At 69.4% G+C, this 55216-nt stretch carries 56 protein-coding genes and 1 tRNA gene (2 of these 57 only partly in view); 20 read left to right on the top strand and 37 right to left on the bottom strand.

Going from position 1 to position 55216, the window contains the following annotated elements; genetic code table 11:
- The 12 genes from HYZ11_15670 to aroC all read left to right on the top strand — a co-directional run.
- Nucleotides 1-668 carry the 3' portion of an alpha/beta fold hydrolase gene (locus tag HYZ11_15670; GenBank protein ID MBI3129044.1) on the top strand. The gene continues 223 nt to the left of window position 1, outside the view, so the window shows 668 of its 891 coding nt (coding positions 224-891); its start codon lies beyond the left edge, outside the window; it ends in the stop codon at nucleotides 666-668.
- 209 nt (nucleotides 669-877) lie between these two features.
- A complete protein-coding gene (gene pheA / locus HYZ11_15665; GenBank protein MBI3129043.1) occupies nucleotides 878-1711 on the top strand; it encodes a prephenate dehydratase in 834 nt (277 codons plus the stop codon).
- 352 nt (nucleotides 1712-2063) lie between these two features.
- Nucleotides 2064-3167, top strand: coding sequence for a histidinol-phosphate transaminase (locus tag HYZ11_15660; GenBank protein ID MBI3129042.1), 1104 nt, complete (start codon nucleotides 2064-2066; stop codon nucleotides 3165-3167).
- A gap of 72 nt (nucleotides 3168-3239) precedes the next feature.
- Nucleotides 3240-4106: a prephenate dehydrogenase/arogenate dehydrogenase family protein gene (locus tag HYZ11_15655; GenBank protein MBI3129041.1), complete on the top strand. Its 867-nt coding sequence runs from the start codon at nucleotides 3240-3242 to the stop codon at nucleotides 4104-4106.
- Nucleotides 4103-4795, top strand: coding sequence for a (d)CMP kinase (locus tag HYZ11_15650; GenBank protein ID MBI3129040.1), 693 nt, complete (start codon nucleotides 4103-4105; stop codon nucleotides 4793-4795). Before HYZ11_15655 ends, HYZ11_15650 begins: the two co-directional genes overlap by 4 nt.
- 224 nt (nucleotides 4796-5019) lie before the next feature.
- Entirely contained in the window at nucleotides 5020-6672 is a 1653-nt protein-coding gene (locus tag HYZ11_15645) for a 30S ribosomal protein S1 (protein MBI3129039.1), read from the top strand.
- A 30-nt stretch (nucleotides 6673-6702) separates the two neighbouring features.
- Nucleotides 6703-7626: a signal peptide peptidase SppA gene (sppA, locus tag HYZ11_15640; protein ID MBI3129038.1), complete on the top strand. Its 924-nt coding sequence runs from the start codon at nucleotides 6703-6705 to the stop codon at nucleotides 7624-7626.
- Nucleotides 7627-7729: 103 nt separating this feature from the next.
- Complete coding sequence (locus HYZ11_15635; GenBank protein MBI3129037.1) at nucleotides 7730-8098, top strand: integration host factor subunit beta; 369 nt, start codon at nucleotides 7730-7732, stop codon at nucleotides 8096-8098.
- A gap of 52 nt (nucleotides 8099-8150) precedes the next feature.
- Nucleotides 8151-8681 carry a macro domain-containing protein gene (locus HYZ11_15630; GenBank protein ID MBI3129036.1) on the top strand — a complete coding sequence of 177 codons (531 nt, stop codon included), beginning with the start codon at nucleotides 8151-8153 and terminating at the stop codon, nucleotides 8679-8681.
- 230 nt (nucleotides 8682-8911) lie between these two features.
- A complete protein-coding gene (miaA, locus tag HYZ11_15625; GenBank protein ID MBI3129035.1) occupies nucleotides 8912-9922 on the top strand; it encodes a tRNA (adenosine(37)-N6)-dimethylallyltransferase MiaA in 1011 nt (336 codons plus the stop codon).
- A 5-nt stretch (nucleotides 9923-9927) separates the two neighbouring features.
- A complete protein-coding gene (locus tag HYZ11_15620; GenBank protein MBI3129034.1) occupies nucleotides 9928-10461 on the top strand; it encodes a shikimate kinase in 534 nt (177 codons plus the stop codon).
- A gap of 14 nt (nucleotides 10462-10475) precedes the next feature.
- On the top strand, nucleotides 10476-11552 hold the full coding sequence (gene aroC, locus HYZ11_15615; protein ID MBI3129033.1) for a chorismate synthase: 1077 nt from the start codon (nucleotides 10476-10478) through the stop codon (nucleotides 11550-11552).
- A 44-nt stretch (nucleotides 11553-11596) separates the two neighbouring features.
- Here aroC and HYZ11_15610 read toward each other — a convergent pair whose 3' ends face one another.
- The gene (locus tag HYZ11_15610) at nucleotides 11597-12280 is read right to left on the bottom strand and encodes a Crp/Fnr family transcriptional regulator (protein ID MBI3129032.1); all 684 of its coding nucleotides are present in this window, start codon (nucleotides 12278-12280) and stop codon (nucleotides 11597-11599) included.
- Between the two features lie 156 nt (nucleotides 12281-12436).
- Here HYZ11_15610 and HYZ11_15605 point away from each other — a divergent pair, with 156 nt between their 5' ends.
- The 4 genes from HYZ11_15605 to HYZ11_15590 all read left to right on the top strand — a co-directional run bounded on the left by HYZ11_15605 (nucleotide 12437) and on the right by HYZ11_15590 (nucleotide 15864).
- Nucleotides 12437-13234, top strand: coding sequence for an aspartate dehydrogenase (locus tag HYZ11_15605; GenBank protein MBI3129031.1), 798 nt, complete (start codon nucleotides 12437-12439; stop codon nucleotides 13232-13234).
- A gap of 13 nt (nucleotides 13235-13247) precedes the next feature.
- Nucleotides 13248-14231, top strand: a complete 984-nt coding sequence (locus HYZ11_15600) for a hydroxyacid dehydrogenase (protein ID MBI3129030.1) — start codon at nucleotides 13248-13250, stop codon at nucleotides 14229-14231.
- Nucleotides 14232-14537: 306 nt separating this feature from the next.
- Complete coding sequence (locus HYZ11_15595; protein MBI3129029.1) at nucleotides 14538-15452, top strand: branched-chain amino acid transaminase; 915 nt, start codon at nucleotides 14538-14540, stop codon at nucleotides 15450-15452.
- Nucleotides 15453-15510: 58 nt separating this feature from the next.
- A complete protein-coding gene (locus HYZ11_15590) occupies nucleotides 15511-15864 on the top strand; it encodes a zinc ribbon domain-containing protein (protein MBI3129028.1) in 354 nt (117 codons plus the stop codon).
- A 3-nt stretch (nucleotides 15865-15867) separates the two neighbouring features.
- Here the strand turns inward: HYZ11_15590 and HYZ11_15585 are convergent, their stop codons facing one another.
- Complete coding sequence (locus tag HYZ11_15585; protein ID MBI3129027.1) at nucleotides 15868-16650, bottom strand: cyclase family protein; 783 nt, start codon at nucleotides 16648-16650, stop codon at nucleotides 15868-15870.
- Between the two features lie 112 nt (nucleotides 16651-16762).
- On the opposite strand from HYZ11_15585, the gene HYZ11_15580 reads away from it, so the two are divergent.
- Nucleotides 16763-16848: transfer RNA gene (locus tag HYZ11_15580), tRNA-Leu, on the top strand.
- 82 nt (nucleotides 16849-16930) lie between these two features.
- On the opposite strand, the gene HYZ11_15575 is transcribed toward HYZ11_15580, so the two are convergent.
- The 9 genes from HYZ11_15575 to HYZ11_15535 all read right to left on the bottom strand — a co-directional run bounded on the left by HYZ11_15575 (nucleotide 16931) and on the right by HYZ11_15535 (nucleotide 25911).
- Nucleotides 16931-18103: an ATP-binding protein gene (locus HYZ11_15575; protein MBI3129026.1), complete on the bottom strand. Its 1173-nt coding sequence runs from the start codon at nucleotides 18101-18103 to the stop codon at nucleotides 16931-16933.
- Between the two features lie 892 nt (nucleotides 18104-18995).
- Nucleotides 18996-19292 carry a MoaD/ThiS family protein gene (locus HYZ11_15570; protein ID MBI3129025.1) on the bottom strand — a complete coding sequence of 99 codons (297 nt, stop codon included), beginning with the start codon at nucleotides 19290-19292 and terminating at the stop codon, nucleotides 18996-18998.
- 5 nt (nucleotides 19293-19297) lie between these two features.
- Nucleotides 19298-19783, bottom strand: a complete 486-nt coding sequence (locus HYZ11_15565; GenBank protein MBI3129024.1) for a VOC family protein — start codon at nucleotides 19781-19783, stop codon at nucleotides 19298-19300.
- A 41-nt stretch (nucleotides 19784-19824) separates the two neighbouring features.
- Nucleotides 19825-21000: an exo-alpha-sialidase gene (locus tag HYZ11_15560; protein ID MBI3129023.1), complete on the bottom strand. Its 1176-nt coding sequence runs from the start codon at nucleotides 20998-21000 to the stop codon at nucleotides 19825-19827.
- A gap of 79 nt (nucleotides 21001-21079) precedes the next feature.
- Nucleotides 21080-21559, bottom strand: a complete 480-nt coding sequence (locus tag HYZ11_15555; GenBank protein ID MBI3129022.1) for a VOC family protein — start codon at nucleotides 21557-21559, stop codon at nucleotides 21080-21082.
- 141 nt (nucleotides 21560-21700) lie between these two features.
- Complete coding sequence (locus HYZ11_15550; GenBank protein MBI3129021.1) at nucleotides 21701-22114, bottom strand: MarR family transcriptional regulator; 414 nt, start codon at nucleotides 22112-22114, stop codon at nucleotides 21701-21703.
- 145 nt (nucleotides 22115-22259) lie between these two features.
- Complete coding sequence (locus tag HYZ11_15545) at nucleotides 22260-22418, bottom strand: hypothetical protein (protein ID MBI3129020.1); 159 nt, start codon at nucleotides 22416-22418, stop codon at nucleotides 22260-22262.
- A gap of 95 nt (nucleotides 22419-22513) precedes the next feature.
- Nucleotides 22514-23143 carry a pyridoxamine 5'-phosphate oxidase family protein gene (locus HYZ11_15540; protein ID MBI3129019.1) on the bottom strand — a complete coding sequence of 210 codons (630 nt, stop codon included), beginning with the start codon at nucleotides 23141-23143 and terminating at the stop codon, nucleotides 22514-22516.
- Between the two features lie 470 nt (nucleotides 23144-23613).
- A complete protein-coding gene (locus HYZ11_15535; protein MBI3129018.1) occupies nucleotides 23614-25911 on the bottom strand; it encodes a mechanosensitive ion channel in 2298 nt (765 codons plus the stop codon).
- Nucleotides 25912-26191: 280 nt separating this feature from the next.
- Between HYZ11_15535 and HYZ11_15530 the strand changes: the two genes are divergently transcribed.
- The 3 genes from HYZ11_15530 to otsB are packed head-to-tail and all read left to right on the top strand — an operon-like array spanning nucleotide 26192 to nucleotide 28940.
- On the top strand, nucleotides 26192-26857 hold the full coding sequence (locus HYZ11_15530) for a hypothetical protein (GenBank protein MBI3129017.1): 666 nt from the start codon (nucleotides 26192-26194) through the stop codon (nucleotides 26855-26857).
- Nucleotides 26854-28098 (top strand): glycosyltransferase, encoded by a 1245-nt coding sequence (locus HYZ11_15525; protein MBI3129016.1) that lies wholly within the window; start codon nucleotides 26854-26856, stop codon nucleotides 28096-28098. The genes HYZ11_15530 and HYZ11_15525 overlap by 4 nt, the downstream gene beginning before the upstream one ends.
- The gene (gene otsB / locus HYZ11_15520) at nucleotides 28095-28940 is read left to right on the top strand and encodes a trehalose-phosphatase (GenBank protein ID MBI3129015.1); all 846 of its coding nucleotides are present in this window, start codon (nucleotides 28095-28097) and stop codon (nucleotides 28938-28940) included. The genes HYZ11_15525 and otsB overlap by 4 nt, the downstream gene beginning before the upstream one ends.
- A gap of 25 nt (nucleotides 28941-28965) precedes the next feature.
- On the opposite strand, the gene HYZ11_15515 is transcribed toward otsB, so the two are convergent.
- The 26 genes from HYZ11_15515 to ilvB (HYZ11_15390) all read right to left on the bottom strand — a co-directional run.
- The gene (locus HYZ11_15515) at nucleotides 28966-29988 is read right to left on the bottom strand and encodes an extracellular solute-binding protein (GenBank protein MBI3129014.1); all 1023 of its coding nucleotides are present in this window, start codon (nucleotides 29986-29988) and stop codon (nucleotides 28966-28968) included.
- Nucleotides 29989-30190: 202 nt separating this feature from the next.
- Complete coding sequence (locus HYZ11_15510; protein MBI3129013.1) at nucleotides 30191-30520, bottom strand: hypothetical protein; 330 nt, start codon at nucleotides 30518-30520, stop codon at nucleotides 30191-30193.
- A 3-nt stretch (nucleotides 30521-30523) separates the two neighbouring features.
- Nucleotides 30524-31150, bottom strand: a complete 627-nt coding sequence (plsY, locus tag HYZ11_15505; protein MBI3129012.1) for a glycerol-3-phosphate 1-O-acyltransferase PlsY — start codon at nucleotides 31148-31150, stop codon at nucleotides 30524-30526.
- Nucleotides 31147-31662, bottom strand: a complete 516-nt coding sequence (pgsA, locus tag HYZ11_15500; protein ID MBI3129011.1) for a CDP-diacylglycerol--glycerol-3-phosphate 3-phosphatidyltransferase — start codon at nucleotides 31660-31662, stop codon at nucleotides 31147-31149. Before pgsA ends, plsY begins: the two co-directional genes overlap by 4 nt.
- A 116-nt stretch (nucleotides 31663-31778) precedes the next feature.
- Nucleotides 31779-32780 (bottom strand): RNA polymerase sigma factor RpoD/SigA, encoded by a 1002-nt coding sequence (locus HYZ11_15495; GenBank protein MBI3129010.1) that lies wholly within the window; start codon nucleotides 32778-32780, stop codon nucleotides 31779-31781.
- 61 nt (nucleotides 32781-32841) lie between these two features.
- A complete protein-coding gene (gene bamD, locus HYZ11_15490) occupies nucleotides 32842-33597 on the bottom strand; it encodes an outer membrane protein assembly factor BamD (GenBank protein ID MBI3129009.1) in 756 nt (251 codons plus the stop codon).
- A gap of 159 nt (nucleotides 33598-33756) precedes the next feature.
- The gene (locus HYZ11_15485) at nucleotides 33757-35250 is read right to left on the bottom strand and encodes a LysM peptidoglycan-binding domain-containing protein (protein ID MBI3129008.1); all 1494 of its coding nucleotides are present in this window, start codon (nucleotides 35248-35250) and stop codon (nucleotides 33757-33759) included.
- Nucleotides 35251-35379: 129 nt separating this feature from the next.
- On the bottom strand, nucleotides 35380-36822 hold the full coding sequence (locus HYZ11_15480; protein MBI3129007.1) for an amidophosphoribosyltransferase: 1443 nt from the start codon (nucleotides 36820-36822) through the stop codon (nucleotides 35380-35382).
- Nucleotides 36819-39074 (bottom strand): phosphoribosylformylglycinamidine synthase subunit PurL, encoded by a 2256-nt coding sequence (gene purL / locus HYZ11_15475; protein MBI3129006.1) that lies wholly within the window; start codon nucleotides 39072-39074, stop codon nucleotides 36819-36821. Before purL ends, HYZ11_15480 begins: the two co-directional genes overlap by 4 nt.
- On the bottom strand, nucleotides 39071-39763 hold the full coding sequence (gene purQ, locus HYZ11_15470; GenBank protein MBI3129005.1) for a phosphoribosylformylglycinamidine synthase subunit PurQ: 693 nt from the start codon (nucleotides 39761-39763) through the stop codon (nucleotides 39071-39073). Before purQ ends, purL begins: the two co-directional genes overlap by 4 nt.
- Before the next feature lie 7 nt (nucleotides 39764-39770).
- Nucleotides 39771-40031, bottom strand: coding sequence for a phosphoribosylformylglycinamidine synthase subunit PurS (purS, locus tag HYZ11_15465; GenBank protein MBI3129004.1), 261 nt, complete (start codon nucleotides 40029-40031; stop codon nucleotides 39771-39773).
- Nucleotides 40032-40048: 17 nt separating this feature from the next.
- Nucleotides 40049-40762, bottom strand: coding sequence for a phosphoribosylaminoimidazolesuccinocarboxamide synthase (locus HYZ11_15460; GenBank protein MBI3129003.1), 714 nt, complete (start codon nucleotides 40760-40762; stop codon nucleotides 40049-40051).
- A gap of 144 nt (nucleotides 40763-40906) precedes the next feature.
- Complete coding sequence (locus HYZ11_15455) at nucleotides 40907-42208, bottom strand: adenylosuccinate lyase (protein ID MBI3129002.1); 1302 nt, start codon at nucleotides 42206-42208, stop codon at nucleotides 40907-40909.
- Nucleotides 42205-42999, bottom strand: coding sequence for an MBL fold metallo-hydrolase (locus HYZ11_15450; protein MBI3129001.1), 795 nt, complete (start codon nucleotides 42997-42999; stop codon nucleotides 42205-42207). The genes HYZ11_15455 and HYZ11_15450 overlap by 4 nt, the downstream gene beginning before the upstream one ends.
- Before the next feature lie 16 nt (nucleotides 43000-43015).
- Nucleotides 43016-44011 carry an ADP-glyceromanno-heptose 6-epimerase gene (gene rfaD / locus HYZ11_15445; protein ID MBI3129000.1) on the bottom strand — a complete coding sequence of 332 codons (996 nt, stop codon included), beginning with the start codon at nucleotides 44009-44011 and terminating at the stop codon, nucleotides 43016-43018.
- A complete protein-coding gene (gene rfaE1 / locus HYZ11_15440) occupies nucleotides 44008-45486 on the bottom strand; it encodes a D-glycero-beta-D-manno-heptose-7-phosphate kinase (GenBank protein ID MBI3128999.1) in 1479 nt (492 codons plus the stop codon). The genes rfaD and rfaE1 overlap by 4 nt, the downstream gene beginning before the upstream one ends.
- Nucleotides 45483-46061, bottom strand: a complete 579-nt coding sequence (locus HYZ11_15435) for an SIS domain-containing protein (protein ID MBI3128998.1) — start codon at nucleotides 46059-46061, stop codon at nucleotides 45483-45485. Before HYZ11_15435 ends, rfaE1 begins: the two co-directional genes overlap by 4 nt.
- A gap of 104 nt (nucleotides 46062-46165) precedes the next feature.
- Nucleotides 46166-46858 carry a DNA repair protein RadC gene (radC, locus tag HYZ11_15430; GenBank protein ID MBI3128997.1) on the bottom strand — a complete coding sequence of 231 codons (693 nt, stop codon included), beginning with the start codon at nucleotides 46856-46858 and terminating at the stop codon, nucleotides 46166-46168.
- On the bottom strand, nucleotides 46855-47811 hold the full coding sequence (locus tag HYZ11_15425; protein MBI3128996.1) for an SDR family oxidoreductase: 957 nt from the start codon (nucleotides 47809-47811) through the stop codon (nucleotides 46855-46857). Before HYZ11_15425 ends, radC begins: the two co-directional genes overlap by 4 nt.
- Complete coding sequence (locus tag HYZ11_15420) at nucleotides 47811-49148, bottom strand: UDP-glucose/GDP-mannose dehydrogenase family protein (GenBank protein MBI3128995.1); 1338 nt, start codon at nucleotides 49146-49148, stop codon at nucleotides 47811-47813. The genes HYZ11_15425 and HYZ11_15420 overlap by 1 nt, the downstream gene beginning before the upstream one ends.
- Nucleotides 49149-49293: 145 nt before the next feature.
- Complete coding sequence (pssA, locus tag HYZ11_15415) at nucleotides 49294-50097, bottom strand: CDP-diacylglycerol--serine O-phosphatidyltransferase (GenBank protein ID MBI3128994.1); 804 nt, start codon at nucleotides 50095-50097, stop codon at nucleotides 49294-49296.
- The gene (locus tag HYZ11_15410) at nucleotides 50087-50740 is read right to left on the bottom strand and encodes a phosphatidylserine decarboxylase (protein ID MBI3128993.1); all 654 of its coding nucleotides are present in this window, start codon (nucleotides 50738-50740) and stop codon (nucleotides 50087-50089) included. The genes pssA and HYZ11_15410 overlap by 11 nt, the downstream gene beginning before the upstream one ends.
- Before the next feature lie 5 nt (nucleotides 50741-50745).
- Nucleotides 50746-51273, bottom strand: coding sequence for an acetolactate synthase small subunit (gene ilvN / locus HYZ11_15405; protein MBI3128992.1), 528 nt, complete (start codon nucleotides 51271-51273; stop codon nucleotides 50746-50748).
- Entirely contained in the window at nucleotides 51273-51776 is a 504-nt protein-coding gene (gene ilvN, locus HYZ11_15400) for an acetolactate synthase small subunit (protein ID MBI3128991.1), read from the bottom strand. The genes ilvN (HYZ11_15405) and ilvN (HYZ11_15400) overlap by 1 nt, the downstream gene beginning before the upstream one ends.
- On the bottom strand, nucleotides 51773-53467 hold the full coding sequence (gene ilvB / locus HYZ11_15395; protein MBI3128990.1) for a biosynthetic-type acetolactate synthase large subunit: 1695 nt from the start codon (nucleotides 53465-53467) through the stop codon (nucleotides 51773-51775). The genes ilvN (HYZ11_15400) and ilvB (HYZ11_15395) overlap by 4 nt, the downstream gene beginning before the upstream one ends.
- A gap of 11 nt (nucleotides 53468-53478) precedes the next feature.
- A protein-coding gene (ilvB, locus tag HYZ11_15390) for a biosynthetic-type acetolactate synthase large subunit (GenBank protein ID MBI3128989.1) crosses the window boundary here: on the bottom strand, nucleotides 53479-55216 show its 3' portion. Its footprint extends 47 nt past the window's final position; the window shows 1738 of its 1785 coding nt (coding positions 48-1785); the start codon falls outside the window, past its right edge — the gene reads right to left on this strand; its stop codon occupies nucleotides 53479-53481.

Genomic DNA, 55216 nt, shown 5'->3' with positions numbered 1-55216 from the left:
GCCAGCGGGGCCGCCACCGCCCCCTCGAGCAGGCCCAGGACACCTATGACGCCATCACCTACCTGGAGACGGTGGAGGGGGTGGACCCAGGCCGCATCGGCATCTTCGGGACCAGCTTCGGCGGGGCGAACGCCGTCTGGGTGGCCGCCTTCGACGAGCGGGTGAGGGTGGTGGTCACCTCGGTGGGGGTGTTCGATGGGGAGCGCTGGATGCGCTCGGTGCGCCGCCCCTACGAATGGACGGCCTTCCGGGAGAAGGTCATGGCGGCGGCCCGGCGGCGCGTAACGACGGGCGAGGCCGCCACCGTGCCCCTCCCCGAGATGATGCTCTGCGACCCTCACACCGAGATGGTGCTCAAGGGCCATCACCAGCGGCACCCGCACTACGTGAAGGACTATGATCTGGAAAGCGCCGAGGCCTGCTGGCGCTACAAGCCCGAGTGGGTGGCGGGGCGCATCGCGCCCAGGCCCGTGCTCTTCATCTACGCCGAGCATGACCACCTCGTGCCCGTCCAGGAGCAGCTCTCCTGCTACGCCGCCTGCGGGGAGCCCAAGAAGCTGATCAAGCTGCCCGGGGCGGAGCACTACGAGTCCTACAAGTTCTGCAACCCCGCCCTCCACGAGATTGGGATGCGGGAGGCGGTGGACTGGTTCGGGCGGCATCTGTAGGCGGGGGGCCCCTCTCGAGGAGGCAGGCACAGGGGCCTTCTGCCACAGGCGTGGGCGTCGGACCTGATCCCGTAGGGGCGGTTCGCGAACCGCCCCTACACGTGCAATCGGGGGCGGACACTCGAATCCGCCCATCCCTCCCGCCCTTCATCCCCGCCCCCCTCTGGGGTAGGATGCCGCGTTTCGCGGGTTCCAACGGAGGGGATTCGATGCCGAAGGCCGGGACCAAGCCCATCCGGGTGAGCTACCTGGGGCCGGAGGCCACCTTCACCCACGAAGCGGCCCTGCGCCACTTCGGCAAAGAGGCGGAGTACCTGCCGGCGGACTCCATTGCGGCCATCTTCGACGAGGTGGAGGTGGGCCGGGCGGACCGGGGGGTGGTGCCGGTCGAGAACGCCCTGGAGGGCACGGTCAATGTCACCCTGGACCGGCTCGTGGACTCCCCCCTGGTCATCGCGGGGGAGGTGCGGCTGCCCATCGACATCCACCTCCTGACCAAGGCGGAGGGGATGCGGGACATCCGGCGGGTGCTGAGCCACCCCCACGCCGTGGCCCAGTGCCGGCGGTGGCTCCAGAAGCACCTGCCGGGGGTGGCGGTGGAGGAGGTGGCGAGCACCTCCCGGGCCGCGCGGGAGGCCTCCCTGGACCCCTCCCTGGCCGCCCTGGGGAGCCGGATGGCGGCGGGGCACTACGGGCTGAAGGTGCTGGCCGAGAAGCTCGACACCGAGAGCATCAACGTGACGCGCTTCTTCGTCCTGGCCAAGGAGCCCGTCCCCAAGAAAGGCCGCGCGCGCACGAGCCTCCTCTTCGTCGTGAAGAACGAGCCGGGCTCGCTCTACCGGGCCATGGGGCCCATCGCCGGGGCTGGGGTGAACATGACCAAGATCGAGTCCCGGCCCTCCCGGCGGAAGGCCTGGGACTACGTGTTCTTCATGGACGTGGAGGGGCACGCCGGGGAGCCCCCCCTGGCGGGCTGCCTGGAGTGCCTGCGGGGGGAGGTGGAGTACCTGCGGGTGCTGGGGTCCTATCCGGCGGAGGAGTAGGCGCGGAACCGCGAATGTGGGACCGGCTCCCGCCGCTTTTGTCTTTCCCTCCCCCTCCGGGGGAGGGTGGGGTGGGGGAAAGGCCGCTGGTGGACTTCCCCCTAACCCCCTCCCGCCTGCGCGGGCCGAAGACCTCCCACCTCCGGGAAGCTTCGCTGCGGCGGGCGAAGGCCCGGCGGAAAGGGGAGGAGCAAGCACGGGGGCGGCGCCGCGAGCCTCCCTCACCCGGGGTCCCCAAAAATCGAAGATTTTTGGGGTGCCCTCACCCGGAGCGTTCAAGCGGCAGGCGCTTGAATGCTCCCCCCTCTCCCAGGGGGAGAGGGAAAAGGCGCCCCGGCGGCGGCTGCAGCGCATGTGGGAGGTAGCGATGAAATTCCAGACGGCGCAGCCGGTGGCGGGCATCACGGTCTACCAGCCGGGGAAGCCCATCGAGGAGGTGGAGCGGGAGCTGGGGATCAGCGGCTCCATCAAGCTCGCCTCGAACGAGAACCCGCTCGGGCCCTCGCCCAAGGCGCTGGAGGCGGTCCGGAAGGCGCTGGGGGACCTCAACCGCTACCCGGACGGCGGGGGCTACTACCTCAAGCGCGCCCTGGCCCGCCACCACGGGCTCGCGCCCGAGAACTTCGTGCTGGGGAACGGGACGAACGAGGTGCTGGAGCTCCTGGCCCACGCCTTCCTCGACCCGGGCGACCCGGTGGTGTTCTCGGAGGGGGCCTTCATCGTGTACCTCATCGTCGCCCAGCTCAGCTCCTGCGAGATGCGCACCACCCCCATGCGGGACTTCACCCACGACCTGGACGCCATGACGGCCAAGGTGGACGAGCGGACGAAGGCGGTCTTCATCGCCAACCCGAACAATCCGACGGGGACGGCGGTGGGAGAGAAGGCTCTGCGCGGCCTGCTGGAGCGGGTGCCGGAGCGCACCCTCGTGGTGGTGGACGAGGCCTACTGCCACTTCGCCCACCGGGAAGACTACCCGGACGCGGTGAAGATGCTCCGGGAGCACCCCAACCTGGTGGCCATGCGGACCTTCTCCAAGGTGTACGGCCTGGCGGGGCTGCGGGTGGGCTACGGGGTGGCCCATCCCGAGGTGGCGGCGGCCATGGAGCGGGTGCGGGAGCCCTTCAACGTGAACTCCCTGGCCCTGGTGGCGGCCGAGGCCGCCCTGGAGGACCACGCCCACGTCGAGCGGGGGGTCCGGGTGAACGCCGAGGGGCGGGAGTTCTTCGTCCGGGAGCTCGCGGCGCTGGGGCTGCCCTTCGTCCCCACCCAGGGGAACTTCATCATGGCCGAGGTGGGGGACGCCAAGGAGGTCTACGAGGCCCTCTTGCGGGACGGAGTCATCGTCCGCCCGGTGGCCGGGTACGGCTTTCCGAGGCACCTGCGGATTTCCATTGGCACGCCCGAGGAGAACCGCCGGGTGGTGGAATCCCTCGCCGAAATCATGGCAAAATAAGCTGTGGAACCGACAATCTAACAACGGGTTGAACGGGTTAACCTCATCCGATTTTTTGTTTTCGGGGGCTTCATGCCATTTCTCTTCGAGCAGGCGACCATCATCGGGGTGGGGCTCATCGGGGGCTCCTTGGCCCGGGCGGCGCGCGGGCGAGGGCTCATCCGCCGCTTCGTGGGTGCCGGGAGGGGTGCCGCGAATCTGGAGCGCGCCCTCGCCCTGAGGGTGGTGGACCGGGTCTCGGCGGACCACCGGGAGGCGGTGGGGGACTCGGACCTAGTGGTGATCGGCACCCCGGTCCAGGCCGCCATCGAGGTGGCCCGGGCCATCCTCCCGGCCATGCGCCCGGGGGCCGTCCTGACGGATGTGGGGAGCGTGAAGGGGCCCTTCGTCCGGGCGGTGGAGGGGATGGACATAGGGGGAGTACGCTTCGTCGGGGGCCATCCTATCGCCGGCACCGAGAAATCCGGGGTGGAAGCGAGCTTCCCGGAGCTTTTCGAGGGCCGGCGGGTCATCCTCACCCCCACCCCGAGGACGGACCCAAGGGCGATCGAGGCGCTCAAGGCGCTCTGGGAGGAGGTGGGGGCCCGGGTGGACCTGATGGACCCCGGGACGCATGATCGGATCCTGGCCGATATCAGCCATTTACCCCACCTTGTTGCATATGCTTTGGTGGATGCCGCGCTGAAGGGGGAGGGTCTCCCCTACGCGGCCGGGGGCTTCCGCGACTTCACCCGGATCGCCTCGAGCAGCCCCGAGATGTGGCGCGAAATCTGCCTGGACAACCGGGAGGCCCTCCTGGCCTCGCTGGGAGCGTTCGAGGCGCACCTGGCCGTCTTGCGGCGTGCGGTGGAGGCCGGGGACGGCCGGACCCTGGACGAGGTCTTCCGGCGGGCCAAGGCGGGCCGGGACGGCTGGCTCAGGGACAAGGGCTGGGCATGAGCGCGGGCATCGTCATCCCGGTGGACGGCCCGGCCGGCTCGGGCAAGAGCACCGCCGCCAAGGGGGTCGCCGAGCGCCTCGGGTGGGATTACCTGGAGACGGGGGCGCTCTACCGGGCGGTGGGACTCCTCGTCCTGGAGCGGGGCGGGGACCCCGACGACCCCGAGGCGGCGGCCCGGTGCGCCCGGGAGATGCGCTTCGAGTGCCGCCGCACCCCGGACGGCTGGCGGAACTTCCTGGAAGGGCGGGACGCGACCCAGGCCCTGCGGGAGGAGCGGGTGAGCGACGCCGCCTCCCGGGTGTCGGCCATTCCGGAGGTCCGGCAGGCCCTCCTGGGCTTCCAGCGGGCCTACAAGGGCCGCCGGGGGGCGGTGATGGACGGCCGGGACATCGGGACGGTGGTGTTTCCCGAGGCCCGGCTGAAGTTTTTCTTGGATGCGGACATTGAGGTCCGGATCGAACGGCGCTTCCGGGAGCTCGAGGAAAAGGGAATCTCCTTCGACCAAAAACGGCTGGCCGAGGACATCCGGGCCCGGGACCGGCGCGACCGGGAGCGGGCGGAGGCGCCCCTCTTGCCCGCGGGGGACGCGGTTTGCATCGACACCTCCCGCCGGTCCATTGACCAAGTGCTGGCCTTCATGCTAGACAAAATCCGCCAGGTGTACGGGGAAGTGATTGAGGCGACTTGAGTTGTGTTGACGCCCCCCCAACCCTGAAATAAGATGGACGTACCGCTGTCACTGGTCGCCGTCGGCTCGACGGGCGCTTGGGGCGCCATTCGAGGGGCGGCTGTTTCCCCCCTTTTCACTTCTTGAGGCTGGCCTCGCAGATGACCGAATCACCCACCCCCTCCCTTTCGCGCAACATCGATATCGCCGAGGGAACCGACCCGGATTCCCTCTCGCCCGAACAGATGGAAGAACTCTACGCCTCGACCCTGCAGGTCAAGGACGGGGAGATCGTCAAGGGCCGCGTCGTCGGCTTCGAGGGCGACTACATCCTCGTGGACGTCGGTTACAAGTCCGAGGGCCTGGTGCCCCGGAACGAGTTCCCGGACGGGGGCCGCAAGCTCCAGCCGGGGGACGAGGTCGAGGTCTACGTCGAGGAGCGCGAGGACGAGGACGGCCTCATCGCCCTCTCTAAGGAAAAGGCTAACCGAATCAAGGTCTGGGACGAGATCAGCAAGGCCTACGACAACGGCCAGACGGTCTCGGGCGAGGTGGTGGCCCGCATCAAGGGCGGCCTCACGGTGGACATCGGGCTCAAGGCCTTCCTGCCCGGCTCCCAGGTGGATCTGCGGCCCGTCCGTAACCTCGACCAGTTCATCGGCAAGCGCTTCGACCTCAAGATCATCAAGCTCAACCGCAAGCGGGGGAACATCGTGCTCTCCCGCCGCGTCCTCCTCGAGGACGAGCGCGCCGAACTCAAGCGCGAAACCCTCTCCAAGCTCCACGAGGGCCAGCAGATCGTGGGCGTCGTCAAGAACATCACCGACTACGGCGCTTTCATCGACCTGGGCGGCATCGACGGCCTGCTCCACATCACCGACATGTCGTGGGGGCGGGTGAGCCACCCGAGCGAGCTCCTCTCCATCGGCGACACGGTCAAGGTGGTGGTCCTCAAATACGACCGCGAGCGCGAGCGCGTCTCCCTGGGCCACAAGCAGATCACTCCCGACCCGTGGGAGGATGTCGAGATCAAGTATCCCCCGACCGGCCGGGTGAAGGGCCGGGTCGTCTCCATCACCGACTACGGCGCCTTCATCGAGCTCGAGCAGGGGGTGGAGGGGCTGGTCCACGTCTCCGAGATGTCCTGGACGCGGCGGGTGCGGCATCCTTCCAAGATCGTTCAGGTCGGCGATATCGTCGAGGCCGTGGTGCTGAACCTCGACAAGGAGGCGCGGCGCATCTCGCTCGGCATGAAGCAGATCGAGGCCAATCCCTGGACCACGGTGGAGGAGAAGTACCCCGTGGGCACCCGGGTGCAGGGCAAGGTGCGCAACCTCACCGAGTTCGGCGCCTTCGTCGCCCTGGACGAAGGCATCGACGGGCTCATCCACATCTCCGACATCTCCTGGAGCCAGCGCTTCAAGCACCCCTCCGAGATCCTGCGGAAGGGCCAGGAGGTCGAGGCCGTGGTGCTCAGCGTGGACGTCGATAAGGAGCGCCTCTCCCTCGGCATGAAGCAGCTCGCCCAGGACCCCTGGACCGAGATCGAGAAGCGCTACGAGGTGGGCGACGACGTCGAGGCCAAGATCACGAAGATCACCAACTTCGGCGTCTTCGCGGCGCCCGAGGACGATCTCGAGGGCCTCGTCCACATCTCCGAGCTGAGCACCCACAAGGTGAGCAAGCCGGAGGAGGTCGTCCACGTGGGCGACACCTTCAAGATGCGCGTCATCAAGATCGAGCCCGACCAGCGGCGGCTCGGCCTGAGCATCCGCGCTTACGTCGAGGCCACGGGCGACGACCCGATCGTCAGCCGCGCGCCCGAGCCGGCGCCGTCCGATGTCCCGGCTCCGGAGGATCCGAGCGCCGCCGAGGAAGAAGAGGGCGGCGGGAGGTAAGGGCCGACGCCCGCGCCGGAAGGTGATGCCATGCGCCGATCCTTGCCCCGCGGGGTCCTGCTCTCGCTGATCGCGTTCCTTGTGGTGGCGGGGGGGGTCTGGGCCTTCTCCCGGCTTCTGGTGGAGTCGCTGCTGGGCGATCCGGACGCGGACGGGGCCGGGCAGCCGGAGGCGGTGGCCATCCTTCGGATCCAGGGGGGTATCTTCGACGCCCGGGCGGCCGTCCGCTCGCTGGAGCGCCTCGGGAGGCGGCCCGGCGTCAAGGCCGTCCTCCTCCGGATCGACAGCCCGGGCGGCGCGGTGTCGCCCACGCAGGAGATCTACCAGGAGGTGCTCCGGCTGCGGAAGGCGGGCGTCAAGGTGGTCGCCTCCATGGGGAGCGTGGCCGCCTCGGGCGGCTACTACGTGGCGGCGGCGGCCGACAAGATCTACGCCAATCCCGGCACCATCACCGGGAGCATCGGGGTCGTGATGGTCCTGCCCGACGTCCAGAAGGCCATGGGGACGCTCGGGCTTCGCATGAACGTGATCAAGAGCGGGCCGAACAAGGATGTGGCCTCGCCCTTCCGCCCGATGACGGACAAGGACAGGGAGATCCTCCAGCGGCTGGTGGACGACACGTACGCCCAGTTCGTCCGCGCGGTGGCGGAAGGCCGCAAGATGCCGCAGGAGAGGGTGCGCGAGATCGCCGACGGGAGCATCTACAGCGGCGAGCGCGCGAAGGAGATAGGCCTCGTCGATGCGCTGGGCACCGAGCGCGAGGCGATCCTGGAGGCGGCCCGGCTCGGCGGCATCAAGGGCGAGCCCCGGCTCATCGAGCTGAAGCCGGAGGCGGGCCTCTGGAGCCTCCTGCAGAACTGGGCCGGGCCGTGGTCCGGATGGTTCGGGACGGAGGGCGGGCGCTTTTTCGGAGGGACGCCCGCCGTGCTAGAGTATATGTGGAGACTTTCGTGACCGTCGCCGCGAGGGAGCCGCACGGCAACCGATTTCCCGCCGCCCGGAAGGCAGAGGGCGGGCCCCGCGACCGTCGCACTCGCCATGGAGGTTGCCGTTTCCCATGACCAAGGCGGAGCTGGTGGAGCGGATCGCCGCGAAGATCAACCTCACGAAGAAAGACACCGAGCGCGTGGTCAACATCGTCTTCGGGAGCATCATCCAGTCGCTCGCCGGCTCCGACAAGGTGGAGCTGAGGGGCTTCGGCAGCTTCCGGGTGCGCTCCCGCGAGAGCCGCGACGGGCGGAACCCCCGGACGGGCGACAAGGTGGCCATCCCGCCCAAGAAAGTCCCCTTCTTCAAGGCGGGCAAAGAGCTCCGCGAGCTGGTGGACGGCAAGCCGGAGGAGAACGGTTCCGCCGTCTCCTCGGACGGCGTCCGGGCCTCCGCGTCCGTCCCCCGGGCCGGCGGCACCGAGGAAAAGCCCTTCTAGCCCGTACCGCCGGGGGAGCCTTCCGCCCCCGCCGGCCGGCGGGATTCCTCCCATGCGAGAAAAGCGCATCGGCAGGGGCCTCATCTCCCTCTCCCAAGGCGACATCACCGAGAGCGCGGCCGACGCCGTCGTGAACGCCGCCAACAACCACCTCTGGATGGGGGCGGGGGTCGCGGGCGCCATCAAGCGCAAGGGCGGCGCCTCCATCGAGGAGGAGGCCGTGGCCAAGGGGCCCATCCCCGTGGGTGAGGCGGTCGCCACCGGGGCGGGGGCGCTCAAGGCCCGCTACGTCATCCACGCGGCTGGCATGGGACAGGACCTGCGGACCTCGGAGGACCTCGTCGAGGCTTGCACCCGGGCCAGCCTCCGCCGGGCCGAGGAGCTCAAGCTCACCAGCATCGCCTTTCCCGCCATCGGCACCGGCGTGGGAGGGCTCCCCGCCGCCCGGGCGGCCGGGCGCATGCTCCGCGCCGCCGCCGGGCACCTCGCCCGGGAAGAAGGCACCCTCCGCCGCATCGAGTTCGTCCTCTTCAGCGAAGCGGACCTCCGCGCCTTCGAGGCGGCCCTCGCCGATGCGGGGTAAGGGCGCGGAGCAGGGCCCGAGGAACTTCCTTGCGGGCCTGTGCAACCGGGCAAATGCCAACGGCTCCCCTCCCCCCCTGGGAGAGGGGAAGGGGGTGAGGGTGTAGGGGCAGCCCCGCGGCTGCCCTGCCCAAGGTGGGCTTAAGGCTCGTCCTGCAAAGTCTCCCTCACCCCGGCCCTCTCCCGGAGGGAGAGGGAGATGGCCACAACCTCGGGGGGTGAACGCCGCTGATGGAATCCGCCGCTGGCGCGCCGCCGCGATACCCCTTCGAAGGCCCCGACCCCAGGCCCCTCGCCGTCCTGGCCGGCTCCACGGCCTCAGGCAAGACCGCCCTGGCCATCGCCATTGCGGCGCGGCTCTCGATCCCCCTGGAAGTCATCGGCGCCGACGCCCGACAGATCTACCGTGGCCTCTCCGCCGGCACCGCCAAGCCCACCGAGGCCGAGCGGCGGACGCTCCCCCACCACATGATCGACGTGGCCGATCCGGCCGAAACCTTTGACGCCGCCCGCTACGCCCGAGAGGCCAGGGCCTGCGCCGAGGGCGTCTACGCCCGGGGCGCGGTGCCCCTCGCCGTGGGAGGGAGCGGCCTCTACCTGCGCGCCCTGGCGGAGGGCCTCTTCGAGGGCCCCGGCGCCCAGCCCGCCCTCCGCGAGCGGCTCGAGGCGGAGGCGGACCGGGAGGGCCCCGCCGCCCTCCACCGGCGCTTGGCCGGGTGCGACCCCCGGGCGGCGGCCCGGATCCATCCCAACGATCGCAAGCGCATCGTCCGCGCCCTGGAGGTGTACGAGGCCACCGGCCGCCCCATCTCCTCCCTGCGCGCCGAAGCCCCCGCGAAGGGCTTTGAGCGCCCCTTGTGGCTCGGAGTAGACTGGCCGCCCGAACTTCACGCCCGGCGCATCGAGGGGCGGGTCCGCGCCATGCTCGCGGGGGGGATGGTCGAGGAGGCCGAGACGCTCGCGCGGCAAGGGCTCGCGGGGGCGCCCGCCTTCGAGGGGCTGGGCTACGCCGAGGCGCTGGCCTTCGGACGCGGGGAGGCGGGTCTCGAGGAGACGGTGGAGCTCATCTGCCGCCTCCACCGCGGCTACGCCAAGCGCCAGCGCACCTGGTTCCGGCGGGTCGAGGGTATCCGCTGGCTCCGGCCCGCGGAGGGCGTGGAGCGGGCGGCGGAGGAGGGTGCCCGGGCGGTCGAGGCCTACCTCGCCGGGTTCCCGGGGCTGCGGAAGGGGGCGGCCGGTTGAGCGTGGTGCTGATCGGGTTCAAGGGGGCGGGGAAGACGACGGTGGGGCCGCTGCTGGCCTCGCGCCTGGGGCTCCCCTTCGACGACCTGGACCGCCGGGTCGAGGCGGCCGCCGAGGCGCGCCTGGGCGAGAAGGCAGGCTTCCGGGAGGCCTTCCGGCGCCTGGGCGGGGAGGCCTTCCGGGCGCTGGAGCGGACCCTCCTGGCCGGGGCCCTGGCGGAGGGGGAGATGGTGCTCGCCCTGGGCGGGGGGGCGCCGCTCGACCCGGCCGCGCAGGCTTCGCTCGAGGGCCACTGCGTGGTGTATCTTCGGGTGCCGGAGGAGGACTTGGTGCGGCGGGTGCGGGAAGACGGCTGGCCCGCCTACCTGGACGCGGAGGCGGACAAGGAGGGCGCCCTGCGGGGCGTCCTCGCGGCGAGGCTCCCGCGCTACGAGCGCCTGGCCGGGGTGGTGGTCGAGAACCCCGACGGGCGGGACCCCGCGGAGGCCGCCGCCGAGGCCGAGCGCGGGGTGCGGAGCTGGCTCGACCAGCGGCGCTGACGGGAAGAGAGGCCATCGTGTCCAACACGTTCGGGCGGGTGTTCCGCTTCACCACCTGGGGGGAGTCGCACGGCCCCGCCGTGGGCGTCGTGGTGGACGGCTGCCCGGCCGGGCTGCCCCTGGAGGAGGCGGACATCCAGCGGGAGCTCGACCGGCGCCGGCCGGGCCAGAGCCGGGTCACCACCCAGCGCCAGGAGGAGGACCGGGGCGAGATACTCTCGGGCGTCTTCGAGGGCCACACGGCCGGGACGCCCATCTCCATCCTCATCCGCAACAAGGACGCCGACTCCTCCAAGTACGAGCCCCTGCGGGAGCTCTACCGGCCCGGCCACGCGGACTTCACCTACATGGCCCGCTGGGGCCGGAGGGACCACCGGGGGGGCGGGCGCTCCAGCGCCAGGGAGTCGGCGGGCCGGGTGGCGGCGGGCGCCATCGCCAAGAAGCTCCTCGCCCGGCAGGGCATCTCCATCGTGGGCTTCGTGAGCCGGGTGGGGGATGTGGCCTGGGAGGGGGAGTCCTTCGATCCCGCCGTCATCGAGAGCAACCCCGTGCGCTGCCCCGACCCCGGGACGGCCGAGCGGATGGAGGAGGCCATCCTCGCCGCCCGGAAGGCGGGGGACTCGGTCGGCGGGGTGGTCACGGTGGTGGCCACGGGCGTCCCCGCGGGCTGGGGCGAGCCGTATTACGCGCGGCTCGACTCGGACCTCGCCTCGGCCATGATGGGCATCCACGCGGCCAAGGGGGTGGAGATCGGGGCGGGCTTCCGGGCGGCCTCCATGCGGGGCTCCGAGCACAACGATCCCTTCGACTTCGTGGAGGGGAAGGTGACGCCCCGGACGAACCACGCCGGGGGCATCCTGGGCGGCATCTCCTCGGGGGCGCCCATCGTGGTGCGCTTCGCGGTGAAGCCCACCTCTTCCATCCTGCTGGAGCAGGAGACGGTTTCGATCAAGGGGGAGCGCCGGACGGTGAAGGTGGAGGGGAGGCACGACCCCTGCGTCGCGCCGCGCGCGGTGCCCATCGGGGAGGCGATGATGGCGGTGGTGCTGGCCGACCACTGGCGGCTGAGCCTGGGGGTACGGGTGGTCTAGGGGAGAGGCGAGTCCGGACCGGACGCCTCGTCGTCCTCCAGCGGTCAGCGCGCCTTGTGGCGCATGGTGCCGGGCTCCATCAGGGTGATGATGCCCTTGCTCCAGTGGATGAGGCGCTGCTCCTTGAACGCCTTGAGCACCTTGTTGACGCTCTCGCGGGTGGCGCCGGACATGTCGGCCAGGTCCTGCTGCTTGAGCCTGAGGTTGATGCGGACGGCCCCCTGGGGCCCGGGCTGCCCGTAGCGGCTGGCGAGGTCGGTCAGGCGCTTGGCGAGGCGGGTGGCGAGATTGCAGAAGGCGGCGTCGCTCAGCAGCTCGTCCGTGCGCCGGAGGCGCAGGCTCAGCTCGGAGAGGATGACGATGGCCGCCCGCGGATTCTCCAGGATGTAGCGGTTGAAGTCGTCCTTGTCGAGGGTGAGGATCTCGGTCGACTCCGCCGCGACGGCCGTGGCCGAGCGGGGGGCGCCGTCGAAGAGCGAGAGCTCGCCGAAGAACTCGCCGGTCGAGAGGAGGGCCACGATGACGTTCTCGCCCTCGGCCGAGGGGAGCAGGATCTTCACCTTCCCCGAGATGATGATGTACAGCGTCGAGCCGGGGTCGTTCTTGTGGAAGATGATCTGCTCCCGGTCGAAGCGCCGGTGCTGGAGCTGCTTGCCGAGCACCTCCAGGCTCTCGTTCGGCAGATGGGCAAAGAGGGAAACCTGTCCGAGAACGGATTCGAATCCCATGGCGGTGCCTCTCCGGCCCGAGCGGGGAACTTCCGTATCGCGGTACTCTAGCAGGGATGCGGGCCGGATGCCAAACGGCGCGAAAGTCCGGCCGGGCGGCTTGACTCCGGCCTGGGGGGCGGATCGGGCGCCGGGAACGGGCCTGGGGGGCGGGGCATGAGGCTGGGGGTGGTCGGGCTGGGGGTGATCGGGCGGGCCATGGTGCGGGCCGCCGACGAGGGCAGGGTGCCGGCCTCCGTCGCCGCGGTGACCACCCGCACCCCCGCCAAAGCCGAGGCCTTCCTGGCCGGGCTCAAGGCGCGCCCGCACCTGACCGATCTCGCGGGCGTGGTGGAGGCCTCCGAGGTGGTGGCCGAAGCCTCGGGCGGCCCGACGGTCGAGGCCATCTGCCGGGCGGCCCTGCCCCGGGGGCGGGACGTGCTCGTGCTCTCGGCGGGGGCCCTGCTGGAGCGCGAGGACCTGCTCGAGCTGGCCCGGGCGAGCGGATCTCGCATCTACGTCCCCTCGGGCGCCATCATCGGCCTGGACGGGCTCAAGGGCGCCGCCGCGGGGCGCCTGGACTCCGTCACCATGACCACCCGCAAGCCCCCGGCGGGGCTCAAGGGGGCGCCCTACGTGGTGGAGCGCGGCCTGGACCTCGACGCCCTGCGGGAGCCCACGGTGATCTTCGAGGGAAGCCCGGTCGAGGCCTGCCGCGGCTTCCCCGAGAACGTGAACGTCTCGGCGGCGGTGAGCCTGGCCGGCATCGGCCCGCGCCGCACCACCATCCGGATCGTGTGCGACCCGTCCATCGGCAGGAACATTCACGAGGTCGAGGCGGCGGGGGAGTTCGGGCGCTCCTTCATCCGGATCGAGAACGTGCCCTCGGAGAACCCGAAGACGGGCATCCTGACCTTCCTCTCCACCATCGCCTTCCTGCGGGGGCGCGAGGCGCACCTGGTGGTGGGCACCTGACCCGGGAGGAGCCTTGAGCGCGAAGCCTGTCTTCTTCATCCCGGAGTTCCGGGAGCCCCGCGAGACGCTGCGGCGGCTCCTCTCGCCGCACGGCGAGATCCGCGACGGCGGCGCCCGGAAGTGGTCCGAGGCGGAGCTCCTCCGCGACGCCAAGGGCTGGGACGCCCTCATCGTGACCTCGCGCGAGCAGATCACGGCGCCCGTCATCGAGACGGCGGACAAGCTGCGGATCATCGCCAAGATCGGCGTAGGGGTCGAGAACATCGACATCCCGGCCGCCACCCGCCGCGGGGTGCCGGTGGTGAACTGCCCCGGCTCGAACGCCGTCTCGGTCGCCGAGATGGCCCTGGGGCTGATTCTCGCCGCGGTGCGGGAGATCCCCCAGGGGATGGAGAACCTGCGCCGGGGCCACTGGCGCGACAAGGTGAACATCCGCTGGGAGCTGACGGGCGCCACCTTCGGCATCGTGGGCTTCGGCAACGTCGGGCGGCAGCTCGCGCGGCTCCTCCGGGGCTTCGAGGGGCGCATCCTGGCCTACGACGCCTTCCTTTCGCCGGAGCGGGTGCGGGCGGGCGGGGCCGAGCCGGCGGACCTGGACACCCTCACCCGAGAATCCGATATCGTCTCCATCCACTGCAGCCTCACCCCCGAGACCCGCCACATGTTCGGCGCGGCCCGCCTGCGGATGATGAAGCGGAGGGCCATCCTCGTGAACTGCGCCCGGGGGGCGGTCATCGACGAAGCGGCGCTCGTCCGGGCGCTTCGGGAGGGGGTGATCGCCGGGGCGGGGCTCGATGTCTTCGAGGAGGAGCCGGCCTCGAAGGACACCCCGCTGTTCTCCCTTCCCAACGTGGTCTTCACCCCCCACCAGGCCGGGGCCACCCACCAGGCGCGCGAGCGCATCAACGAGATGGCCGCCGACGGCGTGCTCCGCGCCCTGCGGGGGGAGCGGCCCGACGCTTCCATGCTGTTGAATCCAGAGGTGTATAAGGCATAGGGCGAGGGGAGATCACGGTGTCCCCTCACCCCGGCCCTCTCCCATAGGGAGAGGGCGCCGCGGCCGGTTGCACGTGACGGCGAGGAGCTTGCCACCCCCCTCTCCCCTTAGGAGAGGGGCAGGGGGTGATGGAGAAGTGGAGAGAGCTTCACGGCCCTGGCTTTTTTCATGGACGGAACATCCCGCCATGCTGTTGAATCCAGAGGTCTACGGGGCGTGACGTGGGCGCTTGCGCCCGTGGGCCTCCCCCCCTATACTTGGCCGGTTTTGCCGGCTTGCGGGATGGTTTTTTCCTAGGAGGCGGACTTGAAAGGCGCGACCGAGCAGATCTGGATCGACGGGAAGTTCGTCCCCTGGGACGAGGCCAAAATCCACGTCCTCACCCACAGCCTCCACTACGGGCTCGGGGTGTTCGAGGGCATCCGCTGCTACAAGACGCGCCGGGGCCCGGCCGTGTTCCGCCTCCACGAGCATATGCGGCGGCTCTACGACTCGGCCCGCATCACGGGGCTCGACATCCCCTTCGAGCGCAAGGCGTTCACCGAGGCCGTCCTCGAAACCATCCGCCGGAACAAGGTCGAGTCGTGCTACATCCGGCCCCTCGTCTGGCTGGGCTACGGCTCGATGGGGGTGAACCCGATGGGCGCCCCGGTGAACTGCCTCGTGGCCGTGTGGCACTGGGGGGCCTACCTCGGGGAGGAGGGGCTCAAGAAAGGCATCCGCTGCAAGATATCCTCCTTCACCAGCCACCACCCGAACAGCTACATGACCAAGGCCAAGACCACCGGCAACTACGCCGTCAGCCAGATGGCCAAGGTGGAGGCCATCAAGGCGGGCTTCGACGAGGCCATCATGCTCGACCCGGAGGGCCTCGTGGCCCAGGGCTCGGGCGAGAACATCTTCATCGTCCGCGACGGGGTGCTCAAGACCCCGCCCCTGCACGGCGTCCTGCGGGGCGTGACGCGCGACACCGTCATCGACCTGGCCCGCGAGCAGGGCGTGCCCTTCGAGGTGGGCTCGATCACGCGCGACGAGGTCTACACCGCCGACGAGGCCTTCTTCACCGGCACCGCCGCCGAGGTCACCCCCATCCGCGAGGTGGACGGCCGCCAGGTGGGCGAGGGCAGGCCCGGCCCCGTCACCCAGCGTCTCCAGACAGCCTTCTTCGCCGTGGTGAACGGCGAGGACGAGGGCCGGCTCAAGTGGCTCACATCCGTTTGACGTTTTCCACGGCCGGCCGCCTTCGGCGGAGCCGGGGAAGACGGGAGGAAGCGGCACCGTGACACCGATCTACGAGTACGAATGCCAGGCCTGCGGCGAAGGGACCGAGAAGATCCAGAAGGCCACCGATAAGCCCATCCGCAAGTGCCCCGCCTGCGGGGCGCTGAGGCTCCGCCGCAAGGTCTCGCGCTCCGCCTTCCACCTCAAGGGCGCGGGCTGGTACGCCACCGGCGGCTACGGCTCGAACGGCAAGGACAAGAAGAAATCCGAGAGCGCCTCCGAGGGCGGAGGCGGCGACGGCGCAAGCGAGAAGAAAGCCGACGCCAAGCCCGAGCCCAAGACCGAGGCGAAGGCCGAGAGCAAGCCGGAGAGCAAACCAGAGAGCAAGCCCGCGGGCAAGAAGAAGGATTGAGCCCTACCGAGCCTCTTCCTTCGTCAGGAAAGCCACCATCCGGACGATGCAGCCGTCCCCGCCTCGCCACCGCCAGGGGAAGGCGGCGAGGGCGAAACGCCTGCCCACCACCCGGTCCAAGTCTCCGCCCACGTTCTCGAAGCCCGCGATGCCGTTTCCGAGCAGGAGCCGGTGGCAGGGCTCCCAATCCGGGAAGTCTTCCCCGGGGTGGCGGCCGGTGCGGGCCCGGTACTCGTCGATCGTGAAGGGGCAGATGGGCTGGGGCCCCCAGGCGATCTTCGTGCCGAGGGGGTGATCGAGGGCCTGCTGGTCCACCCCCACCCCCTTCACCCCGCGCCGGACGAGCCACTCCCCCGCCTCCCGGTAGAGGCCCGGCGAGTAGATGAAGTACTTGGTGTTGTCCCCGTAGTGGTGATGCCAGCCGGTGTGGATGAGGACGATGTCGCCGGGACGGATCTCAGGGCGGGCGCCCTCCAGGTCCTGGGCGGTGATGACCCCCCACTCCTCCTTGGGGATGTCCACGCACACGGCGCTCCCGAAGAAGCTCCGCAGCGGGACCTCGTCCATGAAGGGCTTCCCCTCGATGACGTGGGCGGGGGCGTCGGTGTGGGTGGTGCAGTGCATGAAGGTGGTGATCTGCTGGCTGAGCACCTGGCTCTTCGCGTGGTAGTGGAAGCGCTCGATCCTGATGTCCGGGAAGTAGGGCCAGAGAGGGGCGCCGTGGCCCCAGGGGTGGCTGAGGTCGACGAGCTCGTAGTCGTCCAGGCGGTCCGTGTCGATGAGCATGGCGCGCACTCCTCCGGGGGGTTGGCCGACAGGGGAGGCTACCAAAGCCCGGGGGAGCCCGCTAGATTGCCGGGAGGGGGAAATTCCGGTACATGTTGACGGCCCTAGCCCCGCCGGAGTGGCGGAACGGTAGACGCAGCGGACTCAAAATCCGCCGGGCGCAAGCCCATGGGGGTTCGATTCCCCCCTCCGGCACCAAGTATTTTGCAATGTTGGACGATGGAGGGCTTGTCCGAAACAAGAGGCATCTTTTCCGGGCGCTTCCCGTTTTTCCCGCCCCTCACCCCTCCGCCAGCAGCGACGCCATTTCGCGGAGGCCGATGGCCTCGACGCCCTTGGCCGCCGGGTGGTGTTCCTCGCCCGAGTAGACGACGAAGGATCGCTTCGGCTTCAGGTCCTCCCGGGCGTTATGGAATCCCTTGCCGGGGCTCGCCGAGAGTCCGCGCTTGATCTCGATGGCCCAGAGGCCGCGCTTGCCCGGAAGCTCGAGCACGAGGTCGATTTCCGCGCCCGCGGAGGTGCGGTAAAAGCTCGCCATGGTCCGGGGCGGGGCCGCCGCCAGAAGATTCTCGATCACGAAGCCCTCCCAACTCGCGCCGACCACGGGGTGGCCCGCCAGGGCGTTGTGATCCGCAATGCCGAGCAGGGCGTGGACCAGGCCGCTGTCCCGCACATAGGTCTTGGGCGACTTCACCAGGCGCTTGCCGATATTGGCGCGGAAGGGCGGCAGGCGGCGCACAAGCAAAAGGTCCGCGAGAAGATCGATATAGCGCGTCACGGTCTGGGTGCTGACGCCGAGGCCGCTCGCCAGGCGTGACGCATTGAGAAGACTGCCCTGGCTGTGCGCCAGCATCGTCCAGAGCCGCTCCAGCGTCTCCGCCGGAAGGCGCGGCGCGAACAACCCTACGTCCCGCTGGAGGTAGGTTCGGATGAAATCCTTGCGGATTTGAAGGCTCCGCTCGTCGTCCGGGGCGAGGTAGCTGTCGGGATACCCGCCGCGCACCCAGAGCGTATTGAGGGCGTCCGCGCCTGCGGGCACTTCGAGAATATCGAGCGGCCCCATGTCCACGTAGGCGATCCGGCCCGCCAGGCTTTCGCCGGACTGCCGCAACAGGTCGATGGAGGCCGAGCCGAGCACGAGGAAGCGCCCGGTCCGTTTTCCCTTGCGGCGCCCCCGGTCGATGATGCCTCTTAGGTCCTGGAACAATTCCGGCACGCGGTGGATCTCGTCCAGGATGACGAGGCTGTCCTCGTAGCGTTCGAGGAACAGCTTCGGGTCGCTCAGCTTTTCCCGATCCGTCCGGTCTTCGAGATCGAGATAGGTCGCGCCCGTCTCGCTCCCGATTTCGAGGGCGAGGGTGGTTTTCCCCACTTGCCGCGGCCCGATGATGGCCACGGCGGCCTGATAGGCCAGAGCTTGCTTGACCTTTTCCCTGATCCGCCGGTCTATCATCCTTGTATTTTATCCATCTGATGGAAGAAATACAAGGATAAACCGAAAAATCCGCAAATATCCTTGCAAATCTTACATGAGCTGGAAGATTTGCAAGGATCGGCCTCCGCCCAGATTCCGGGAGCAAGCCCATTAGGGGAGGTCGAGTCCGCCTCCGGCACCAGGCGAATCCGGCGGGAATCCGGTGCCCGCCGCGCGGCCCAAGAGCGCCGGGGGCGGGCCGCTCCGCGGCGAGGGCTTTTCGGCGCGAAGCACCCCCCCCTCACCTCTTCATCGAGGCGAGGCCGGCCCTCAAATCCGAAGGCGGGCGGCCTTACTAGCGCGTGGCCAGTGCCACGATGGCGACCGCGATGCCGAGCACGGCGATGACGAGCAATGCATCAACGCGCAGTATCATGGTCGTCCTCCCTTTTGCGGGCCGCCCGGCTTCCGCGAGAGCGGCCGGGGTTTCCTAGCGGGCGCTTACCGCCACAAGCGCCACCGCGACGCCGAGCAGCGCGATGACAGTCAGAGGGTCAACGCGAAGAATCATGTTTCTCTCCTTCTTGCCAGGGGTGCGTTGGGATCCGGGAGACGCGGAGGGAGCAAAGGCAGCAAAACCGGAAATAGCAATAAAAATGCCATCCACTTTCATTTCGCCGGCATATAGGCCGGATAATTCCTCCCTGAGACGCTCGCATCCCATATATCTATTAGAGTACGAGTTATTGGTATTTTGGCGGGATTGTCATTTTGCCGAATTGGCAGATTGCCGATGAGCCGGTTTGCCATATGTGCAATTTCACATCGGACGAAAAAAGAGGGCGCCCCCGCGAAGGGCGCCCTTCCTGGTTTTGTATGGCTTCCTCCGGCGCCGGGGGGCCCCGCGCTCCCTTGCGATTGCCCCGCCTTTCTACCCCCCCGCGAGGGCCCCCACGATGAGGAAGGGCTCGGCCCCGGAGACCACGGCATCGGGCAGGGGCGCCTCCGGGGGCTCGTGGGAGAGGTCCTCCCCGCAGGCGAAGAAGCGCACGAAGGGACGCCGCTTCAGTGTGGCGTGGTCGCGGATGGTGCCGCGCAGGGCCGGGTAGCGGGCCTCGACGGCGTCGAGGAGCGCGCCCAGCGTGGCCCGCTCGGCCTCGACCTCCACCTCCTCGCCCGCGGCGCGCGCGAGGGTGCGCAGGTGCTCGGGGAGGACGACGCGGATCATGGCCATTATCGTTGTTCGCACGCTTGCTTTAAGCTTTCGATGTCAATCTTATTCATCTGAAGCAGCGCCTTCATGACCCTTTCGGACTTCTCCGGGTCCCCGTCCTGCATCATCTCGCCCAGCTCCGTTGGAATGATCTGCCAGGACACCCCATACTTGTCCTTCAGCCAGCCGCATTGCTCTTTTTCTCCGCCCTCGGAGAGTTTTTCCCACAATCGGTCTACTTCCTGCTGCGTCTCGCGGTTCACCATGAAGGATATGGCAGGCGAAAACTTGAACACCGGGCCGCCGTTCAGCGCCATGAATTCTTGCCCGTCGAGCTGGAACGTCACCGTCATCACGGTCCCCTTCGGCCTTCCGGAGACATTCGCGCCCGCGTCGCCATAGTAAGAAACGCTCCCGATTTTGGAGTTCTTGAAAACCGATACATGAAAGTTCGCCGCTTCTTCGGCTTGGTCATCGAACCACAGGCATGGAGTGAACTGCTGCATGGATTTTCCCTCCTTCATTCATCCCGCCATCTTCATATTGGTCACGGCAGCGTCTGGGCTTCGACCGAGAGCACGGCCGGGAGGTCCCGGACGATGGGCGCCCAGTTGTCTCCGCCGTCCGCCGAGGCGTAGACCTGCCCGCCGGTCGTTCCGAAGTAGACGCCGCAGGGGTCGAGCCTGTCCACGGCCATCGCGTCGCGCAGCACGTTCACGTAGCAGTCGCGCTGAGGCAGGCCCTTCGCGAGGGGCTCCCATTCGTTCCCGCCCGAGCGGCTGCGGTAGACGCGCAGCTTGCCCTCGGGGGGATAGTGCTCGGAGTCGCTCTTGATGGGGACGACGTAGACGGTCTCGGGCTCGTGGGCGTGGACCTCGATGGGGAAACCGAAGTCGGTGGGCAGATCCCCGCTCACCTCCCGCCACGAATCGCCCGCGTCGTCGCTGCGCATCACGTCCCAGTGTTTCTGCATGAAGAGGACGCCGGGGCGAGAGGGGTGCATGGCGATGCGGTGGACGCAGTGGCCCACCTCCGCCTCGGGGTTTGGGATGTATTGAGACTTCAACCCGCGGTTCACCGGCCGCCACGTCCGGCCGGCGTCGTCCGACCGGAAGGCGCCCGCGGCCGAGATGGCGATGAATATCCGCTTGGGGTTGCCCGGATCGAGCAGGATGGTGTGCAAGCACATGCCCCCCGCTCCCGGCGCCCAGAGGTTCCCCTGCGTGCCGCGCAGCCCGGGGAGTTCCTGCCATGAGCGGCCGCCGTCCGCCGTGCGGAAGAGGGAAGCGTCCTCCACGCCGGCGTACACCGTGTCCGGATCGGTCAGGGAGGGCTCGAGGTGCCAGACCCGCTTGAACTCCCACGGGTGCTGCGTGCCGTCGTACCACTGGTGCGTGGTGAGGGGCTTGCCGGTCTCGGGGGAGGTGTCGTAGACGAACTTATTGCTCACCCCGGCGGGCGGGCCGTAGGGGTCGGGCATCTTCTCCCCGCCGGGCGTCTCCCAGGTCTTCCCGCCGTCGCTCGAGCGCTGGATGATCTGGCCGAACCAGGCGCTCGTCTGGGAGGCGTACAGTCGGTCCGGGTCGGCCGGGGAGCCCTTCATGTGGTAGATCTCCCAGCCCCCGAAGTGGGGGCCGGCCACGTCCCAGCGCCCGCGCTTCCCGTCCGAGGTCAGGACGAAGGCGCCCTTGCGGGTGCCGACCAGCAATCTCACTTGGCTCATATCCCGTTCCTTCCCGGGCTTGCCCTCTCACGAGGGGGGCAGAAGGCGGCACCTAGAATACCTGGCCTCACGCATAACCCTACGCCTTCTGCTGGCTCATCGAGGCGAAGAACTCCTTCTGGCGCCGGCCGATCTCCTCGGGCGTGAGGTCCTCCCGGTGGGTGGCCAGCGTCCACTGGTGCCCGGAGGGGTCCTCGATGGTGGCGGCGCGGTCTCCCCAGAACATGTCGGCCGGCGGCTGTACGACCTTCGCCCCGGCGTCCGCCGCGCGCTTGAAGGCGGCATCCGCGTCGGGCACGTACACGTAGAGCCCGGCCGTGCGGGCGCCGGCGGATTTCGGCGAGCGGCACTCGGGCATGTCGGGGGACTCATCGCCCATCATGACGATGGAGTCGCCGAGCTTGATCATGGCGTGCATGATGCGGCCGCCGGGGCCGGGCATCCGCATCAGCTCTTGGGCGCCCAGGGCGCGCTTGTAGAAGTCGAGCGCCTGGGCGGCGTCGTCGAGAGTCAGGGTCGGCGTCACGGCGTGGAATCCGTCGGGGATGGGCTTGGCCATGATGACTTCCTTCTTCGATGATCTCGGCGGCATTGGGTTGAGGCGGAAGAGCTCAATATGGGTCAGGCTGGGGCCGTATGTTCCGGAAAAAGCCATTCTACATCATAAATCCGCACCCTTCAGGTTTCGCGCCTCAGGCGGTCATTGGGCCGCATGATTCTTCGCCGTGCCCGGCTTGCCTTCCCGGCCGATGCGGTCCTGCGCCTCCTTCCAGGCGGGGAAGGCCTCCTTGAGCTTCCGGCGCCCCGCCGGAGTCAGGCGGAGGGGGCGCTCCCGCGCGTCCCGGGACGGGCCGGCGGCGATCCAGCCGTTCCGCTCGAGCAGCGCCGCGCTCCGGGTGAGGGTGGTGCGCTCGAGCCCGAGCACCCGGGCGAGCTCCCCAATCGGCGCCCGTCCTTTCAACGCCAGGGCGGCGAGGATGGAGAACTGCGTCGCGCGCAGGCCGTGCGGGCGCAGCTTCTCCTCGTACAGCCGGGTGATCGCCCGGGCCCGCCGGCGCGCGGCGAGGCAGTGGCACGCCCTGCATTCGGCGAGATCGATGGCGGCGCGCATCATTTAAGTGTAGATACACCCATATCCCCCGTCAAGTCCGAAATTCGGATGGGCGGAAAAACCGCCGGGGACGAGGCGAATTTCCCTCAGGGCGTCCGAACGATGCGAGGGGTCGAATCGGAGGAATACCTGTGGCGCAAGGCGGTTTCTATTTCTTTTTGGCGCGGGCCTTCTTCTTGCGCGGCTTGTAGCCGATGCGCTTGAGGGCCTCCTCGATGGGGACGGGGACTTCCTTCCCCGCCTTGATGGCCTCCAGCGCCTTCAACCCCTCCTCCAGGTCGATCTGGTCCTCGCTTTTAAAGCGCATCGTGCAAGCCACCGGTTCGATCCCCCCGTGCACCGGGAATGGACAAAAAAGAGGCGCCCTTGCGGGGCGCCTCTCGTTTTCGCGCTGTTGGGTTCTCAGTACAGATTTTTCCGGTAGCCCTCGAAGACCTCCTCCTCGACCTTCCTGGGATCGAGGCCGCCGCCGATCTGCTCGGCCAGGCACTCGCCCATGGAGGGGAAGTCCTTGCGGTCCACGTGGCGGGCGGGGTCCCAGAGCTTCGAGCGCATGAGGGCCTTGGCGCAGTGGAGGAAGACCTCCTCCACCTCGACCAGCATGACCGAGCGCGGGAGCTTGCCCTGGAAGGCGTGCCCGGCGAGGACGGCCGGGTCGGTGGTGATGCGGGCCCTGCCGTTCACGCGCAGGGTCTCGTTGATGCCGGGGACGAGGAAGAGGAGGCCGACGCTGGGGTTCTCGAGGATGTTGGAGAAGGAATCCACCCGGTTGTTGCCGGGGCGGTCGGGGATGGCGAGGGTTCGGTCGTCCAGGATCTTCACGAAGCCGGGGGCGTCGCCCCGGGGGGAGGCGTCGGTGCCCTTGCCGCTCGCGGTCGAGAGGACGAAGAAGGGGGAGAGGGAGATGAAGCGCTTGCTGTGCTTCTCCAGCTTGGGAAGCTGCTTCAGGCGGGCGCGGTAGTTGACCTCGCCGTAGTGGGCGCGGAGCTCTTCCTGCGTGTCGATCTGGGCCGCGATCTCGGGCTCTGCCATGGGGATCCTCCCTTTCCTCGTCGGGGGGCCGGAGGCCCCGGTCCTAAATAGGGGAATATTTTATCCGATTTTTGGGGCCGGGGCGAGGGGGTTCGGCGGTTTGCGGGGGGGCGGGGGTCTGTAGGGGGCGAAGCATGCCGAATTGAGGGCACGGCCCCCGAAATTCATCCCGTGACGGAAAATGGCGCGATTTGCGCGAAATTGCGGTAAATGGCTCAGGGGAGGATGGATGTATCTTGCCCGAGGGCGGGCATCGCCTTTTGGGGGGAAGGCTGCCCCTGCAGAGCGGGAAGCCGCTGGCCCTTTTGTCACGGTTAATAAGGGATATTGAGGGAAAAAGGGCATGAAAAAGGAGTTTTGAAGAGAGTTTCAAATGGGGGAAGTAACGGTTAGTAACGGATATTAATGGAAAAAGAGCATTTAAAGGGGGGAAAGACAGTCGACTGTCGGGAGGGCGCTGTGTCGCGCGGCTAGGCCCCCTCCTTGCGGCCCTCCTGCGGGCGCTCGCCCTTTCCGGTCGCGGCGGGGAAGGGCGCTCCGGCCGCTTTCTGGCCGTCGCCCGAGCCTCCCTCGCCCCCCTTGGGCTGGGCCCAGGCGAGGGTGCGGTAGGGGAAGGGGATCTCGATGCCCCGGGCGTCGAAGGTGTTCTTGATGCGGCGGTAGAACTCGCGCCGCACGGACCACTGCTTGATGGGCCGGGTCTTGAAGCGCCCCTTGATGACGACGGCCGAGTCGGCGAACTTGTCGAGCCCGGCGATCTCTACCGGCTCGAGGATCATGGAGCTCCACTCGGGGTCGGCGCGCATCCCCTCGGCGACCTCCCGGATGACCTCGATGACCTCGTCCACGTTCTCCCGGTAGGCCACCCCGATCTCGAAGACGGCCTGGCTGAACTCCTTGGTGAAGTTGGTCACCACGTCGATGGAGCCGTTGGGGATGACGTGCACGTTGCCGTCGTAGTCCCGCAGGCGCACCGAGCGCAGGTTGAAGCCCTCGACGAAGCCGCCGATGTCCTTCACCTTCACCACGTCCCCCACGGCGATGTTGTTCTCGAGGAGCATGAAGACGCCGGTGATCACGTCCTTGACGAGGGACTGGGCCCCGAAGCCCACCGCCAGGCCGATGATGCCGGCGCCGGCCAGGATGGGGGCCACGTTCACCCCCACGTTGGCCATGATGCTGATCGAGGCGCCCACGATGACGGCCCACTTGAAGACCGAGAAGGCGAGCGGGAGGAGGGTGCGCTGCTGCGGCGTGGGGATGCGGGGCGTGCCGTCCGCCCGCCTCCGCCCGGTGAGGAAGTACTCCAGGGCGGCGCGGGCCGCCTCGATGAGAAGGGCGGCGACGGCGGTGGTCAGGGCGATGCCGAGGAGGCTTCCGAGGAGGGCCAGCCCGGCCCGGGAGAAGAGGAGGGCCAGCGTGGGCACGCCCCAGGCGTCCAGGATGAGGAGCGCGGCCCCGGCCCAGACGAGGACGACCAGGGCGGTTGTGATGACCGGGGTGTAGAGGTTCACCCGGTACTCGATGCCGGGCACGAGCCGGCGGAGGCGCTCGTTCACGGCGAACAGGCGCCGGGTGCCGAGCTGGGCCAGCCGGCTCAAGGCGAGGGCCGCCGCGGCGATGACGACGGTGAGGACGGTGGCCTCGATGAGCAGGCGGAGCCGGGCCCGGGAGCCTCCCGTCCAGAACAGGTAGAAGATCACGAAATAGGGGACCGCGATGAGGTGCCAGCGGGCGGCGGCGATGTTCCAGGCGTGGACGGCGACGCGGACCGGGCCCGGGGCGTTCTCCGGCTCCCGGAGCGAGAGGAAGGCGCGCGCCCGGTCGCGCTGCTGGAACACCATCACGAGGATCTGGAGCAGGAGGATGAAGCGGTAGGCGTGGGAGACGAGGAGAGGGAGCTCCGGCCCCAGGTCCAGGGCGCGGCACACCTGGGCGAGCGCCTCCCCCCACACCCCCACGAGGATGAAACGGTTGGACCAGAGGGAGAAGTAGACGGCCGTTTCGTCTTCTACCGGCACGGGCCGCCATCCCGGCCGCTCGGGCGCCAGGAAGGCCGCCACCGCCCCCTGCAGGAACAGCTGCAGGAAGACGGCCCAGAGGAAGATGAGGAGGAGGCCCTCCTCCGTCCGCCCCAGGCCGAGGAGCACCACGAGAAGGGAGCCCCCGGCCAGCAGGGCCCCGGCCGGGAGGACCCGCTCCAGCCACTCCCTGAGGGCCGCCAGGACGCGGAAGAACCAGCCGTGGCCCGTCCCGTCGCCCGAGGGCTTGGGCAGGAGCCTCCGCAGGAGGAACCGGGCGGCGGCCAGGAAGGCGAGGGCCGCGGCCAGCGCGACGAGGAACCGCAGGCCCGCCTGCAGCCCGCCGTGGCGGGAGAAGGCTTCTTCCCACCGCTCCGGGATGCGGGCCAGCTTCTCGGGCACCATCTCGAAGGAGGCCAGGGTCTCCCGGACGGTCTGGTTCAGCCGTTGCACCGTCTCGGCGAAGAAATGGTCGAAGGAGGAGGTATCTTCTTTCGGGGGCGCCGGGGGCGCCTCCCCGCGCTGGGCGCCGAGGAGGAGGCGGAGCTGGCGGACGAGGGCCTCCCGCTCCTTGGGGTTCTCGATGCGCCGGATGAGCGACTCGATCTCCTGCCGCTGGATCCCTTCCGCGGGCGGGGAGGACGCCGGCGCCGCGAGGGCCCCTTCCGGCAGGCACAGCGCCAGCCCGGCGGCGCAGGCGAGCCCGAGGGCGAGAGAATTGAGCGTCAGGCGTATCGTCCGGGGCATCATCATTCCTTGGGCGGGGAGCGGGAGGTCCGGCGGCGGGCATCCCCCAGGAGAGGCGGTCATCCTGACGAGAGAGGCGGAACCGCGCCGGGCGGGCTTAAAAGGCCGAATCACGGATATTTTAGCGGGTGGAGGGTGCGGGATCAAAGGGGGTGTAAAAAAGCGCCGCCATGTGTCAGGATGAGGGTCGGCTCGTCCACCGGCCTCCGGCCGGGCGAAGAAAAGGTTTTCTTCTCGTTCCGCCACCGCCTCCATGACGCCGCCGGTTGGAGGGACCGGGATGGCAGCCGGCCCGTTCGAGGTCAAATCCTGCGCCTTGATCGTGCGGATGGACGGCCTGCCCTCGGCCGTCAACCTTCGCGAGCTGCGCGACCGGACGGGCCGCTGCTCCGACAAGAGCATCTACCATCACACCATCGAGCGCCTGATCCGGCCCGGCTTCGACGAGCCCGAGTTCACCAACGACTTCGCCGCCTGGGCCTACCGCTCCCTGGGCGACCAGATCCTGGCCGAGCGCCTCGCCAACCTGGATCCGTTCGCGGCCTCCTCCATCGAGAGCCTCCGCGCGGACATCCTCGATATCCTGGAGGAGCGCCTCGCGGAGATCGAGCATCTCCCCTCGGTGCCCTGGGGCAAGGGCTTCTACTTCATGCAGGCGTCCATCGTGGTGTTCGATACGGGGATGCGCATCGGGAGGCCGGAGGACATCCTCGGCGCCCTCCGCAAGATGACCCGCCGGAGCCTGTACTTCCACTTCGTCGAGGGCCGGTCCCGTCATCAGGGGCCGGACGATTTCTCGGACTGGCTCCAGGCGCAGGGGGAGCTGGGGCGGCGGCTGGCCGGGGCGCTGGCCGGGGTGGACGTGCAGTTCTTCAACCTGCGGGACCTGAAGCAGGAGATGATCCGGCGCGCCCGCGGGGTCATCGGCGGCGGAGCGGAGGCATGAGGGAGATGCGGATCTCCTCCTACGCGAAGGTGGTGGGCCAGGAGAGCATCTCGCAGCTCCACCAGCTCGCCGAGGGCCTGCAGGGGCGGAAGGTCGTCCACGTGAACTCGACGCGCTACGGCGGCGGGGTGGCCGAGATACTGGCGTGGCTCACCCCCCTAATGAGCGACCTGGGCCTCGAGGTGTCCTGGGAGGTCATCGTCGGCAACGACGCCTTCTTCCAGGCCACCAAGAAGATCCACAACGGCCTCCAGGGCTTCCAGGAGGACTTCACCTCAGGGGACATCGCCGCCTACGACGACGTGACGGAGCGGAACGCCCAGGCGCTGCGCGAGAGGCTCTGCGAGGCGGACTTCGTCTTCATCCACGACCCCCAGCCGGCCGGGCTGATCGCGAAGTGCCCGGAGCGCCGGGGGAAATGGGTGTGGCGCTGCCACGTGGACGCGAGCCGCCCCCACCGCGCCGTGTGGCGGTGGCTGGAGCCCATCGCCGGAAAGTACGACGCCAGCATCTTCTCCATGCCGCAGTTCGCGCGGGCGCTGCCCCACCCGCAGTTCCTCATCGCGCCCAGCATCGATCCCCTGAGCGACAAGAACCGCCCCCTGACGGAGGCGGACATCCGGGCGGCGCTCGACAGGTTCCAGCTGGACCCGAAGCGGCCCATCCTCACGCAGGTGTCCCGCTTCGACCGCTTCAAGGATCCCATCGGCGTCATCCGGGCCTTCCGGATGCTCCGCACCCGGCCCCGTCCCCAGCTCGTGCTGGCGGGGGGCGGCGCGGCGGACGACCCCGAGGGCGGACGCATGTTCGGCGAGGTGCGGGCCTGCGCCGGGGACGACCCGGACATCCATGTGCTCAGCCTGGCCCCGGACGCCCACCTGACCATCAACGCCCTGCAGCGGGCCTCCTTCGTCATCATCCAGAAATCCACCCGCGAGGGCTTCGGCCTCACCGTCACCGAGGGCTTGTGGAAGGGCAAGCCCGTCATCGGCGGGGACACGGGCGGCATCCGCCTCCAGGTGCACGACTTCCACACGGGCTTCCTCGTGAACACCCCCGAGGGGGCGGCCCTGCGCATCCGCTATCTCTTGCAGCACCCCCGCCTCTACGCGCGCATGGCCGCCCAGGCCCACGGCTTCGTGCGCGACAACTTCCTGGTGACCCGCCACCTCCGGGAGTACCTGGCCCTCATGCTGAGCCTCCAGAGGGGAGGGGACCCGGGCCGGGAGATTCCGCTGTGACGAGAAGAGCGGACCCTCCCCTCCCGGGGCCCGAGGGCTCCGAGGCCGCCCGCTTCCTTGGCGGCCTGAAGGGCGCGCGCGCCGCCCTGCTCCTCCTGGATTACGACGGCACCCTCGCCCCCTTCCGGACGGAGCCGGCCGAGGCCGCCCCCTATCCGGGGGTCTTGCCTTTGCTCCAGGCCATCCGGGGGGAGGGCCGCACCCGCGTCGCCCTTATCAGCGGCCGCAGCCTGAACGGGCTCCTCCCCATGCTGGGGGTGGACCCCCTGCCCGAGGTGTGGGCCTCGCACGGGCGCGAGCGGCGCCTGGCGGACGGGAGGACCCGGGTCATCCCTCCCTCCCCGGAGCAGGCCCGGGGGCTGGAGGAGGCGGAGCGCCGCCTCGGCGGGTTTGGGCTCCCCTCGCGGCGGGAGAAGAAACCCTTCTCGCTCGCGTATCACGTCCGGGGGCTTCCGCCGGGGCGGGGGGAGGAGGCTCTCCGGGCGGTCCAGGGGCTGTGGGAAGAGGTGGCCCAGGCCTCGGGGCTCGAGCTCCTGCCCTTCGACGGGGGCCTCGAGCTGCGGGCGCCCGGCTGGACGAAGGGGGACGCGGTGCGGGCCATCCTGAAGGAGGCGCCGCCGGGCTGCCCCGCCGCCTACCTGGGCGACGACGAGACGGACGAGGACGCCTTCCGGGCGCTCGGGTCTCGGGGGCTGCCCGTCCTGGTGCGGGAGGCGTGGCGGCCCTCCAGCGCCCGCGCCTGGCTCCGCCCCCCGGGGGAGCTGACGGAGTTCCTGCGGCGGTGGCACGAGCGGACGGAGTGGAAAGAAAAAACCGGGGCGGGTCACCCCCCGCCCCGGTGAAAGCCGATCGGCGCCCGGCGCGTGCTTACACGCCGAACTTTTTCCGGAACATCTCCTGGATTTCCTTCGACTTCTTCTGAACCTCCTCCGGGGTGAAGTCAATGATTTTCAGCCCTTGGAGGGAGGGCAGGCCCTCGGGGTACTTGACGCCTGGATGGCCGACGTGGAGGCCGTTCTCCACGAGCGTCTGCTGCGCCTCCTGGCTGAAGAGGAAGTCGGTGAACACCTCGGCCGCGTTGGGATGGGGCGCCTTTTTGAGCACGGAGTGGGGAGAGGAAATGAACGCCACGCCCTCCTTGGGAAGCACCATCTTGATGGGCTCGCCCTTCTTGATGTCGCCGAAGGTGTTGTAGGCGGCGGTGCCGGCGACGACGTGGGCCTCGCCCCGGGCGACCAGCGGAATGACGGCCACGGCGGACTGCACGATCTTGGGCTGCAGGGCGGCGAGCTTATCGTAGTAGGCCCAGCCGTGCATGTTCACCAGCGAGAGCATCCCGACCGTGATGACCCCGCTGTAGGCGGGGTGGGCGTGGGCGATGAGGCCCTTCCAGCGCGGGTTGAGCACGTCGGCCCAGCTCTTGGGGGCGTCCTCGGGTTTCACGAGCTTGGTGTTGTAGGCGAGCACGTAGACGCTGGCCCGGAGGATGTTCCAGGAGCCGTCCGGGGTCGTGAAGGCGGGGATGAACTTCTCGGTCCCCTTGGGCTTGTAGGGCCGGAGGTGATTCTTCTTCATGTTGACAAAATGGCCGATGTTCGAGGTGTGGATGACGTCGGCCTTGAACACGTTGCCCTTGGCCTCCTGCAGGTAGCGCTGGTAGATCTTGCCCGAGCCGTCCCGGTGGAGGACGCAGGTGATCCCGGTCTTCTTGTCGTTGAACTGCTTGCAGACTTTCTGGGCGACGGAGAGCGAGAGCGAGGAATACCACATCACCTCGCCTTCCTTCTTCGCGGCCTGCATGTCCGCGGCCGGCGCCGGAGCGGCGGAAGCGGCGATGATCCCGGCGGCCACGAGGGCCAACCCAACTCGCACGGCAAATCGGAGCGGCATGCCTTCTCCTCCTCTGGGGATGCTTCGGCTTCTGCCGGGCGAAGGGCAGCCCCTCATCCGGCGTTTCCCGTTCAAGCGGCGAGATGAGTGGATTGTACCAAAAATGAGCCTGCCGCGGGGCAGGAATCCGCCCAGCGCCGGAACGGGGGAAATGCCGGGAAAACGCGGCCGGCGGAGGGGCGGGAGAGCGGGCGGCGCTTCCTCAGCGCCCCTTCAGGACGAGGATGAGGATCACGGCGAGGAGCAGCCCCACCCCCAGCCAGAGCATGCGGCCCTCGGTGCGCAGGTAGCCGGCCCATTCGGCCCGGGCCTCGCCTTCCGCTCCCTTCTCCGGGGGGATCTCCTCCTGCCTGAACGGGCGCAGCCGGAGGCGGCTCTGGGCAGTCCAGTTCAGGAGGGCGAAGTAGAGCAGGAAAAGGAGGAGGCCGCCGAGGCCCATGAAACGGGCCGCGGCGTGGCTCCCGAAGAGCCAGCTCCCCAGGGCGACGCCGGCGAGGGCGAGCAGGAAGAACGGGGCGCAGCCCGTGACCATCCGCTAGGCGCTCCTCTCGGTGCGCTTGCGGCCGAGGCGGTGCTCCTCCCCCCGGAAGAGGCGCCGGATGTTGTCCGCATGGCGGCGGACGATGAAGGCGGCGACGAGGGCCGAGGTGAGGACGGCGGGCTCGGGATAGCCCGCCGCCGCGCCGGCGACGGGCAGGGCGAGGGCGGCCAGGATCGAGCCCAGCGAGACGTAGCGGGTCGCGGCCACCGCCCCCGCGAAGACCAGCGCGGCCCAGGCGGCCGCGAGAGGAGTCCAGTAGAGGAAGACGCCGAACCCCGTGGCCACCCCCTTTCCGCCCTTGAAGCCGGTGAAGGGGGAGAACATGTGGCCCACGACCGCCCCCAGGGCGGCGGCCGGCAGGTGGAAGGGAAGGGGAGGGCTCCCCGGGGCGGCGAGCGCGGGAATCCAGGCGGCGGCGAGGATGCCCTTGAGGACGTCTCCGGCCAGGGTCAGGAGGCCGGGCAGCCAGCCGCTCGTGCGGATGACGTTGGTCGCGCCGATGTTTCCGCTCCCGGCCGCGCGCGGATCGGAGAGGCCGAGGAGGCGGGTGACGAGGACGCCGAAGGGGATCGAGCCGAGCAGGGCGGCGGCGAAGAAGACGAGGAATATCGAGAGGCTCACGTGAATTCCTGGAGGAGCTTGCGGAAATAATCCACGCCCGAGACGACCGCCACGGCCATCGCCGCCCAGATGAGGATGGTCCCCGCCGGCGGCAGCACCTCCAGGATCAAGAAGAGGACGGCGGCGGTCTGAAGGCCCATCTTCCACTTGCCGAGCCGGCTCGCGGGCACCACCTTCCCGTGCCGCAGGGCCACCGCGCGCAGCGCCGTCACCAGGAACTCCCGGCCCAGGATGATCCCGACGATCCAGGAGCCCACCTCGCCGAGGGCCACCAGGGGCAGGAGCGCGGCCACCATGAGCAGCTTGTCGGCCACCGGGTCCAGGATCTCGCCCAGGGGCGTGACCTGGCCGCGGGCGCGGGCCAGGTGGCCGTCCAGCCAGTCGGTGAAGGCGGCGGCTCCGAACAGCGCGGCGGCCACGGTGCGGGAGAAATTCGAGCCCTCGACCAGGAAGAGGACCAGCAGGGGGAGCATGAGGATGCGGGCGAGGGTGAGGCGGTTCGAGACGTTCAGGGACCGCCAGCCCTCGCCGGTCAGGAGCCGCGAGGCGGCCCTGCGCCAGCCGGAACGGGGGGCGGAGGCGGGGGCCCCTCCAAACGCCGCGTTGGTGGGCTCGGCCGGAGACATGGCTACCTCAGGTAGTCGAGCAGCGGCTTGTTCTTGGCGCGCGCCCGGAAGCGGCGGATGATCTTCTTCTCGATCTGCCGGATGCGCTCGCGGGAGAGGCCGATGCGCTGGCCGATCTCCTCGAGCGTCATGGGGTCGCCGTCGAAGCCGAAGCGCAGGCGGATGATCTCGCGCTCGCGCGGGTCGAGGCCCGCGAGAAGGTCCTCGATCTCTTCCTCGAGGGAGTGCTGCACCAGGTTGTCCTCGGCGGTGAGGACATCCTTCGCCTCGAGCAGGTCGAGGTAGCTCGTCTCCTCGCTCCCCGCGATGGGGGTGTCGAGCGAAAGGTAGTTGCGGTGGACGCGGAGGATGTTCTCCACGTCGTCCATCTTCATGTTGAGGCCCTCGGCCAGCTCCTCCGAGGAGGGCTCGCGGTCCATCTCCTGGCGGAGCCGCTGGTAGGTCTGCCCGATCTTGTGGATGAGGCCCGCCTGCTTGATCGGTAGGCGCACCGTGCCCGTGTGGTCGGCGATCGCGTGCATGATGGACTGGCGTATCCACCAGACGGCGTAGGTGATGAGCTTCACGCCCCGGTACGGGTCGAAGCGCCGGATCGCGTGGATGAGGCCGATGTTGCCCTCGTTGATGAGGTCCTCGAGCGACAGGCCGAAGCCCTTGTAGCGGTTCGCGACGCTCACGACGTAGCGGAGGTTGCAGCGGACGAGCCGGTTGAAGGCCTCCATGTCCCCGTCCTTGGCCCGGACGGCGAGCTCGTGCTCCTCCTCGCGGGTCAGGATGGGGTATTGGCCGATCTCGCGGAGGTAGATGGCGAGGGTGTCCTCGCTGGGAGGCTGGGAGGCCGGCTCGCGCTCCATCTCCTCGAGGAAGGACCCGCCCCCCGCCTCGGGCGCCTCCTCGGCGCGGGTTTCCTCCTCCAATTCGGCGGCGGGAGACTCGGAAACCGCGGGCTTCTTCCGCGGGCGCTTCGTCTTCGGAATGCCGGAGGAAGTCCGTTTCTTGGCCATCAGACCGATCCTGTAGCCGGCCCGGCGGCGGAGCGGCGGACGGAGAGATGAAGCGGCACCTTCATCGGATTCCGGATAGGTTGACGAGGCGCTGGTAGGCGCGCTGCGACAACGGGTTGTCCGGGTATTCCTTGATCAGGCCGCGAAAGGTATCGCCTGCTTTCTTGTAGCTCTCCTCCTGGACGTAGCTCTCCCCCAGGTAGTACATGGCCTCGGCGCGCAGGGCGGGCTGATCGCCGAACTCCCGGATGACCTCCTGGAAGCGGGGGATGGCGGAAACGCGCTTGCCCTTCGTCAGGTAGAAGTGGGCGATGAAGAGATGGTGGCGGGCCAGCCGGTCGCGGAGAATCTCGACCTTCTCCTTGGACTGGGCCGTGAACTCCGAGCGGGGGAAGCGCCGGAGCAGCTCCTGGAAGGTCTTGAGCGCGTCGCGCGTGACGGACTGCTCCTGGTCCGGCTCCAGGATGCGGTTGTAGTCCGACATCCCCAGGTAGTAGTAGGCGCGCGCCGTCTCCCGGCTGACGGGATAGAGCTGGACGTACTCGGCGTACTGCACCCGCGACTCGATGTACTCCTCCCCCTTGAAGTAGGAGTCGGCCAGGTTCAGCAGGGCCTGGCGGCGGTGGGCGCTGTCCGGGTATTCGCGCAGGAGGCGCTGGAAGGCCTGGCGCGCGCTCTCATAGCGCTCCGCCCGCAAGTCCTCCTGGCCGAGGAGCATGAGCTCGCCGGGCGAGCTCTTGTCCGCCTGGCGGACGGTGCATCCCCCGATGAGGAGGGCCCCCGCTAGGAGGAGGAGAGAATATCGGCGACTTCGCATGTGTCGGGCTCCACCGTGTGACGGCCGCAGGGCAATCAGCCGCGGCGATGGGAGGGACGAGCGGCCGGCAGCGACCGCATGATCTTAGGAGAGGGGGGCGAGAAGTGTCAAGGAAGCCACGATGGAAGGGGGGCGAAAGCGGGAGCCGGCCGGAGTTTCTTATTGCCGGCGGACGAGAAGGCGGTCGCCGGGGAAGATGACCGAGCTGGTGGAGAGGCTGTTCCAGCGGATGATGTCCTCGGGCGAGACGCCGTAAATGCGGGAGATGGTCCAGATGTTCTCGCCCGGCCCCACCACGTGGTGGGTTTCCTGCGGGGGAGAGGCGGGAGGCTCGGCTTCGGCCCGCGTCCCGGAGGCCGGCAGGTTCACCTGAGTCCCGGGGCGCAGGCGGCGCGGGTCGAGGCGGGGGTTCAGCTCGAGGAGCTGCCTCAGGGGCAGATTGAAGCGCTTGGCGATGCCCGAGAGGGTATCGCCCGGCTGGATGCGGTAGCCGCTGGGTGCGGGATGAGCCTCCCGGGGGGCCTTGGCCAGCCGCTGCAGGAGAAGCACCGTCTTCCCGGGAGGGAGCCTCAGGCCGAAGCCGCCGCCGGGCGGGGTGATGCCGAGCCGGAGGTGGGGATTGAGGTCGGCGAGCTCCTGGATGGGGACTCCCGCGAGCTGGGAGATCATCCTCAGTGAAACGGCGTGAGGCAGCTTCGCCATGTCGTAGCGCAGGGGCTCGTCGTATTCCAGCCCCGCGAAGCCGAAGACCTCGGGGTGCTTGGCGAGCATCATGCCGGCGATGAACTTGCCCACGTAGTTCTTGGTCTCGATCGGAAGATGGGAGGTCCGGGCGAGGGCCCAGTAGGTGGACAGGCCGGACTCGCGGATGGCGCTGCGGATGCGGTTCTCCCCGGCGTTGTAGGCGGCCAAGGCGAGGTGCCAGTCCCCGAACTCTTTGTGGAGGTAGGTGAGATAGCTGGCGGCCGCGCGGGTGGATTTCATCGGGTCGCGCCGCTCGTCGAGATAGCGATCCACCCGGAGGCCCATGCGCCGGGCCGTCCCCTCCATGAACTGCCAGGGCCCCACCGCTCCGGCCCGGGAGCGGGCGCGCAGGCTGAAGCCGCTTTCGATGAGCGGAACGTAGGCCAAGTCCTCGGGGACGCCTTCTTCCTTCAGTATCTGGCGGATGTAGGGAAGATAGCGCCCGCCCCGCTGAAGCCAGACGGCGAAGAGGTCGCGGCCGGGGCCGGTGAAGTAGTCCACCCAGCGCTCGACCAGGGCGTTGCGCAGGATGGGAACCTCAAAGACGAAGCTGGGCGTCTGCTCCCCGCCTGGGGAAGCGGGCTGGGCCTGCGGCGCCTCGTCGGCGCTCTCCCCCTCGGGCACCGGGAGGTTCAGGTCGTGCGGCGGGACGGCGCCCGATTCGAGCTCCTGGCGCGGGAAGCCCAAATCGATGAAGGGCGGAAGCGAGACGGCGGAAGAGGGAGAGGACGGAGCGGACGGACGATAAGGGGCGGGCAGACGGACATCCGAAGGATGGCGTGGGGGGGGAAGGGCCGAGAGGGCCGGATTCCCCCCTTCCTCCCCGGGCAAGCCGGAGGCCCACCCGGAGCAGCCCGCCGCCAACAGCCCGCATATGAGCAAACCGGCCCACTTCGAGGTCGAGCTCATCCACCTTCCGCCGAGGCGGTACGGGCGCACGCCTCACATTGACGACAAACCAAGCCGAATTAGGCGGGAAGATGGTAGCAACGATTCGTTTACGGGGCAATTCGGCGGGGCCGGAAAAAAGCGGCGAATTTACGCTCTATGTTCGCTCGCCTTGAGTTCCTGGAAGAGCCACAGCTGGGGCTCCACCCGGTGGACGGGAATGGGATAGTTGCCCGTGAAGCAGGCGGCGCAGAACTCGCCCCCCCGGGGATGCACGCACCGCAGGAGGCCCTCGAGCGAGAGGTAGGCCAGGCTGTCGGCGTTGAGATAGAGGCGCGTCTCCTCGACCGACTTGGCCGAGGCGATGAGCTCCTTCCGGGTAGGCATGTCGATGCCGAAGAAGCACGGGTGGGTGATGGGCGGGGAGCTGATGCGCATGTGGACCTCCGAGGCGCCCGCCTTCCGGATCATCTCGACGATCTTGCGGCTGGTCGTCCCCCGGACGATGGAGTCGTCCACCACCACCACCCGCTTCCCATCGAGGTAGGCCCTCATGGGGTTGAGCTTCACCTTCACCCCGAAATGCCGGATGGACTGCTGGGGCTCGATGAAGGTGCGCCCGACATAATGGTTCCGCACCAGGCCCCACTCCAGCGGGAGCCCCGACTCCGCCGAGTAGCCGAGGGCGGCGGCGAGCCCCGAGTCGGGCACGGGAATGACGATGTCGGCGTCCACCGGGCTCTCTCGCGCCAGCTCGACGCCCAGCTGGCGCCGGACCGTATAGACGTTCTCGCCGAAGATGTAGCTGTCCGGCCGGGCGAAGTAGATGAACTCGAAAATGCACTGGGTGGGCCGGATCGGCGGGAAGGGGAACATGCTGTGCAGCCCCTCCTCGTCCACCACGATCATCTCCCCCGGCGCCACCTCCCGCACGAAATCCGCCTCGATCAGGTCGAGCGCGCACGTCTCGCTCGCCAGCACCCATACCTCGCCGCCGGCCGGCGCGCTCATCCGGCCCAGGACGAGGGGCCGGAAGCCGTTCGGGTCGCGCACCCCGACGAGCTTGTCGCGGGTCATCATCATGAGGGTGAAGGCGCCCTCCAGGCGGTTCAGGGCGTCCACGATGGCGCCCTCGGTCTCCTGCTCGAGCGAACGGGCGATGAGGTGGAGGATGACCTCGCTGTCCGTCGTGCTGCGGAAGATGGAGCCGGTCGCCTCGAGTTCCCGCCGCAGGTCGCCGGCGTTGACGAGGTTTCCGTTGTGCCCCAGGGCGATGATCCCCCTCGAGTAGGTCACGAGGAAGGGCTGCGCGTTGACGATGTGGGACTGCCCGGCCGTCGAGTAGCGGTTGTGGCCGATGGCGAGGTGGCCCTTGAGCCTGTCGAGGCGCGCCTCGGTGAAGATGTCGGCGACGTGGCCCATGCCGACCTCGCTGTGGACGCGCTCGCCGTCCGAGGCCACGATGCCCGAGCTCTCTTGCCCGCGGTGCTGGAGGGCGTAAAGGCCCAGGTAGGTGAGGTTCGCTGCCTCGGGATGGCCGTAGATCCCGAAGACGGCACATTCCTCGTGCGGGTGATCGTCGAAAGGTGTCATGCTCCAAAGACCTCATCCAGGGCGCCCGCCCAGGCCGCCCGTAGCTCGCTCAGCTCCACGTCCATGGCCGGGAAGCCGTCCGGCGCCTCGACCCGGAGATGGGGGCCCGTTACCGCGCCGAGGGCCAGGAGGCCCACCTCCCGCCGTCCCGCCGCCTCGTGCAGCCGCCCCTCCGCCTCGGGAGGGGCCGAGATCAGTATCCGGGAGGCCGCTTCCCCGAAAAGCCTCCCGTCCAGCCGCCCCACCCCCTCGGGGAGCCGGATGTGCGCCCCCAGGCGGGAGGAGGGAGAGGCCAGGCAGGCCTCGGCCAGGGCGAGGGCCAACCCACCGTCCGATAGGTCGTGCGCCGAGCGGATGAAGCCGCCCAGTATCCCCTCCCGGCACAGCCCCTGGACGGCAGCCTCCGCGGGGAGAGAGATGGAAGGGGGCCGTCCGCCCTCCCGGCCGCAGCGCACCCAGACGTACTCGTGCGCGCCCCCGGAGGGGAGCGGCGCCTCCCGGCCCGGGTGCAGGAGGTAGAGAATGTCCCCCTCGCGCGCCAGCCCGATGCCCGCCCGCCGGCCGGCCTCCTCCAAGAGGCCCACCATGCCGACGATCGGCGTGGGATAAATATCCACGCCTTGCGTCTCATTATAGAAGCTTACGTTCCCGCTGACGACGGGCACGCCCAGCACGCGGCAGGCCTCGGCCATGCCCTCGATGGCGGCCGAGAACTGGGCCATGACGGCGGGCCGCTCGGGGTTCCCGAAATTGAGGCAGTTCGTCATGGCGATGGGGAGGGCCCCGGTGCAGCTCACGTTGCGGGCGGCCTCGGCCACGGCGAGCATCCCGCCCGCATAGGGATCGAGCATGCAATAGCGCGCGTTCCCGTCGGTCGCGAGGGCGAGGGCCTTGGAGGTGCCCTTGAGGCGGAGGAGCGCGGCGTCCCCGCCCGGGGGCGTCAGGGTGTTGGTGCGGACCATGTAGTCGTACTGGCGCCAGATGGCCTTCTTGAGCCCCTGGTTGGGGTGGGCCAGCAGGGCGAGGAGAGAGGGCCCGAGGTCCTTCTCCGCGGGCAGGGTTTCGAGGGGGTCGGCCGAGGGGAGCCCCCGCCCGGGCCGCAGGGGCCGCTCGTAGGCCGGAGCCTCGTCCGTGAGGGCCCTCACCGGCAGATCGGCCACGGTCCGGCCCCCGGACTCCACCCGCAGGCGCCCGTCCGCCGTCACCTCGCCGACCACCGCCATCGGGAGGTCCCAGCGCTCGAAGATCTCCCGCACCTCGCCCTCGCGCCCCCGCTGGGCCACGAGGAGCATCCGCTCCTGGCTCTCGGAGAGCATGAGCTCGTAGGGGGTCATACCCTCCTCGCGCCGGGGGACGGCGTCGAGCCGCAGGAGGAGACCCGTGCCCGCCCGGCCGGCCATCTCGACCGAGGAGGAGGTGAGGCCCGCCGCCCCCATGTCCTGGATGCCGACGACCGAGCCCCTCTTCATGAGCTCGAGGCAGGCCTCCAGGAGGAGCTTCTCCCGGAAAGGGTCGCCCACCTGGACGGTGGGACGCTTTTCCAAGGCCTTCTCGTCGAAGCCCGCCGAGGCCATCGAGGCGCCGTGGATGCCGTCCCGGCCGGTGGCGGCGCCCACGTAGATGACCGGGTTGCCCACGCCGGAGGCCGTGCCCCGGAAGATGGCGTCCGAGCGCATGACGCCCGCGCACATGACGTTGACCAGGATGTTCCCGTTGTAGCAGGGATGGAAGCAGGTTTCTCCTCCCACCGTGGGAACGCCCATGCAGTTGCCGTAGCCCGCGATGCCGGCCACCACCCCGCCCGCGAGATAGGGGGTGCGGTCGTGGCCCACGGCGCCGAAGCGCAGGCTGTCGAGCAGGGCGATGGGCCGGGCGCCCATGGTGAAGACGTCCCGGAGGATGCCCCCCACCCCCGTGGCCGCGCCCTGGTAGGGCTCGATGAAGGAGGGGTGGTTGTGGCTCTCCATCTTGAAGGCGACGGCCAGGCCGTCCCCCACGTCCACGACGCCCGCGTTCTCCCCCGGGCCCTGGAGGACGCGGGGGCCCTTGGTGGGGAACTTCTTGAGATGGACGCGGCTGCTCTTGTAGGAGCAATGCTCGTTCCACATGGCGGAGAAGACGCCCAGTTCGGTCAGGTTGGGCTCCCGGCCCAGAAGCCCGGCGATGCGGCGCCACTCCTCCTCCGAGAGGCCGTGCTCTCGCGCGGTGTCCAGGGTGGCGGGGGCGTTCGCCCAGGCGCCGGCCGTGCTCATGCGGTGACGACGGAGAGGACGGACTGGAAGAGCCTGAGCCCGTCCTCGCTCCCCATGTCGGGCTCGCTGGCGCGCTCGGGGTGGGGCATGAGGCCGAGGACGTTCCCCGCCCGGTTGCATACGCCGGCGATGTGGGCGGTCGAGCCGTTGGGGTTGGCCTCCGGGGTGAGCCCCCCCTCGGCGTCGCAGTAGCGGAAGACGACCTGCCCGTGCACCTCCATCTCGGCCAGGGTCTCCGGGGCGCAGAAGAAGCTGCCCTCACCGTGGGCGATAGGCATCTTGAGGCGCTCCCCCGCGTCGATGGCCTGGGTGAAGGGGGTGCGGGAGGTCTCGCAGCGGAGCCAGACGTCGTCGCAGATGAAGCGTAGGGAGGCGTTCCGCCGCAGCGCCCCCGGCAGGAGGCCCGCCTCGGTCAGGATCTGAAAGCCGTTGCAGGTGCCGAGCACGGGGCGCCCCTGGGCCGCATGGCGGCGCACCGCCTCCATCACGGGCGAGAAGCGCGCAATGGCGCCCGCGCGGAGGTAGTCCCCGTAGCTGAAACCGCCGGGGACGATCACCACGTCGGCGCCGCCGAGGCCGCCCTCCTTGTGCCAGACGAAGTGCGCGTCGGCGCCGAGGACGTGCTTGACGGCGTGGTAGGAGTCGTGGTCGCAGTTGGAACCCGGGAAAACCAGCACGGCGAAGCGCATCTTCAACCTATTCGGCGGGGGCGGGGGCGTTGATCTCGATCCGGAAGTCCTCCAGGACGGGGTTCGCGAGGAGCTGGCGGCACATCTTCTCCACCTGGGCGCGCTGCTCCTCGGGCCGGCCGTTGGCCAGCTCGATCTCGATGTAGCGGCCCACCCGCACCCCCTCGACGTCCTGGAAGCCGAGGGAGGAGAGCGCGCCGCGGACGGCCTCGCCCTGGGGGTCGAGGACGCCCCGCTTGTACGTCACGTAGACGACGGCTTTCGCCACCGGAATCCCTTTCCGCCTCAGCGGGAGACGATCCGCTCCACCTCGGCGTAGGCCTCCTCGACCTGGCCCAGATCGCGGCGGAAGCGATCCTTGTCGAGCTTGCGGCCCGTGCCCTTCTCCCAGAGGCGGCAGCCGTCGGGGGTGATCTCGTCCCCGAGGAGGAGCTTCCCGCCCTCGGCCGGGCAGCGGCCGAACTCGAGCTTGAAGTCCACGAGATCCACGTTCCGCTCGCCGAAGAAAGCCTGGAGGATCTGGTTCACCTTGAGGGCGTAGGCGCGCATCTGGGCCAGCTCCTCGCGGGTGCCCAGGCCGAAGGCCGAGACGGTGTCCTCGTTGATCATCGGGTCGTCCAGGGCGTCGTTCTTGAGGTGGAGGTCGATGATGGGGTGGGGGAGCTTCATCCCCTCCTCGACCCCCATCCGCTTGGCGAGGTTCCCGGCGGCGATGTTCCGCACCACCACCTCGACCTTGATGATGTCGAGCCGCTTCACCAGCATCTCGCGGTCCGAGAGGGTTTTGACGAAGTGGGTGGGGATGCCCTCCTTCTCCACCACCTGGAAGAGCCGGGACGAGATGTGATTGTTAAAGATTCCCTTCGACTCGATGGTCCCCCGCTTTCTCGCGTTGAATGCGGTGGCGTCGTCCTTGAAGAATTGGATGTAATAGGCCGGGTCGCCGGTCTCGTAGACTGCCTTGGCTTTTCCCTCGTAAATCTTGGCTTTTCGCTCCATGAGGCATCTCTCCCATCGGCCTCCCGGGGGGCCGTGGCGGGTTTCCAGGGCCGTTTTCCGCCTTGCGTCGGGCACACGGTGGAGGGAAGGGCGGGGAAGGCATCCCCGAGCGCTTCTTATCCTACCACAACGGCCCCGAAACGGTCAGTCCTCCTCCGCGAAAACCCGGCGGAAAATGCCGTCCACATGGCGGAAATGTGAGTCCAGGTCGAAGCACCGCGCGAGCTCCGCCTCCCCGAGCACCCCCCCCACCCCAGGGTCGGCCAGGAGCCGGGCCTGGAAGTCCCCACCCTTGGCCCAGACCTCCATGGCGGGCCCCTGCACCCGGGCGTAGGCCTCCTCCCGGGTGAGGCCCTTCCGGATGAGGGCCAGCATCACGTGCTCGCTCAGGAGGAGGCCCCGCGAGCGCTCGAGATTCTCCTTCATCCGCTCCGGATAGACCACCCAGCGGTCCATCAGCTCCTCGAGCTTGGCCAGCATGTAGTCCACCAGGATGGCGCTGTCCGGCAGGATGACCCGCTCGACCGAGGAGTGGCTGATGTCGCGCTCGTGCCAGAGGGGGACGTTCTGGAGCGCCGCCATGGCGTTCCCCTGCACCACCCGGGCCAGGCCGCAGAGCTGCTCCGAGACCACCGGGTTCCGCTTGTGGGGCATGGCGGAGCTGCCCTTCTGGCCGGGGCTGAAATACTCCTCGGCCTCGCCCACCTCGGTCCGCTGGAGGTGCCGCACCTCCGTCGCCACCCGGGCGATGCTCGCCGAGACGAGGGCCAGCGCGGCATGGTACTCGGCGTGCCGGTCGCGCTGGACGATCTGGCCGCTCGCGGGCTCGGCCTCGAGCCCCAGGCGGCGAAGGATGGCCTCCTCCACCTCGGGAGCGATGTGGGGGCTGACCCCCACCGCCCCCGAAATCTTCCCCACCCGCACCGTCTCGCGCGCCCGCCGCACCCTCTCCCCGGCGCGGCCGAACTCGGCGTGCCAGACGGCGATCTTGAGCCCCAGGGTGGTGGGCTCGGCATGCATGCCGTGGGTGCGCCCGGCGATGAGGGTGCGCTTGTGCTCGTGCGCCCGGCGCTTGAGCACGGCCCGGAGGCGGGCGATGTCGTCCAGGAGGATGTCCGCCGCCCGGACGAGCTGGAGGGCCAGCGCCGTGTCGAGCGCGTCGCTGCTCGTGAGCCCCATGTGGATGAAGCGCGAGGCGGGGCCCACGTTCTCGGCCACGTTGGTGAGGAAGGCGATGACGTCGTGCTTGGTGACGCGCTCGATCTCGCGCACCCGGGCGGGGTCGAAGGCCGCCTTGGCCTTGATCTCGGCCACCGCCTCCTTCGGGATCTCGCCGCGCTCGGCCAGCTCCTCGCAGACGGCGATCTCCACATCGAGCATCCGCTGGAGGCGCTCGCGCTCCTCCCAGACTCGGGCCATCTCGGGCCGGGCGTAGCGCGGGATCATGGGGCCGCCTCGCTCAGCGGGCCGCCCGGGCCGAAGCGGGGGGTGGCCCGGTCCTGGCTCGCGGCGAAGGGCGCGAAGGCGCACCCGTTCAGGGCGTCCGAGGCCCGCTCCAGCACGATGCGCTCCTCGTTGTTCTCCTGGCTGATGTGGGCGCACACCACCCACTCGAGGTCCGGCCCCGCCACTTCGGCGAGGAGGCCGGCCGCGTCCTCGTTCGAGAGATGGCCGAGCTTCCCGCGGATGCGCTGCTTGAGGGGCCAGGGGTAGGGCCCCGAGAGCAGCATGTCGAGCTCGTGGTTGAACTCGAGGATGAGCCCCTGCACCCCCTTCATCCGCTCCCGCACGAGGCGGGTGACGAAGCCCATGTCGGTCGCCAGGCCCACCCGGTAGCCGTCACCGTTCTCGAGGAGGAGGCCGAAGGGGTCCGCCGCGTCGTGGGGGACGCTGAAGGGCTCGAGCCGGACGCCCGCCAGCTCGAAGGGTGCCCCGATCTCGACCTCGTGCCATCGCCCGATGGGGCCCAGAAGCCCCGCCCCCGCCTCCCGCGTGGCCCGGTTCGTCCAAATGGGAAGCCCCCACTTGCGGGCCAGGGCCCCCGCCCCGCGCACGTGGTCGATGTGCTCGTGCGTCACCACCAGCCCGGCCAGCTCGGAGGGAGAGACGCCGAAGGCCGCCAGGCGCCCGGCGATCTGGCGGGCGCTCAGCCCCGCGTCGATGAGGAAGGCCCCCTCGCTCCCCCTTACGAGGATGGCGTTCCCCTGGCTCCCGCTTGCGAGAAGAGCGATTTCCACAGGCGCCCCTTTTCGATCAGCCGTGGACGAGGGCGGGCCGCTGGCGCTCCCAGTAGCGCGCCGCGCCCTCCTCGATCGGGGTGAAGGCGCGGCGCCAGCCGGCCGCGCGCAGCTTCTCCATCCGGGCCTCGGTGAAGTACTGGTAGCGCTCCCGGATGGGGGGCGGAGTGTCGATGAAGTCGACCCGGGGCTCGGCCCCCACGGCGGCGAAGGCCGCATGGACGAGGTCCAGGAAGGTGCGCGCCCGGCCCGTCCCCAGGTTGTAGATGCCGTCCGGTAGGCCCTGGCGCCAGGCGTGGATGAGCGCCTCCACGAGGTCGTCCGCCAGGATGAAGTCGCGCTTCTGGTGGCCGTCCGGGATGCCTTCCCTGTGGGAGCGGAAGAGCCGTACCCGTCCGCCCGCCTTGATCTGGGTGAAGGCCTGGCGCAGCACGCTCGACATCTTGCCCTTGTGGGTCTCGCCGAAGCCGTAGACGTTGAAGAAGCGGAACCCGGCCCAGCGCGGGGGCCTGGCCGACTGCCCCAGCTCCCCCAGCGCCCATTCGTCGAAGCGCTGCTTGGAGGCGCCGTAGGGGTTGAGGGGCGAGAAGGCCCCCGGAGGGGTCGAGTCGTCGTAGCCCTGGGAGCCGTCCCCATAGACGGCGGCGCTGCTCGCGTAGAGGAAGGGCGCCTCGAGGCGAGCCGCCAGGCCCCACAGGGTCCGGGTGTAGGCCGTGTTCATGCGGTCCATGTAGGCCTCGTCGTAGTTCGTCGTGTCGGTGCAGGCCCCCATGTGGAAGATGGCCTCCACGTCCCCGGGGCGCCGCCCGGCGAGCCAGGCCGGGAGCTTCTCGCGGTCCACGATCTCGGCCGGGGGATTCGCCTTGAAGATGGCGGCGATCTCGGGCCGCGACCGGAAGTGGCCCGGGGCGTCGGCCGCGACGACGCGCGCGCCCTCTTCCGCGAGCCGCTCGGCCAGGCGCGCCCCGATGAAGCCCGCGGCGCCCGTCACGAGGAGGAGGGGGCGGCTCATCGCGTCTCCTTCGCCGGGGCGTAGCGCTCCACGATGGTCTCGACGATCTGGGTGGTCGAGAAACCCTCGACGTAGGGGAGTACCTCGACCCGCCCGCCGTAGGATTCGACCGCGTCCTTCCCCACCACCTGGTCCGGGCCGTAGTCCCCGCCCTTGACCAGGATGTCCGGGCGCACGGCCTCGATGAGCTTGAGGGGGGTGTCCTCGGCGAAGAAGACCACGAAGTCCACGCAGGCGAGCGCCCCGAGGAGCTCGGCCCGCTGGCGCCCGCCGATGAGGGGCCGGCCCGGACCCTTGAGGCGCCGCACCGAGCCGTCGTCGTTCAGGCCGATGACCAGGAGGTCCCCCAGCCGCCGCGCCTGCTGGAGGTACTGGATGTGGCCCACGTGGATGAGGTCGAAGCAGCCGTTCGTGAAGACGATCTTGCGGCCCATCGCCCGCTCGCGGTTCAGGCGGCGCTGGAGGTCGGCGAGGGAGAGCACCTTCTCCCCGGCCCCCTCGCGCTTCCCGTCGAGCGCGGACTCGAGCTCGGCCGGAGTCACCACGGCGGTGCCCACCTTGCCGACCGCGATGCCCGCCCCCAGGTTCGCCAGGTGCGCGGCCTCGGCCGGGGAGGCGCCCCCGATGAGGGCAAGGCCGAAGAGGGCGGCGGCGGTGTCCCCCGCCCCGGTCACGTCGTACACCTCGAGGGCCCGGGCGGCCTCGTGGGCGATGCGGCCCTCGCGGCCGAAGAGCGTCATCCCGGCCGCCCCGCGCGTCACGAGGATGAGCTCGGCCTGGGTCTCGGCCAGGAGTTTCCGGGCCGCTTTCTCCAGGTTGTCCTCCGTGTCCACCGGGAGCCCCGACGCCAGGGCCACCTCGGCCAGGTTGGGGGTCAAGGCCCGGGCGCCCCGGTACTTGGCGTAGTCGCGCCCCTTGGGGTCCACGACGGCAGGGATCTTCATGCTTCTCGCCCGGGCGAGGAGCGCCTGGGCGAGCGGGGGGCTCAGGACGCCCTTGAGGTAGTCCGAGCAGAGTACGCCCTGCACCCCTTCGAGCGCGCCGGGGAGGGCGCCGAGGAGCGCCTCCTCGGCGGCGGGGGGCGGAGGGGCATCCGCCTCCTTGTCCACCCGCAGGACGTGCTGGCTCCGGGCCAGGAGGCGCGTCTTGGAGATGGTGGGCCTGCCCGCGGCGCGCCGGACGAAGCGGGTGTCGATCCCCGCCTCCCCGGCCAGGGCGAGGAGGCGATCCCCCTCGGCGTCCTCGCCGACGCTGCCGAGCAGGCGCACCTCGCAGCCCAGGGCGGCCAGGTTGTGCGCCACGTTCGCGGCGCCGCCCAGGGCCTCGTTCTCGGCCCGCCAGCGGAGCACCTGGACGGGGGCCTCGGGCGAGATGCGATCCACGTCGCCCCAGACGTAGCGGTCCAGCATGAGGTCCCCGGCCACGAGGAGGCGGGGAGGGGTCTTGCCGAGGAGGCGGGAGAGGGTGGAGGTCATTGTGCCCCCTCGTCCGGGAAGGCCGCGTCCAGCCGGTGGCAGAGGTAGTGCAGGGCGGCCTCGTGGGCTTCCTGGATGAAGTCGGTGTCGCGCGAGGGAACGGCCAGGACGATCCCGGCCGCGGCCGAGCCTCCGCCCTCTCCGGTGAGGAGGGCGGTCCTGGCCCCGATTCTGCGGGCGCGGTCGAGGGCGGCCGCCACGTTGGGGGATTTTCCGCTCGTGGAGAGGCCCAGGGCCAGGTCGCCGGGCCGGGCCAGGGCCTCGATTTGGCGGGAGAAGACGTGCTCGTAGCCGAAGTCGTTGGCGATGGCGGTCAGGGAGGCGGTCTCCGCCGTGAGGGAGAGGGCTGGAAGGGGTCGGCGGTTACTGAGGAATCGGCCCGTCAGCTCCCCCGCGAAGTGCTGGGCGAGGGAGGCGCTCCCGCCGTTCCCGAAAACGAGGATCTTCCCCCCGGCCCGCAGGCAGGCCAGGGCGGCCTCGGCCAAAGCCTCGAGTTGGCGGGGGTATTCGCCCGCCGACGCGGCCTCGAAGCGGCGGGCGCGGTCAGCCAGGAATTCCCGTGCCGAGAGATCCACCGCTTTCCTCGCATTATCTCGCTGGAGCGAGCGGGCGAAGGCTTCTCAGGCGTGGTGGCGGGCGGTTTCGACGGGGCCAATCTAGCCGATCCGCCCCCGGAATTTCAAGGAGGCCATCCCGCCTCGGCGAAACTGAAGAAGGCGCCCCGGCCCACGATGACGTGGTCCAGCAGCGGCACCCCCACGAGCTGGCCGCTCTGGCGCAGGCGGGAGGTGAGGGCCCGGTCCTCGGGGGAGGGCCCGGGGTCGCCGCTCGGATGGTTGTGGACGCAGACGACGGCGGCCGCCCGCTCCCGCAGGGCCGCGCTGAAAACCTCGCGCGGGTCCACGGCCGTCCCGGCCAGGGTGCCGCGCGAGATGGTCATCTCCCGGTTCAGGCGGTGCTTGGTGTCGAGGAGGAGGAGGCGGAACTCCTCGTGGGGGAGGCCGGACATCGGGGCGCTGAGGTGGCGGAAGACGTCCTCCCCGCCGTGGAAGGCGGGGCGGCCGGCGCCGTCGTGGTTCCCGAGCCGCCGGGCGAGCTCGATGCCCGCCTTGAGCTGGGAGGCCTTGGCCGGCCCCAGGCCCTTGATCTCGCAGAGCTCGGCCACCGAGGCGGCCGCGAGGCCAGCGAGGCCGCCGAACTGGGCGAGGAGGGCCAGGGCGAGATCGAGGGCGGAGCGCGAAGTGTCGCCGGTGCGCAGGAGGATGGCGAGGAGTTGGGCGTCGCTGAGGGAGTCCGCGCCCTTTTCGATCAGGCGCTCGCGGGGGCGCTCGGCGCTCGGCCAATGCTTGATGGGCCGCCGCCCCGAGGTCATCTCGATGCGGCCTCGGCGAATATCCTCTGGCGGAAGTCCTCGGCTGTGAGCCGGATGCCCTCGTCGAACGAAACCTTGGGCTCCCATTTCAGGATCTCGCGCGCCCGGCTGATGTCGGGCTTGCGCACCTTGGGATCGTCCACCGGGAGGGGCTTGTGGACGATGGGGGCCGGGGTGCCGGTCAGTTCCTTGATGCGGCGGGCCAACTCGAGAATGGTCATCTCGTGCGGGTTTCCGAGGTTCACCGGCTCGTGGAACTCGCTCTCCATGAGGCGGATGAGCCCCTCGACCAGGTCGGAGACGTAGCAGAAGCTCCGCGTCTGGGAGCCGTCGCCGTAGACGGTGAGGGGCTCGTTCCGGATGGCCTGGGAGAGAAAGGCCGGGATGGCGCGGCCGTCGGCGATCCGCATGCGCGGCCCGTAGGTGTTGAAGATGCGCACGATGTGGACGTTGACGCCGTGGGCGCGGTGGTAGGCCATGGTGATGGCCTCGGCGAAGCGCTTGGCCTCGTCGTACACGCCCCGGGGGCCGATGGGATTGACGTTGCCCCAGTAGTCCTCCCGCTGGGGATGGATCTCCGGGTCGCCGTAAACCTCCGAGGTCGAGGCGAGGAGGAAGCGCGCCCTCTTGGCCATGGCGAGGCCCAGGGCGTTGTGCGTGCCGAGGGAGCCCACCTTGAGGGTCTGGATCGGATACTGGAGATAATCGTTGGGGCTGGCCGGGCTGGCCATGTGGTAGATGGCGTCGACGGGGCCGTCGATCTTCACGTGCTCGCTGATGTTGTGCTTGTGGAGGGAGAAGCGCCCCCCGCCACGCTTGAGGAGCGCCTCGGTGTGGGCGGGGCTGCCGGTGATGAAGTTGTCCACGCAGATGACTTCGTGGCCCCGGTCGATGAGCCGATCCGACAGGTGGGAGCCGATGAAGCCCGCGCCGCCGGTCACGACGATGCGCACTATGCGTTCTCCTTGGGGGCGGCCGAGGGCCGTCCGATGCTGTGGTACTCGATGCCGGCGGCGGCCACCTGCTCGGGAGGGTAGATGTTGCGCCCGTCGAAGATGATGGGCTGGCTCATGGCGTCGCGCAGCCGCGAGAGGTTGAGCTGGATGAACTCGCGCCACTCGGTGACGATGACGGCGGCGTCAGCCCCCTGGACCGCCTCGTAGGCGTTCCGGCAGTACTCGACGTTCTCCTCGCCGATGATGGGCTTGGCCTTCTCGACGGCGACGGGGTCGTAGGCGCGGAGGGCCGCCCCGGCCTTCTGGAGCAGGGAGCAGATCTCCACGCTCTTGGCCTCGCGCATGTCGTCGGTGTCGGGCTTGAAGGCGAGGCCGAGGATGGCGATGCTCCGTCCCGAGAGCGGCCTGGGGCCGCCGTTGCTCAGGCGGTCGATGACGCGCTGCGCGAAACGGGGGACGCGGGAGTCGTTCTCCGCGGTGACGCTCGTGAGAATCTCGAAGGGCGCGCCGAAATCCTGCGAGGTGTGCAGGAGTGAGTCCACGTCCTTGGGGAAGCACGAGCCCCCGTAGCCCAGCCCCGCCTCGAGGAAGGCGCTGCCGATGCGCGCGTCGGCCCCGATCCCCTTGGCCACGGCCTTGACGTCCGCCCCCGCGCGCTCGCAGAGATTCGCGACCGAATTGATGAAGCTGATCTTGGTGGCGAGGAAGGCGTTCGAGGCGTACTTGATGATCTCCGCGCTGTGCATGTCCGTGATGAGGATGGGGCGCTCCAGCGGGCGGTACAGCTCCGACAAGCGGGCCGCGGCCTCCTTGGAGGAGGTGCCGATCACGATGCGGTCCGGCTGGAGCGTGTCCCGGATGGCCTGGCCCTCCCGCAGGAACTCGGGGTTGCTGACCACCTCGAAGGGGGTGCCGTTGTGCCGGTGGGCCTCGATGACATTGCGGACGAAGTCCCCCGTCCCCACGGGGACGGTGCTCTTGGTCACGATGATCTTGGACTCGTGCAGGGCCTCGGCGATGTCCCTGGAGGCGGCCTCGACCTGGGAGAGATCCGTCCGTCCGTCTTCCTTGGGCGGGGTGCCCACGCAGATGAAGACAATCTCGCTGCGGCGGACGGCGAAGGCGGTCGAGGTGGTGAATTCGAGCCGGCCCTCGCGGCGGTTGTGGGAGATCATCTCGGGGAGGCGGGGTTCGTAGATGGGGCATTCGCCCTTCTGGAGGGTCCTGATCCGGTTCTCGTCGACGTCCACGCAAATGACATCGTTGCCCATGTCGGCGAATACGGCTCCGGTGACCAGACCCACGTAGCCGGAGCCGATGACGCATATATTCATTTGTATAAAATCCTTTCCTGCTCAGGGAAATACCTGAGAGGGAGTGTTTTCCTCTCCATAAAGCCGCTGCCAAATATGGCAGGGGCGGAAGCCTTGTCAAGATGCGCAGCCGAGGGTGGGCCCGAAGCGCGAGGGGCCAAAAAGCTCAGGGGCCGGGGGGGGAGGCCTCTTCCGGCTGGGAGGCGCCCTCCCGGGGGCGGCGCATCCGCAGGAGAACCAGCAGGGGCCCGGAGGCCGCATAGCCCGTCATGACCGCGAAGGCCACCACCTGGGGCGCCGCCGCGGCGACGAAGAGGGCCAGCACGGCCCCGACCAGGACGCGGAAGGGCCGCCGCAGCGGGCCGTCGAGCTTCTTGAAGCTCCGGTAGCGGACGGTGCTCACCATGAGGAAGGCGAGTGCATAGGCGGCGGCCGCCACGAGGGCATGAGGGACGAGCGCGTGAAGGCGGAAGTCCTCCGTGAGGTAGATCGTGGAGGCCAGCACGCCCGCCGCCGCCGGGATCGGCAGGCCCCGGAAGTCGCTCGCGCCCTCGCCGCTCTGGGCCAGCACGTTGAAGCGCGCCAGGCGGAGGGCGCCGCAGGCGACGAAGACGAAGGCGGCCAGCCAGCCGAAGCGGCCGAAGGGGGCCAGCGCCCAGTTGTAGATGAGGATGGCGGGCGCGACGCCGAAGGCGGTGAGGTCGCACAGGGAGTCGTACTGAAGCCCGAAGGGGCTCGCGCTCTTCGTGAGGCGCGCGACAGTGCCGTCCATCCCGTCGAGGATGATGGCGCCGAGGATGGCCAGGGAGGCGTGCCAGTAGTTCCCCTGGATGGACGCGATGATGGCGTAGAAGCCGATGAACAGGCTCCCCGTCGTCAGGAGGTTCGGGAGCAGGAAGACGCCGCGCTTGAAGGAGCCCCGGCCCCGGCGCCTCCTGCGGCGGAACCGCCCGCGGAACCTATCCCGGATGCGGACGTTTTCTTGCAACGATGGTCTCTCCTCCGCGGACCTTCGCCCCTGGCTCGATGCAAGGTGCGTAGCCCGGGGGGAGGTGCAGGTCCGTCCGCGAGCCGAACTGGATGAGGCCGAAGCGCTCGCCCGCCTCGAGCTCGTCGCCGACCCGGCACCAGGTGACGATCCGGCGGGCGAGGACGCCGGCGATCTGCACCACCTGGAAATTCTCCCCCGAAGCGGTCCCGATGTCGAGCGTGTTCCGCTCGTTGACGTCCTTGCACTCCGGGTTGTACGCGGCCAGGAAGCGCCCCCTTTGGTGCTCCGCGCAGAGGATGCGGCCGGCGACGGGGGAGCGATTGATGTGCACGTCCAGGGGCGAGAGGAAGATGGCGACGGCGCTCCCGCCCCCCTCCAGCCTTTCGACCGCCACGACCCGCCCGTCCGCCGGGGCGAGGACGGCCCCCGGCTCCCGGGGAGGGGTCCGCTCGGGGTCGCGGAAGAAGCCGGCGATGAGCAGGGCCGCCGCGGCGAAGGCGGCCGACCAGATCCACCCTTCCCAGTAGGCCGAGATGAGGGCGAGCAGGGTGAACGCGATGAGATAGCCCCACCCCTCGCGCGCGATGGGGGGGCGCTTGCGCGCCTGCTTCGGTTCGGCCACGGCGGTCAACCTTTGGCGCTCTTGAGGGTCTTGGGCCCCCGGCTGAGCGCCGCCTTGCCCGTCCGGGCGATCTCCTTGATGCCGAACGGGGCGAGGAGCTCGAGGAAGGCGCCGATCTTCCCGTCGTCGCCGGTGATCTCGATGATGAGCGTCTCGGCCGAGAGATCCACGATGCGCGCCCGGAACACCTCGACGATCTGGAGAATCTCGGCCCGCGCGGTCCGGGGGGCGGACACCTTGACCAGCATCATCTCGCGCTGGACGGTGTCCTCCTTCACCATGTCCATCACCTTGATGGTGTCGATGAGCTTGCTGAGCTGCTTGCGGATCTGCTCGAGGACGCGCTCGTCGCCGCGCGTCACCAGGGTGATGCGGGAGACGGTCGGGTCCTGCGTCGTGCCCACCGAGAGGCTGTCGATGTTGTAGCCGCGGGCGCTGAACAGGCTGGCCACCTTGGCCAGGACGCCGAACTTGTTCTCCACGAGGACGGCGATGGTGTGGCTCGGGCCGCCGTTCTTCTCTTCCTCGCTCATCAGGCCGGGGGCTCCCAATCGGAAGGCATGCCGGTGTAGGGGAGGGCGATCATGCCCGTCCGCGCCACCTGGGCGATGCCGTAGCGCTCGAAACTCTTGAGCAGGGTGCGGATCTTGTGGTCGTTGCCGCTCGCCTCGAGGGTGACGCTCTCGTCCGAGACGCTGACGACGTGGGCCCCGAAGGCGGTGGCGAGCTGGAACACTTCGCCCCGCCTCTCCGGGCCGGCGTTGATCGTGGCCAGCAGGAGCTCCCGCGTGACCGAGCGGTTGTAGGGCACCTGCTGGACGTCGCGGACGTCGTAGAGCTTGCGGAGCTGCTTGGCGATCTGCTCGAGCTCGTGCTGCTCGCCGAACGCGACGATGACGATTCGGGTGACGCTGGTGTTCTCCGTGGGCCCGGCCGCGATGCTCTCGATGTTGTAGCCCCGGCGCGTGAACAGCCCCGCCACGTGGGAGAGGACGCCCGGGTGGTTGTTCACGAGGATCGAGTAGATCTGCCTCATCGGGCGAGCTCCGGGGAAGGCGGGGCGAGCTGCATCTCGTCGTTGCCGGCGCCGGCGGGCACCATCGGCCAGACGTTCTCCTCGGGGCTCACGTGGAAGTCCATGACGACGGGGCCGTCGTGGTCCGCCGCCTGCTCGAGGACGCCGCGCACCTGGTCCACGTCCCGCACGCTGAATCCCTTGACCCCGTAGCCCTCGGCGATCCGGGCGAAGTCGGGGTTCTTGGGGTAGTGCGAGTGCGAGTAGCGCTTGCCGAAGAAGAGCTCCTGCCACTGGCGCACCATGCCGAGGAAGCCGTTGTTCAGGATGACGGCCCGGATCGGCACGTTGTACATGGCCGCCGTGGCGAGCTCCACGAGGGTCATGGCGAAGCTGCCATCCCCGTCGATGAGCCAGGATTCCTTGTCGGGCCGACCGAACTTGGCGCCGATCGAGGCCGGGAGGCCGAAGCCCATGGTGCCCAGGCCGCCCGAGCTCACGAAGCGGCGCGGCTCGTTGAAGCGCAGGAACTGCGCGGCCCACATCTGGTGCTGCCCGACGCCGGTGGAGACCATGGCCTCCCCGCCGGTAATCTCCTGAATCTGCTCGACCACGTACTGGGGCTTGATGCTCCCGTCCCAGCCGTACTGGAGCGGGTAGTCGCGCTTCCAGGACTCGACCTGCTCCAGCCAGCTCCGCCGCTCGGCGGGCTTCACCTGCTGGTTGAGGACGCGGAGCACGTCCCGCACGTCGCCGAGCACGGGGATGTGGGTCCGCACCCGCTTGCCGATCTCGGCGGCGTCGATGTCCACGTGGGCGATGACGGCCCGGGGGCAGAAGCTCGAAACCTTGCCCGTGACGCGGTCGTCGAAGCGGGCGCCGAGGTTGATGAGCAGATCGCACTCGCACAGGGCGAAGTTGGCGTAGGCCGTCCCGTGCATCCCGGGCATGCCCAGGAAGAGCGGGTCCGTCCCCGGGAAGCCGCCCAGGCCCAGGAGGGTGTTGATGACGGGGATCTGGGCGTGCCGGGCGAACTGCGTGAGCGCGGCCGCGGCCCCGGCCTTGACGATGCCCGCCCCGGCCAGGATGACGGGCCGCTCGGCCCGCTCCAGGGCTTCGATGAGCTTCTCGATGCCTTCGGCCTCGGGCCCGGGCATCTGGCGCACGGCGGGCAGCGCGCCCGCCGTGGGAGCATGCGGGTTGTACTCGGCCCGCGCGGTCTGGATGTCCTTGGGGATATCCACGAGCACCGGCCCCGGCCGTCCCGTGGCGGCCACGCGGATGGCCTCGCGGATGACCCCCTGGATCTCGCGGACGTCCTTGACGAGCCAGTTGTACTTGGTCACCGGGATGGAGCAGCCGTAGATGTCGGCCTCCTGGAAGGCGTCCGTCCCGATCATCGGGGTGGGCACCTGCCCGGTGATGGCGATGAGGGGGACGGAGTCCATCTGGGCGGTCAAGAGCCCGGTGATGAGGTTCGTCGCCCCCGGCCCCGAGGTGGCCACCACGACGGCCACCTTGCCGCTGACGCGGGCGTAGCCGTCCGCCATGTGCGTCGCGCCCTGCTCGTGGCGCGTCAGGATGTGGGTGAAGTTCGCCTTCAGCAGCTCGTCGTAGAACGGCATGATGGTCCCGCCGGGGATGCCGAAGGCGATGTCGATGCCCCCCGCCTTGAGCTCTTCGATGGCGATTTGGGCGCCGGTCATTTCCATGTCCGTTTCTCCTAGTTGTCCGGCAGGGCGCTGAGCTTGCCGCTGAGGCTCGGCTTGCGGCCGTCGCGGACGATCATGTCCTTGAGCGCCGCACCGGCGGGCACCATCGGGAAGACCAGCTCGTCCGGGTCCACCACCACGTCGAGGATGAAGGGGCCCGGCGTCTCGATCATCTTCCGGATGGCGGGGCGCAGCTCCTCCCGGTCGGTGATGCGCAGGCCCGAGGCGCCGAAGGCCTCGGCCAGCTTGACGTAGTCGGGCGAGACCTCCAGGCCCACCTCGCTGAAGCGGCGATCCATGAAGAGGTCCTGCCACTGCCGGACCATGCCGAGCGAGGCGTTGTTCAGCAGGAAGACCTTGGCCGGGATGCCGTACTGCATCGCCGTCGCCAACTCCTGCATCACCATCTGGAAACTCCCGTCCCCGGCGATGTCGATGGCCAGCTTGTCGGGCCGCGCCAGGGCGGCGCCGATGGCGGCCGGGAAGCCGAAGCCCATGGTGCCGAGCCCGCCCGAGGAGATGAACTGGCGGGGGAAGGTGAAGTTATAGAACTGGGCCGCCCACATCTGGTGCTGGCCCACCTCGGTCGTGATGATGGCCCGGTCGCCCACCTCCTGGCTCAGGGTGAGGATGGCGTCCTGGGGCTTGATGGGCGAGCGCTGCTCGTCGAAGACGAGGGGGTAGTCTTCCTTGAGCTTGTCGACGCGCTTGCGCCAGAGGGGGCGCTCCTGCGCCTTCAGGAGCTTGTTGAGCTCGTGGAGCACCAGGCGGGCGTCGCCCACCACGGGGATGTCGGCGTGCTTGTTCTTGCCGATGGCGGTGGGGTCGATGTCGATGTGGATGATCTTGGCCCGGGAGGCGAATTCCGAGAGCTTGCCCGTCACCCGGTCGTCGAAGCGGGCCCCGACGGCGATGAGCAGGTCGCATTCGCACACGGCGAAGTTGGCGTAGGCCGTGCCGTGCATCCCGAGCATGCCGAGCGAGAGCGGGTGCGCGCTGGGGAAGGAGCCCGCGCCCAGCAGGGTGTAGGTCACGGGGATGTCCGCCGTCTCGGCGAGCTTCAGTATCTCCACGTGGGCTTCGGCGTGGATGGCCCCCCCGCCCACGTAGAGGATGGGCTGCTTCGCCTCGGCGATGGCCGCCGCCACCTTTTCGATCTGGCGCGGGTGCCCGCGCGTGGTGGGCTTGTAGCCCCGGATGTCCGGCTCCTCGGGCAGATCGAAGGCGGCCTCGCCCAGGAGCACGTCCTTGGGGATGTCCACGAGGACGGGCCCGGGCCGCCCCGTGCGGGCGATGTAGAAGGCCTCCTGGAGCGCCCGGGGGAGGTCCGCCGTGCGCCTCACGAGGTAGCTGTGCTTCGTGACGGTGCGGGTCATCCCCACGATGTCGGCTTCCTGGAAGGCGTCGTTGCCCACCATGGCGGTGGACACCTGGCCCGTCAGGCAGACGATGGGGATGGAGTCCATGTAGGCGTCGGTGATGCCGGTGATGAGGTTGGTCGCGCCGGGCCCCGAGGTGACGAGGCAGACGCCCACCCCGCCGCTCGCCCGGGCGTAGCCCTCGGCCATGTGGGCGGCGCATTGCTCGTGGCGGGTGAGGATGTGCCGGACGTCGTGCTTCTTGAGAAAGAGATCCAGCAGGGTCAGGAGAACCGCCCCCGGATGGCCGAAGACGTACTTCACGCCCTCGCGCTCGAGGGAGCGGTAGATGATCTCGGCGCCCGAGATCCTGGACGATTTGATGGGAATG

The organism is Candidatus Tectomicrobia bacterium, assembly GCA_016192135.1.
Classification (GTDB): domain Bacteria; phylum UBA8248; class UBA8248; order UBA8248; family UBA8248; genus 2-12-FULL-69-37.
This window is presented reverse-complemented; position numbering and strand designations above follow the sequence as displayed.

Excerpts from the sequence above, each read along its gene's own strand:
- HYZ11_15575 (MBI3129026.1), bottom strand. The coding sequence starts at position 18,103 with ATGATAGACCGGCGGATCAGGGAAAAGGTCAAGCAAGCTCTGGCCTAT.
- HYZ11_15635 (MBI3129037.1), top strand. The coding sequence starts at position 7,730 with ATGACCAAGGCGGAGCTGGTGGAGCGGATCGCCGCGAAGATCAACCTC.
- rfaE1 (MBI3128999.1), bottom strand. The coding sequence starts at position 45,486 with ATGACCTCCACCCTCTCCCGCCTCCTCGGCAAGACCCCTCCCCGCCTC.
- HYZ11_15630 (MBI3129036.1), top strand. The coding sequence starts at position 8,151 with ATGCGAGAAAAGCGCATCGGCAGGGGCCTCATCTCCCTCTCCCAAGGC.
- HYZ11_15525 (MBI3129016.1), top strand. The coding sequence starts at position 26,854 with ATGAGGGAGATGCGGATCTCCTCCTACGCGAAGGTGGTGGGCCAGGAG.
- bamD (MBI3129009.1), bottom strand. The coding sequence starts at position 33,597 with ATGCGAAGTCGCCGATATTCTCTCCTCCTCCTAGCGGGGGCCCTCCTC.
- HYZ11_15535 (MBI3129018.1), bottom strand. The coding sequence starts at position 25,911 with ATGCCCCGGACGATACGCCTGACGCTCAATTCTCTCGCCCTCGGGCTC.
- HYZ11_15610 (MBI3129032.1), bottom strand. The coding sequence starts at position 12,280 with ATGGGATTCGAATCCGTTCTCGGACAGGTTTCCCTCTTTGCCCATCTG.
- pheA (MBI3129043.1), top strand. The coding sequence starts at position 878 with ATGCCGAAGGCCGGGACCAAGCCCATCCGGGTGAGCTACCTGGGGCCG.
- sppA (MBI3129038.1), top strand. The coding sequence starts at position 6,703 with ATGCGCCGATCCTTGCCCCGCGGGGTCCTGCTCTCGCTGATCGCGTTC.
- HYZ11_15555 (MBI3129022.1), bottom strand. The coding sequence starts at position 21,559 with ATGGCCAAGCCCATCCCCGACGGATTCCACGCCGTGACGCCGACCCTG.
- HYZ11_15485 (MBI3129008.1), bottom strand. The coding sequence starts at position 35,250 with ATGAGCTCGACCTCGAAGTGGGCCGGTTTGCTCATATGCGGGCTGTTG.
- ilvB (MBI3128990.1), bottom strand. The coding sequence starts at position 53,467 with ATGGAAATGACCGGCGCCCAAATCGCCATCGAAGAGCTCAAGGCGGGG.
- HYZ11_15565 (MBI3129024.1), bottom strand. The coding sequence starts at position 19,783 with ATGCAGCAGTTCACTCCATGCCTGTGGTTCGATGACCAAGCCGAAGAA.
- HYZ11_15420 (MBI3128995.1), bottom strand. The coding sequence starts at position 49,148 with ATGAATATATGCGTCATCGGCTCCGGCTACGTGGGTCTGGTCACCGGA.
- HYZ11_15585 (MBI3129027.1), bottom strand. The coding sequence starts at position 16,650 with ATGCTCATCGACACGGACCGCCTGGACGACTACGAGCTCGTCGACCTC.
- HYZ11_15455 (MBI3129002.1), bottom strand. The coding sequence starts at position 42,208 with ATGATCCCGCGCTACGCCCGGCCCGAGATGGCCCGAGTCTGGGAGGAG.
- ilvN (MBI3128992.1), bottom strand. The coding sequence starts at position 51,273 with ATGAGCGAGGAAGAGAAGAACGGCGGCCCGAGCCACACCATCGCCGTC.
- HYZ11_15655 (MBI3129041.1), top strand. The coding sequence starts at position 3,240 with ATGCCATTTCTCTTCGAGCAGGCGACCATCATCGGGGTGGGGCTCATC.
- HYZ11_15650 (MBI3129040.1), top strand. The coding sequence starts at position 4,103 with ATGAGCGCGGGCATCGTCATCCCGGTGGACGGCCCGGCCGGCTCGGGC.
- HYZ11_15530 (MBI3129017.1), top strand. The coding sequence starts at position 26,192 with ATGGCAGCCGGCCCGTTCGAGGTCAAATCCTGCGCCTTGATCGTGCGG.
- HYZ11_15495 (MBI3129010.1), bottom strand. The coding sequence starts at position 32,780 with ATGGCCAAGAAACGGACTTCCTCCGGCATTCCGAAGACGAAGCGCCCG.
- HYZ11_15560 (MBI3129023.1), bottom strand. The coding sequence starts at position 21,000 with ATGAGCCAAGTGAGATTGCTGGTCGGCACCCGCAAGGGCGCCTTCGTC.
- purL (MBI3129006.1), bottom strand. The coding sequence starts at position 39,074 with ATGAGCACGGCCGGCGCCTGGGCGAACGCCCCCGCCACCCTGGACACC.
- purQ (MBI3129005.1), bottom strand. The coding sequence starts at position 39,763 with ATGCGCTTCGCCGTGCTGGTTTTCCCGGGTTCCAACTGCGACCACGAC.
- HYZ11_15540 (MBI3129019.1), bottom strand. The coding sequence starts at position 23,143 with ATGGCAGAGCCCGAGATCGCGGCCCAGATCGACACGCAGGAAGAGCTC.
- HYZ11_15570 (MBI3129025.1), bottom strand. The coding sequence starts at position 19,292 with ATGATCCGCGTCGTCCTCCCCGAGCACCTGCGCACCCTCGCGCGCGCC.
- HYZ11_15645 (MBI3129039.1), top strand. The coding sequence starts at position 5,020 with ATGGAAGAACTCTACGCCTCGACCCTGCAGGTCAAGGACGGGGAGATC.
- radC (MBI3128997.1), bottom strand. The coding sequence starts at position 46,858 with ATGACCTCGGGGCGGCGGCCCATCAAGCATTGGCCGAGCGCCGAGCGC.
- ilvN (MBI3128991.1), bottom strand. The coding sequence starts at position 51,776 with ATGAGGCAGATCTACTCGATCCTCGTGAACAACCACCCGGGCGTCCTC.
- HYZ11_15545 (MBI3129020.1), bottom strand. The coding sequence starts at position 22,418 with ATGCGCTTTAAAAGCGAGGACCAGATCGACCTGGAGGAGGGGTTGAAG.
- HYZ11_15660 (MBI3129042.1), top strand. The coding sequence starts at position 2,064 with ATGTGGGAGGTAGCGATGAAATTCCAGACGGCGCAGCCGGTGGCGGGC.
- HYZ11_15550 (MBI3129021.1), bottom strand. The coding sequence starts at position 22,114 with ATGATGCGCGCCGCCATCGATCTCGCCGAATGCAGGGCGTGCCACTGC.
- rfaD (MBI3129000.1), bottom strand. The coding sequence starts at position 44,011 with ATGAGCCGCCCCCTCCTCCTCGTGACGGGCGCCGCGGGCTTCATCGGG.
- HYZ11_15460 (MBI3129003.1), bottom strand. The coding sequence starts at position 40,762 with ATGGAGCGAAAAGCCAAGATTTACGAGGGAAAAGCCAAGGCAGTCTAC.
- miaA (MBI3129035.1), top strand. The coding sequence starts at position 8,912 with ATGGAATCCGCCGCTGGCGCGCCGCCGCGATACCCCTTCGAAGGCCCC.
- HYZ11_15515 (MBI3129014.1), bottom strand. The coding sequence starts at position 29,988 with ATGCCGCTCCGATTTGCCGTGCGAGTTGGGTTGGCCCTCGTGGCCGCC.
- HYZ11_15510 (MBI3129013.1), bottom strand. The coding sequence starts at position 30,520 with ATGGTCACGGGCTGCGCCCCGTTCTTCCTGCTCGCCCTCGCCGGCGTC.
- HYZ11_15605 (MBI3129031.1), top strand. The coding sequence starts at position 12,437 with ATGAGGCTGGGGGTGGTCGGGCTGGGGGTGATCGGGCGGGCCATGGTG.
- HYZ11_15480 (MBI3129007.1), bottom strand. The coding sequence starts at position 36,822 with ATGACACCTTTCGACGATCACCCGCACGAGGAATGTGCCGTCTTCGGG.